General features: G+C 62.7%; 54 protein-coding genes and 1 tRNA gene (2 of these 55 only partly in view). 21 read left to right on the top strand and 34 right to left on the bottom strand.

What is annotated here, in order from left to right; translation table 11 throughout:
- The 17 genes from proB to E0E00_RS08830 form a co-directional block, all read right to left on the bottom strand.
- Positions 1 to 854, bottom strand: partial view of a glutamate 5-kinase gene (gene proB, locus E0E00_RS08750; RefSeq protein WP_130812147.1) — the 5' portion only. It extends 265 nt beyond the left edge of the window; 854 of the gene's 1,119 nt are visible here — the first part of the coding sequence; its start codon is at positions 852 to 854; the stop codon falls past the left edge of the window.
- Positions 854 to 2,245: a GTPase ObgE gene (gene obgE / locus E0E00_RS08755; RefSeq protein ID WP_130812148.1), complete on the bottom strand. Its 1,392-nt coding sequence runs from the start codon at positions 2,243 to 2,245 to the stop codon at positions 854 to 856. Before obgE ends, proB begins: the two co-directional genes overlap by 1 nt.
- A 126-nt stretch (positions 2,246 to 2,371) precedes the next feature.
- Complete coding sequence (rpmA, locus tag E0E00_RS08760) at positions 2,372 to 2,620, bottom strand: 50S ribosomal protein L27 (protein WP_130812149.1); 249 nt, start codon at positions 2,618 to 2,620, stop codon at positions 2,372 to 2,374.
- 41 nt (positions 2,621 to 2,661) lie between these two features.
- Complete coding sequence (gene rplU, locus E0E00_RS08765) at positions 2,662 to 2,973, bottom strand: 50S ribosomal protein L21 (RefSeq protein ID WP_130812150.1); 312 nt, start codon at positions 2,971 to 2,973, stop codon at positions 2,662 to 2,664.
- Between the two features lie 188 nt (positions 2,974 to 3,161).
- The gene (locus E0E00_RS08770; protein ID WP_130812151.1) at positions 3,162 to 3,869 is read right to left on the bottom strand and encodes a TIGR03936 family radical SAM-associated protein; all 708 of its coding nucleotides are present in this window, start codon (positions 3,867 to 3,869) and stop codon (positions 3,162 to 3,164) included.
- Positions 3,866 to 5,743, bottom strand: coding sequence for a TIGR03960 family B12-binding radical SAM protein (locus E0E00_RS08775; protein ID WP_130812152.1), 1,878 nt, complete (start codon positions 5,741 to 5,743; stop codon positions 3,866 to 3,868). The genes E0E00_RS08770 and E0E00_RS08775 overlap by 4 nt, the downstream gene beginning before the upstream one ends.
- A 2-nt stretch (positions 5,744 to 5,745) precedes the next feature.
- The gene (locus E0E00_RS08780) at positions 5,746 to 6,753 is read right to left on the bottom strand and encodes a DUF697 domain-containing protein (protein WP_130812153.1); all 1,008 of its coding nucleotides are present in this window, start codon (positions 6,751 to 6,753) and stop codon (positions 5,746 to 5,748) included.
- Positions 6,754 to 6,777: 24 nt separating this feature from the next.
- On the bottom strand, positions 6,778 to 7,995 hold the full coding sequence (locus tag E0E00_RS08785) for an FtsW/RodA/SpoVE family cell cycle protein (RefSeq protein WP_130812154.1): 1,218 nt from the start codon (positions 7,993 to 7,995) through the stop codon (positions 6,778 to 6,780).
- Positions 7,996 to 8,006: 11 nt separating this feature from the next.
- Positions 8,007 to 10,040, bottom strand: a complete 2,034-nt coding sequence (gene mrdA / locus E0E00_RS08790) for a penicillin-binding protein 2 (RefSeq protein WP_130812155.1) — start codon at positions 10,038 to 10,040, stop codon at positions 8,007 to 8,009.
- 9 nt (positions 10,041 to 10,049) lie between these two features.
- Positions 10,050 to 10,610, bottom strand: a complete 561-nt coding sequence (gene mreD / locus E0E00_RS08795) for a rod shape-determining protein MreD (RefSeq protein ID WP_130812156.1) — start codon at positions 10,608 to 10,610, stop codon at positions 10,050 to 10,052.
- A 15-nt stretch (positions 10,611 to 10,625) separates the two neighbouring features.
- Positions 10,626 to 11,639 (bottom strand): rod shape-determining protein MreC, encoded by a 1,014-nt coding sequence (gene mreC / locus E0E00_RS08800; protein WP_130812157.1) that lies wholly within the window; start codon positions 11,637 to 11,639, stop codon positions 10,626 to 10,628.
- A 2-nt stretch (positions 11,640 to 11,641) separates the two neighbouring features.
- Positions 11,642 to 12,685 carry a rod shape-determining protein gene (locus tag E0E00_RS08805; protein ID WP_032111833.1) on the bottom strand — a complete coding sequence of 348 codons (1,044 nt, stop codon included), beginning with the start codon at positions 12,683 to 12,685 and terminating at the stop codon, positions 11,642 to 11,644.
- A 59-nt stretch (positions 12,686 to 12,744) separates the two neighbouring features.
- Positions 12,745 to 14,091 (bottom strand): tetratricopeptide repeat protein, encoded by a 1,347-nt coding sequence (locus E0E00_RS08810; protein ID WP_130812158.1) that lies wholly within the window; start codon positions 14,089 to 14,091, stop codon positions 12,745 to 12,747.
- Positions 14,092 to 14,123: 32 nt separating this feature from the next.
- Positions 14,124 to 14,618, bottom strand: a complete 495-nt coding sequence (locus tag E0E00_RS08815) for a peptidylprolyl isomerase (RefSeq protein WP_130812159.1) — start codon at positions 14,616 to 14,618, stop codon at positions 14,124 to 14,126.
- Positions 14,619 to 14,747: 129 nt separating this feature from the next.
- Positions 14,748 to 15,794: a zinc ribbon domain-containing protein gene (locus E0E00_RS08820; RefSeq protein WP_130812160.1), complete on the bottom strand. Its 1,047-nt coding sequence runs from the start codon at positions 15,792 to 15,794 to the stop codon at positions 14,748 to 14,750.
- Between the two features lie 104 nt (positions 15,795 to 15,898).
- The gene (gene acnA / locus E0E00_RS08825) at positions 15,899 to 18,595 is read right to left on the bottom strand and encodes an aconitate hydratase AcnA (RefSeq protein ID WP_130812161.1); all 2,697 of its coding nucleotides are present in this window, start codon (positions 18,593 to 18,595) and stop codon (positions 15,899 to 15,901) included.
- Positions 18,570 to 21,005 (bottom strand): HAD-IC family P-type ATPase, encoded by a 2,436-nt coding sequence (locus tag E0E00_RS08830; RefSeq protein ID WP_130812162.1) that lies wholly within the window; start codon positions 21,003 to 21,005, stop codon positions 18,570 to 18,572. The genes acnA and E0E00_RS08830 overlap by 26 nt, the downstream gene beginning before the upstream one ends.
- A 314-nt stretch (positions 21,006 to 21,319) precedes the next feature.
- Here E0E00_RS08830 and E0E00_RS08835 point away from each other — a divergent pair.
- Both E0E00_RS08835 and E0E00_RS08840 read left to right on the top strand, forming a co-directional pair.
- Positions 21,320 to 21,396: transfer RNA gene (locus E0E00_RS08835), tRNA-Arg, on the top strand.
- A gap of 178 nt (positions 21,397 to 21,574) precedes the next feature.
- Positions 21,575 to 21,967 carry a flavodoxin domain-containing protein gene (locus tag E0E00_RS08840; protein WP_165443630.1) on the top strand — a complete coding sequence of 131 codons (393 nt, stop codon included), beginning with the start codon at positions 21,575 to 21,577 and terminating at the stop codon, positions 21,965 to 21,967.
- Positions 21,968 to 22,113: 146 nt separating this feature from the next.
- On the opposite strand, the gene E0E00_RS08845 is transcribed toward E0E00_RS08840, so the two are convergent.
- Together E0E00_RS08845 and E0E00_RS08850 are read right to left on the bottom strand one after the other, a co-directional pair.
- Positions 22,114 to 22,386 (bottom strand): NADP oxidoreductase, encoded by a 273-nt coding sequence (locus E0E00_RS08845; RefSeq protein ID WP_242622207.1) that lies wholly within the window; start codon positions 22,384 to 22,386, stop codon positions 22,114 to 22,116.
- Positions 22,383 to 22,670, bottom strand: a complete 288-nt coding sequence (locus E0E00_RS08850; protein ID WP_130812164.1) for a hypothetical protein — start codon at positions 22,668 to 22,670, stop codon at positions 22,383 to 22,385. Before E0E00_RS08850 ends, E0E00_RS08845 begins: the two co-directional genes overlap by 4 nt.
- Positions 22,671 to 22,812: 142 nt before the next feature.
- Between E0E00_RS08850 and E0E00_RS08855 the strand changes: the two genes are divergently transcribed.
- A complete protein-coding gene (locus E0E00_RS08855) occupies positions 22,813 to 23,244 on the top strand; it encodes a hypothetical protein (protein ID WP_130812165.1) in 432 nt (143 codons plus the stop codon).
- 151 nt (positions 23,245 to 23,395) lie between these two features.
- Here the strand turns inward: E0E00_RS08855 and E0E00_RS08860 are convergent, their stop codons facing one another.
- The 4 genes from E0E00_RS08860 to E0E00_RS08875 all read right to left on the bottom strand — a co-directional run bounded on the left by E0E00_RS08860 (position 23,396) and on the right by E0E00_RS08875 (position 25,210).
- Positions 23,396 to 24,169 carry a Fic family protein gene (locus E0E00_RS08860; RefSeq protein ID WP_130812166.1) on the bottom strand — a complete coding sequence of 258 codons (774 nt, stop codon included), beginning with the start codon at positions 24,167 to 24,169 and terminating at the stop codon, positions 23,396 to 23,398.
- A complete protein-coding gene (locus E0E00_RS08865) occupies positions 24,159 to 24,374 on the bottom strand; it encodes a hypothetical protein (RefSeq protein WP_130812167.1) in 216 nt (71 codons plus the stop codon). Before E0E00_RS08865 ends, E0E00_RS08860 begins: the two co-directional genes overlap by 11 nt.
- 297 nt (positions 24,375 to 24,671) lie before the next feature.
- Positions 24,672 to 24,953 (bottom strand): hypothetical protein, encoded by a 282-nt coding sequence (locus E0E00_RS08870; RefSeq protein ID WP_130812168.1) that lies wholly within the window; start codon positions 24,951 to 24,953, stop codon positions 24,672 to 24,674.
- A gap of 2 nt (positions 24,954 to 24,955) precedes the next feature.
- Positions 24,956 to 25,210, bottom strand: a complete 255-nt coding sequence (locus E0E00_RS08875) for a hypothetical protein (RefSeq protein WP_130812169.1) — start codon at positions 25,208 to 25,210, stop codon at positions 24,956 to 24,958.
- Between the two features lie 433 nt (positions 25,211 to 25,643).
- Between E0E00_RS08875 and aroF the strand changes: the two genes are divergently transcribed.
- From aroF to aroB, 3 genes are read left to right on the top strand one after another with little or no spacing between them, the layout of a single operon-like run.
- On the top strand, positions 25,644 to 26,672 hold the full coding sequence (gene aroF / locus E0E00_RS08880) for a 3-deoxy-7-phosphoheptulonate synthase (RefSeq protein ID WP_130812170.1): 1,029 nt from the start codon (positions 25,644 to 25,646) through the stop codon (positions 26,670 to 26,672).
- On the top strand, positions 26,673 to 27,551 hold the full coding sequence (locus tag E0E00_RS08885) for a prephenate dehydrogenase (RefSeq protein WP_130812171.1): 879 nt from the start codon (positions 26,673 to 26,675) through the stop codon (positions 27,549 to 27,551). It abuts the gene before it with no gap.
- Positions 27,548 to 28,645 carry a 3-dehydroquinate synthase gene (gene aroB, locus E0E00_RS08890; RefSeq protein ID WP_130812172.1) on the top strand — a complete coding sequence of 366 codons (1,098 nt, stop codon included), beginning with the start codon at positions 27,548 to 27,550 and terminating at the stop codon, positions 28,643 to 28,645. Before E0E00_RS08885 ends, aroB begins: the two co-directional genes overlap by 4 nt.
- A 179-nt stretch (positions 28,646 to 28,824) precedes the next feature.
- On the opposite strand, the gene E0E00_RS08895 is transcribed toward aroB, so the two are convergent.
- From E0E00_RS08895 to E0E00_RS08905, 3 genes are all read right to left on the bottom strand, one after another.
- Entirely contained in the window at positions 28,825 to 29,934 is a 1,110-nt protein-coding gene (locus E0E00_RS08895) for a PTS fructose transporter subunit IIC (RefSeq protein ID WP_130812173.1), read from the bottom strand.
- Between the two features lie 56 nt (positions 29,935 to 29,990).
- Positions 29,991 to 30,308, bottom strand: coding sequence for a PTS fructose transporter subunit IIB (locus E0E00_RS08900; protein ID WP_130812174.1), 318 nt, complete (start codon positions 30,306 to 30,308; stop codon positions 29,991 to 29,993).
- A gap of 65 nt (positions 30,309 to 30,373) precedes the next feature.
- Positions 30,374 to 30,997, bottom strand: a complete 624-nt coding sequence (locus E0E00_RS08905; RefSeq protein WP_130812175.1) for a bifunctional 4-hydroxy-2-oxoglutarate aldolase/2-dehydro-3-deoxy-phosphogluconate aldolase — start codon at positions 30,995 to 30,997, stop codon at positions 30,374 to 30,376.
- Between the two features lie 204 nt (positions 30,998 to 31,201).
- Between E0E00_RS08905 and E0E00_RS08910 the strand changes: the two genes are divergently transcribed.
- From E0E00_RS08910 to aroQ, 6 genes are all read left to right on the top strand, one after another.
- A complete protein-coding gene (locus E0E00_RS08910) occupies positions 31,202 to 31,903 on the top strand; it encodes a helix-turn-helix domain-containing protein (RefSeq protein WP_165443631.1) in 702 nt (233 codons plus the stop codon).
- A 10-nt stretch (positions 31,904 to 31,913) separates the two neighbouring features.
- The gene (aroA, locus tag E0E00_RS08915; protein ID WP_371683391.1) at positions 31,914 to 33,230 is read left to right on the top strand and encodes a 3-phosphoshikimate 1-carboxyvinyltransferase; all 1,317 of its coding nucleotides are present in this window, start codon (positions 31,914 to 31,916) and stop codon (positions 33,228 to 33,230) included.
- Positions 33,231 to 33,232: 2 nt separating this feature from the next.
- On the top strand, positions 33,233 to 34,348 hold the full coding sequence (gene aroC, locus E0E00_RS08920) for a chorismate synthase (protein WP_130812177.1): 1,116 nt from the start codon (positions 33,233 to 33,235) through the stop codon (positions 34,346 to 34,348).
- A gap of 50 nt (positions 34,349 to 34,398) precedes the next feature.
- Positions 34,399 to 35,547, top strand: coding sequence for a bifunctional chorismate mutase/prephenate dehydratase (locus E0E00_RS08925; RefSeq protein WP_130812178.1), 1,149 nt, complete (start codon positions 34,399 to 34,401; stop codon positions 35,545 to 35,547).
- A complete protein-coding gene (locus tag E0E00_RS08930; protein WP_130812179.1) occupies positions 35,548 to 36,846 on the top strand; it encodes a shikimate kinase in 1,299 nt (432 codons plus the stop codon).
- Positions 36,847 to 37,076: 230 nt separating this feature from the next.
- Complete coding sequence (aroQ, locus tag E0E00_RS08935) at positions 37,077 to 38,015, top strand: type II 3-dehydroquinate dehydratase (RefSeq protein WP_130812180.1); 939 nt, start codon at positions 37,077 to 37,079, stop codon at positions 38,013 to 38,015.
- Positions 38,016 to 38,027: 12 nt separating this feature from the next.
- On the opposite strand, the gene E0E00_RS08940 is transcribed toward aroQ, so the two are convergent.
- Positions 38,028 to 38,633 carry a 5-formyltetrahydrofolate cyclo-ligase gene (locus E0E00_RS08940; protein WP_130812181.1) on the bottom strand — a complete coding sequence of 202 codons (606 nt, stop codon included), beginning with the start codon at positions 38,631 to 38,633 and terminating at the stop codon, positions 38,028 to 38,030.
- A gap of 231 nt (positions 38,634 to 38,864) precedes the next feature.
- Here E0E00_RS08940 and trpS point away from each other — a divergent pair, with 231 nt between their 5' ends.
- Positions 38,865 to 39,914 carry a tryptophan--tRNA ligase gene (gene trpS / locus E0E00_RS08945; RefSeq protein WP_130812182.1) on the top strand — a complete coding sequence of 350 codons (1,050 nt, stop codon included), beginning with the start codon at positions 38,865 to 38,867 and terminating at the stop codon, positions 39,912 to 39,914.
- Between the two features lie 237 nt (positions 39,915 to 40,151).
- On the opposite strand, the gene E0E00_RS08950 is transcribed toward trpS, so the two are convergent.
- Together E0E00_RS08950 and E0E00_RS15395 are read right to left on the bottom strand one after the other, a co-directional pair.
- A complete protein-coding gene (locus E0E00_RS08950) occupies positions 40,152 to 40,697 on the bottom strand; it encodes a M48 family metallopeptidase (RefSeq protein WP_130812183.1) in 546 nt (181 codons plus the stop codon).
- Positions 40,592 to 40,993, bottom strand: a complete 402-nt coding sequence (locus E0E00_RS15395; protein WP_371683401.1) for a transposase — start codon at positions 40,991 to 40,993, stop codon at positions 40,592 to 40,594. Before E0E00_RS15395 ends, E0E00_RS08950 begins: the two co-directional genes overlap by 106 nt.
- On the opposite strand from E0E00_RS15395, the gene E0E00_RS15015 reads away from it, so the two are divergent.
- From E0E00_RS15015 to istB, 7 genes are all read left to right on the top strand, one after another.
- Complete coding sequence (locus E0E00_RS15015; RefSeq protein ID WP_242622208.1) at positions 40,902 to 41,096, top strand: hypothetical protein; 195 nt, start codon at positions 40,902 to 40,904, stop codon at positions 41,094 to 41,096. The two genes, E0E00_RS15395 and E0E00_RS15015, sit on opposite strands and share 92 nt — an antisense overlap.
- Positions 41,097 to 41,244: 148 nt before the next feature.
- Positions 41,245 to 42,750 (top strand): IS21 family transposase, encoded by a 1,506-nt coding sequence (istA, locus tag E0E00_RS08960; RefSeq protein WP_207302703.1) that lies wholly within the window; start codon positions 41,245 to 41,247, stop codon positions 42,748 to 42,750.
- Positions 42,731 to 42,904, top strand: a complete 174-nt coding sequence (locus E0E00_RS14380) for a hypothetical protein (RefSeq protein ID WP_165443633.1) — start codon at positions 42,731 to 42,733, stop codon at positions 42,902 to 42,904. The genes istA and E0E00_RS14380 overlap by 20 nt, the downstream gene beginning before the upstream one ends.
- Before the next feature lie 115 nt (positions 42,905 to 43,019).
- Positions 43,020 to 44,408, top strand: a complete 1,389-nt coding sequence (locus E0E00_RS08965; protein WP_242622209.1) for an IS21 family transposase — start codon at positions 43,020 to 43,022, stop codon at positions 44,406 to 44,408.
- Entirely contained in the window at positions 44,330 to 45,070 is a 741-nt protein-coding gene (locus tag E0E00_RS08970; RefSeq protein ID WP_130812186.1) for an ATP-binding protein, read from the top strand. The genes E0E00_RS08965 and E0E00_RS08970 overlap by 79 nt, the downstream gene beginning before the upstream one ends.
- A 61-nt stretch (positions 45,071 to 45,131) precedes the next feature.
- On the top strand, positions 45,132 to 45,911 hold the full coding sequence (locus E0E00_RS08975) for an ATP-binding protein (RefSeq protein ID WP_130812187.1): 780 nt from the start codon (positions 45,132 to 45,134) through the stop codon (positions 45,909 to 45,911).
- 109 nt (positions 45,912 to 46,020) lie between these two features.
- On the top strand, positions 46,021 to 48,105 hold the full coding sequence (istB, locus tag E0E00_RS15230) for an IS21-like element helper ATPase IstB (protein WP_165443634.1): 2,085 nt from the start codon (positions 46,021 to 46,023) through the stop codon (positions 48,103 to 48,105).
- 599 nt (positions 48,106 to 48,704) lie between these two features.
- Here istB and E0E00_RS08985 read toward each other — a convergent pair.
- The 5 genes from E0E00_RS08985 to E0E00_RS09005 form a co-directional block, all read right to left on the bottom strand.
- Entirely contained in the window at positions 48,705 to 49,145 is a 441-nt protein-coding gene (locus E0E00_RS08985; protein WP_130812189.1) for a hypothetical protein, read from the bottom strand.
- Between the two features lie 30 nt (positions 49,146 to 49,175).
- Positions 49,176 to 50,012: an amidase domain-containing protein gene (locus E0E00_RS08990; RefSeq protein ID WP_207302704.1), complete on the bottom strand. Its 837-nt coding sequence runs from the start codon at positions 50,010 to 50,012 to the stop codon at positions 49,176 to 49,178.
- Between the two features lie 326 nt (positions 50,013 to 50,338).
- Positions 50,339 to 51,931 carry a helix-turn-helix transcriptional regulator gene (locus E0E00_RS08995; RefSeq protein WP_165443635.1) on the bottom strand — a complete coding sequence of 531 codons (1,593 nt, stop codon included), beginning with the start codon at positions 51,929 to 51,931 and terminating at the stop codon, positions 50,339 to 50,341.
- A gap of 1,187 nt (positions 51,932 to 53,118) precedes the next feature.
- Positions 53,119 to 54,114 carry an ornithine carbamoyltransferase gene (gene argF, locus E0E00_RS09000; RefSeq protein ID WP_130812192.1) on the bottom strand — a complete coding sequence of 332 codons (996 nt, stop codon included), beginning with the start codon at positions 54,112 to 54,114 and terminating at the stop codon, positions 53,119 to 53,121.
- 104 nt (positions 54,115 to 54,218) lie between these two features.
- Positions 54,219 to 55,469 (bottom strand): arginine deiminase, encoded by a 1,251-nt coding sequence (locus tag E0E00_RS09005; RefSeq protein ID WP_130812193.1) that lies wholly within the window; start codon positions 55,467 to 55,469, stop codon positions 54,219 to 54,221.
- 146 nt (positions 55,470 to 55,615) lie between these two features.
- Between E0E00_RS09005 and ppk1 the strand changes: the two genes are divergently transcribed.
- On the top strand, positions 55,616 to 57,352 hold the 5' portion of the coding sequence (gene ppk1 / locus E0E00_RS09010) for a polyphosphate kinase 1 (protein WP_130812194.1). It continues 1,002 nt past the right edge of the window; only the first 1,737 of its 2,739 coding nucleotides appear in the window; it begins with the start codon at positions 55,616 to 55,618; the stop codon falls past the right edge of the window.

The following is a 57,352-nucleotide window of genomic DNA, read 5'->3' on the forward strand; positions in this document are numbered from 1 at the left end:
AGAACGAGGGTGCCGCGCACGACCTCGGCAAGGCCTATCCAAAGCTTGCGCCCGAGTTCGTGCGACGCCTCCTTGGTGCCAGCCTCAAAACGCGTACCCACCCCCGTGCCGTGAACGGCGTCGAGAAGGGCCCTGTCGTTTCTCCCGCGGCAGATGACCATGGGGATGCCGGCTGCGAGCATGGCACGACCAGCACGCACCTTGGAGGCCATGCCACCCGTGCCATAGCTGGTGCCCGCGCCTCCGGCCATTGACGAGACGCGCCCGTCTACCTCGCACACGCGCTCGACGAGCTTGGCCGTGGAGTCTGTCTGCGGGTTTGCGGTATAAAGGCCGCCGACGTCCGACAGGACCACATAGAGGTCAGCCGAGACAAGGCCGGCCACGATGGCACCGAGCATGTCGTTGTCACCAAAGGCGAACTCGGCAACGGAGACGGTATCGTTCTCGTTGACCACGGGCATGGCGCCAAGCTCGACGAGGCGCATGAGGGTGTTGCGCGCGTTGAGGTAGGCTTCTCGGTCGACAACGTCACGCCTCGTGAGAAGAACCTGGCCGCAGGGGATGCCGCGCTCGGCGAGAACGTCTGCGTAGGCCTCGGTGAGCTTTGCCTGCCCAGCAGCTGCGCACGCCTGCAGCGTCACGGTGTCTGTGGGCCTCTCGGCCAGGCCGAGCTCCTCTCGTCCTGCCGCTGCGGCGCCTGAGGAGACAAGGACGACCTGCGTCCCCTCGCGGGCAAGCTCGACCACCTGGTCGCAGAGTGAGCGGATGAAGCCGCGGTCGAGAGCACCCGTCTCATCCACAAGGGTGGACGAGCCGACCTTAGCGACTACGAGCGAGGGGGCCTGCGACATCAGTCGTCACCCCCGTCATCACGCACGTCGGGCTCGCCCTCGACAAGCTCGGCAAAGTCATCCTCGGCGGACTCGCCCTCATACGTGAAGGCAAGATCGAGGATGCGCACCTCGTCTCCGGGCCTGCAGCCGGCTTTCCCAAGGCGGTCATCAAGGCCAGACCGGTCAAAGCGATGCTGCAGGTACGCCACGGCCTCATCGTTGTCCCAATCGGTCTGGATGGCCATGCGCTCGATGGCCGCGCCGCTCACGCGCCAGGCATTCGGGCCCTCGCGAGTAATGGAGATGGTGCGGTCTCTCTTCTGGCGGCGGCGCTCCCATCGTGCAGACGCCTCGACAGCCTCGCCCGTGGGCGCAGGCATCTCGGTACGGAGCTTTGCCACGGCATCCGCAGTTGCGCTCACCATGGCATCGATGCCCTCACCGGTTACCGCAGAGATTGCATAGAAGGGGTGCCCATCGGCCACGGCAGCCTCGCGAAGGGCGCACGCGGCATCCTCGGTACCCGGCATGTCGCACTTGTTGGCGATCACGATCTGCGGGCGCTCCGCAAGCTCGGACGCGTAGGCGGCAAGCTCGGCGTTGATGGTGTGGTAGTCGTCAACGGCCCCTCGCCCCTCAAAGCCTCCCGTCACGTCAACGACATGCAGGATGAGGGCCGTGCGTTCGATATGGCGCAGGAACTCGTGACCGAGTCCCTTGCCCCCTGATGCACCCTCGATAAGGCCAGGAACGTCGGCGCAGACAAATGAGCGTCCGTCACGGGCACGGGCTACGCCAAGGTTAGGGACAAGCGTGGTGAAGGGGTACTCGGCAATCTTGGGCCGAGCGGCTGAGATGCGAGCGATGATCGAGCTCTTCCCCACCGAAGGCATGCCCACAAGGGCTGCGTCGGCCATGAGCTTCATCTCGAGCTCGATCCAGTGCTCCTGAGCGGGCTCGCCCTTTTCGGCAAACGCAGGCGCACGGCGCACCGGCGTCACGAAATGGGTGTTGCCAAGGCCACCCATGCCACCTGGCGCCACGACCACATGCTCGCCCGGACGCGTAAGATCGGCAATTTGGTAGACCGGCTTTTGCGTGAAGGGATCAAGCTCACGCACAACCGTGCCCAAGGGGACGTGCAGGATGAGGTCGGCACCGTCTTTGCCATGCATGCGCTTGCCCTGGCCGTGGATGCCCCTCTCGGCCTTGAAGTGGTGCTTGTAGCGATAGTCGATGAGAGACGAAAGCTGTGGGTCCGCCTCGACGATGACGTCTCCGCCATGCCCTCCGTCACCGCCGTCGGGCCCGCCCTTGGGAACGTGCGCCTCGCGGCGGAACGACATGCAGCCGGCACCGCCGTCGCCGCCTTTTACGTTTATGTGACACAGGTCTGTGAATGTGACCATGCTTTTCCTCCTAAGCCACTCCCGATAGTACGGCAACTCGCAGGGGGACGTGTGAGAGGTGCCCATATAAAACAGGCCCCGCCGAAGCGGGGCCCAGTCTGCCCTATAGCCCTATAGTATGCGCCGCTATTCGGTGACGACGTTGACGACGTGCTTCCTGCCCTTCTTGAACTGCACGACGCCATCGGCGAGAGCGAAGAGGGTGTCATCCTTGCCACGGCCAACGTTGTTGCCGGGGGTGATGTGGGTGCCGCGCTGCCGAACGATAATCTGACCGGTCTTGATGGCCTGACCGCCGTAGATCTTCACGCCAAGGCGCTGCGCGTGGGAGTCACGGCCGTTGCGGGACGAGCCGAGGCCTTTCTTGTGTGCCATAAGTGCTACCTGCCTAACTGAAGTGGACGGAGTGGTTGAGGCTACGCGGTTGGGAGTTCGGAGATCCTCAGCTTGGTGAGGTTCTGACGGTGACCCTTGGTGCGGTGGTAGCGCTTGCGCTTCTTGAACTTGAAGACGAGGAGCTTCTCGCCCTTGTGCTGGTCGACGACCTCGGCGGTGACCTTCTTGTCCTCGAGGGCGGCAGGGTCAGCGATGGTCTTCTCGCCGTCGTTCAGAAGGAGAACGTCGAGCTGGACCGAATCGCCAGGCTGCGCGTCGAGCTTCTCGACGTCGAGGACGTCGCCCTTGGCGACCTTATACTGCTTGCCACCAGTTGCTACGATTGCGTACATGTGTGTAACCCTTCATTGCTGGCGTGAGTGCAACAGTAAGCTATCTTACTAGCCGCGCGGGAAACCGTCAACGAAAGATTGCCTTGACCTGCGGTGCCGCAAGGGAAACCGAATCGGGAACCATGGCCTGGCGCTTTTCCGCACAACCTTAGCAAGTCTAGCCTGCTTGCTGCCCTTGGCAAAAGCCGCTACATTGGCTCCACAAGACTCCCATCTTCGGCCTCGTGCCACTGCCCAAGCCTGCAAACCGAGATGGCGGGCATGGAGAACCCAGCCTCCCGTGCTGCCTCGGAGATGAGAATGGCAGGCCTAAGCGACCCCTCCTCAGTGGAGCGACAATCCAAGAGAAAGCCGTTCGAGCTTGGACGGGCCTCGACCGAGACGAGCGTGCGCGTGAGGTCCACGCGCTTCTCCTTCTCGCCGCGCAGATAGGTGAAGCTCCCCCTTGCTCGCACGGCACCGATGCCCCATGCCAGCGCATCGGTGCTTGTCTCGTCAATCACAGTGACGCTCCACAGAGATCGCGTGAGCCACACCTCAAGGGCAGGCAGCCCATAGGGAACGTACGCCGAGGCAATGGGCGCCAAAAGACTGGGGCTCGATGCGGCAAGCTCCTCCAATACCTCCTCGGGATCGAGCCCCTCAGTGAGGAAGAGGTCGAAATACTCCCCCATCGAGGCCGCACCCACGGGGAGCGCCTGCGAGAACTGCAGGCGCATGCGACGCGCAAAGCCATTCCCCACCGCAAAGGGCAGCTGCGAGCGCCTAACGCTCCTGTTGATGGTGTTGATGACCTCGAGGTGGCCGAGATGTGCCAGGCGACCGTCCTTGCGATACCTCACGCGGAGGCGGTGCTGGTTGAGCCTGCTGTTGGTGATGGCGGCGGTGTTGATCATGCGCGCTTGCCCCACACGACGTTGCCGACGCCAAGCGTTGGGCACACGCCACAGCCGACGCAGGATTCGCGGGTGCAGTCCGGCGTGGTAACGCCCTGGGCGGCGCGGCGCCACTCGCGCTGCAGGAAGCCCTTCGAGACGCCGGGAGAGGTGTGGTCCCATGGGAGCCGCGCGTCGAGAGGAAATCCCTCCGAGGCAATGGAAGGCAGGTCGTAGCCCAGATCGGCCGCGGCGGCCTCCCAGTTCTCGTAGTGGAATTCGCTCGTCCACGCATCAAAGCGGCAGCCGTGGCGCCAGGCGGCCATCACAAGGTCGAAGCCGGCGCGCCCCATCTTCGAGAGAGCCCCCTCGACAAGTGAGGTTCTAGGGTCGTGGTAGGAGATCTTCGCGTCGTGGTCGGTGTTTGCCCCCAGAAGAAGCCGTGCGCGACGCTCCACCTCGGCCACTTCGAGCTGCCCCGCCCACTGGAAGGGCGTGTAGGCCTTGGGCACAAATACCGCGACAGACGCCGACACCTGCACCTTGCTCTTCTTGCCGCGCCCTACAACCCGATGCCCAATCTCGAGCACGCGGTGCACGGCGGCGGGAATGGCGAGGATGTCTTCGTCCGTCTCGGTGGGGAGACCCATCATGAAGTAGAGCTTGACGCGACGCCAGCCGTTCTCGAAGGCGTTGGTCGCAGCTCGCTCGAGGTCCCCCTCGGTCACGTTCTTGTTGATCACGTCGCGGAGGCGCTGCGTGCCCGCCTCGGGCGCGAACGTGAGGCCACCTCGCCTGGAGCCGGAGACCGCGTTTGCCATCTCCACCCCAAAGGAGTCCAGACGCTGCGAGGGGATGGAGACCCTAATGCCCCGGCCCGAGAGCTGCCGGTCAAGCTCGTGCAGCATGGGGGCGCACTGGGAGTGGTCTGTGGTCGAGAGCGACGTGAGCGAGAGCTCGTCATAGCCCGTCTCGGCAAGGCCGTGCCTGCCTGCTTCCACAACTTGCTCCATGGGCCTCTCGCGCACGGGACGATAGGTCATGCCTGCCTGGCAGAAACGGCACCCGCGGGCACACCCGCGCAGCACCTCGATGGCAAGACGGTCCTGAACGATGCCCATATAGGGAACGATGCGCTCGGCGCAGGCCGGCATAGACGAAAGGTCCGCCACGCAGCGCTTGACGACAACCGCAGGTGCGTCGGTACCAGGCTTGGGAACCGCATAGCCCCACCTGGTTGACGTCTCGTCAATAACTATGTCGTATAGGGCGGGGACGTAGACGCCCTGGATCTGCGAGAGCGCCAGGAGGATGCCTTCGCGAGAAGACCCGGCGGCACGACCGTCTCGCACGCATGCGGCCATCTCGACGATGGCATCCTCGCCGTCTCCGAGAAGGATGGCATCGAACATGGGGGCGAGGGGTTCCGCATTCCACACGGAGGGCCCGCCTGCGATGACGATTGCGTCATCCTCGGTGCGCTCGTCTGCGCGAACCGGAATGCCTGCAAGGTCAAGCGTCTCGACGATGTTTGTGACAACCAGCTCGTGGGCCAGCGTAAAGCCCACAAGGTCGAAGGAGGCCACCGGCGCCGCAGACTCAAGCGCCAGCAGCGGTACGCGTCGCTCGCGCATAAGGTCTGCCATGTCATGCCACGGGAGGTAGCACCTCTCGCAGGAGATGCCCTCCGCCGCATTGAGGGCATCGTAGAGGATGGCGATGCCGAGGTTTGGCTGGCCAACCTCATAGGCGTCAGGGTAGATAAGGCAGGCGTGGAAGGGACCGGGTTGGTCCTCGATGGCACCCCACTCGTGATCTAAGTAGCGCGAGGGCTTCTCGACCAGGGGCAGCAGGGGCTCAATGAGTCTGAAGAGGTCCTCTCGGGCTTGGCGCAAGGCTACTCACCCCTGGCTACGGAGCCGTCGGGACAAATGATGACGTAGGTGGGTGCGGAGGAACAAGAAGCACGCCTTGGTTGCGCTGCGCCCCCCTCGGCCTTGCCCGGCTCCCCCACCTTCTTGGGCAACTCAAGGTGGCGCGCCGGCACCTGGCGTGATATTTCCTCACCGTGTGGGCGAACCGAGCCATCCTCGAAGTCAAAGCGAACTTGCAGAACACGTCCGGTAACCATGGTGCCGGCATAGCCCATGGCCCCCTTGAAGGCCCAGCCGAGTCCCGGAACAAGGTTCGAGGCAGCGCGGGCGAGCGCACGGTAGCCAAAGCCGGCGCCCACAACCCCCACCAGCTCAAGCGCACGGGAGAGGTCAAGGCCACGCCCATAGGCAACGGCAACGTCGAGGGCAAGCTTTGCCTGGTTGGCGGTCATGACGACCATGTCGGAACCGGGAATAAGCGTCACGGCACCCACGGCGGCGTTCTCCATGGCGCAATGCCTCACCAGGTTGTCGACCTCGGCGGGCCGGCAGAAGGGGAAATTGGCGGCAAGGGCCAGGCCCTTGCCCGTGGCCTTCACGAGCCACGTGCCAAGCCTCGGGACAAGGTCGCGGGCATCGGCGCTCGCGAGCACCTCTACAAAGGGAGCAGTCTCGTCGGGAAGATTGAGGTCGGGGACTTCAAGCACAGATTCGGCCACAAGGGCAACGGGGACGCCACGCCGTGCGGCATCGCGGGCAAGGGCAGCCTCAGCACCGCCCTGGCTGCCACAGACGACAATGACAGCGTCAGGGGCCATACCGTCGGGCGCGGGAGCGTCAACGGGACGGACGTCCACGATGCCGGATGCCCCACGGGCAACAAGCGCCTCCTTGATGGCGAGGACAAGTCCTCGAGGCGCCGCCGAAGAGATGCGCACCCAGAGGCGCACCACCTGAGAGCCACCTTCCTGGGCTTCCTTGCCCGCTCCGACGACCTCGAAGACCTTTCCCCATGGAAACTTGCGCGCCATGTTCCTCCTTATGAGCAGCAGCCGCTACGCGGACTTCTGCCGGTGTCTCCACACAGACTGTACCATCCCCACGGCCATGAGCTGCGCAATCATCGAGGTGGCACCATAGCTGACAAACGGAAGCGGGATGCCTGTGATGGGCATGATGCCCATGCACATGCCGACCTCCTCGAGCACCTGGAATGTCCACATTGCAGCGCATCCCACGCACACGAGCTTACCGAACATCGACTCGCAGCGCATGGCAAGAAGTACCGTCGAGAAGATCATCCAGGCAAAGAGGCCGAGCAGCGCGACGCCGCCCACAAAGCCAAACTCCTCGGCAAGTAGCGCAAAGACGAAGTCCGTCTGCGCCTCGGGGAGGAATCCGTTGCCTGCCTGCGTGGCACCGCCAATGCCCTTGCCGAGAAGCCCGCCGGAGCCCACGGCGATCTTTGCCTGTTGGAGGTTGTAACCGTTATTGGTCGGGTCGACCGATGGGTCCACAAAGACGATCAGGCGATTGAGCTGATATGTCTTCAGGAGGTGCGGGAACCCATCAAGCATGGACGTAATGATGATGACGGCAGACCCCGCGACGATAAGTGCGATGGTCATCAGCACCCAGCTGCGCTTTGCTCCCGAGCAGATGATAATGGCGGCACCAAACACCAGGACGACAAGGCCGGTGCCGAGGTCTGGCTGAAGCAGGATCAGCGCGAACGGCACAAGCAGGATGGCACACAGGCGAACGTAGTCGCGGAGTGACTCGATTCTGCCGTTGTACTGGGCGCCAAGCGCAGCCATGAGGTAGATGACCACAAGCTTCGCAAGCTCGGAAGGCTGGAAGGTGACGCCAATGCCGGGAATCTTGACCCAGCCCGTGATGCCCTTGGCGGAGTAGCTCAGGCCTGGAATCTTTGGCGCAATCATGAGCGCGCACGCGATAATGAAGAGCGCGCGCGTCATGCCCTGGAGGTTTCTGTAGTCATGGCGCCACATGAGCACGGCACCCACAAGCCCCATGGCAATGCCCACCAGATGCCGCGGGAAGCTTGCCTCGGCAATGGTGAGCGAGGCGGACCAAATCACGACCACACCGTAGACAACGAGCAGAAGCGCAGGTATGAGCTGAGAGAGGTACAGACCGTCTAGCGCCTTGCCAATACGACCCGAACCCGAGGAGGCAGACCTCGAGGAGCCACGGTTGAGGTGATTGCTCGCCGAGTTGAGAAGTCCCTGCCGTCTTTCCATTTCTGCCATAGGTGCACCCCCTATCGGTCGACGTTCGTCGTGTCATATGGCTGGTCGTCTGGCTGGCCATAGATAGCGCCGATGATGTCTCGCACGATGTACATGCCAGAGGAGGCACCGGAGAGTACGCGGTCAACGTTGGCTCCAACCACATACTTGGGATTCTCCGCTGGCACAAAGGCCATGAACCAGCCAACGGGCTCACCCACGGACGTCTGCTCGGCCGTACCCGTCTTGCCACGCACGGAAACGTCGAGGTTGGTCCAGTGGGCAGCCTGGGTGACAGACTCTTGATATACGACACCCGAGAGGCCCTCGTCCACGATGTCAAGGTTGGCGGAATCCTCGTCGGCGTTGATGATGACCTCGGGGCTGTAGTCGATGACCGTGCCAGATCCCGTACCGCTCTTGACGCTCTTGAGCACGTGCGGCTTGTAGATGGGCCCCCGGTTGGCGATGCCGGCATAAGCGTCGACCATCTGCATGCATGTCACAAGCAGGTCGCCCTGGCCGATGGCAAGGTTGCAGTTGTCACCGCCCTGCCACGTGCGCTGCTCGTCGGTGGCACTTGACCAGTAGCTCCACTTCCACTCGGCGTCCGGCACGCGGCCTTGCGCCTCGCTGGGCAGGTCAATGCCCGTAAGGGAGCCAAGTCCGAACTTCCTGAAGGTCTCCTGCATCCCCTCGGGGTTGTTCTGGTCGTAGTAGAAACCCTTGCCTATCTCATAGAAGACGACGTCGCAGGAGTAGGTGATGCCGGTGACGAGGTTCATCTCGCCGTGCCCCGTCGTCCACCAGCACTTCATTGGGTAATCGTCTCCAAACCCCGTCCACCAGCCCGTGCAGTACCACGAGGAGCTGGCGGTGGCAATGCCGTTGCTCAGGGCGGCGAGCGTGGTGAGGGACTTGATGATGGAACCCGATGGATACTGGCCGGCTATGGCACGGTTCATGAGCGGGTAGTTCGATGCCTCAGACTGGAGCGTCTCCCAGTCGCTTGTCGAGATGCCGCCAACAAAGACGCTCGGGTTATAGGTGGGATAGCTCGCCATGGCGATCACCTCGCCATTTGTGCAGTCGATGGCAACGGCGCACGCACCCATAGCGGAGTAGCCGGCCTTCTTCTGGTACTCAACTACCTTGACAATCGACTCCTCGGCCGCCTGCTGGATATCCGCATCCAGCGTGAGAATGACGTCCGACCCACTCCTGGGCTCCACATAAGTCGAGTAATCAAGGACGTTACCATCAGCGTCAACGTAAACGGTCTGCTCGCCCGCAACGCCCTGAAGCACGCTCTCATACTCGAGCTCCACGCCCGACTGACCCACCGTATCGCCAGAGCTGTAGTGCACGGCACCTTCGTCGGAGGAATCCGTAGAGTTGAGCTGTTCGGATGTTACGGTGCCAGTATAGCCGACAACGTGTGCCGCAAGAGACCCGTAGGGATAGGAACGCTGCGTGCGCTGGTCCACCGAAACTCCCGGGAATACCGTGGGATGCTCACCGAGGAATGCCACGACCCTTCGTGAGACGTCGACAGACACGGGACGCAGGCTCTGGGCGCCGGCAGAGGAGTCTTCGACCTTGCGCTTGACGGCAAGGGCCGGCATGCCAATGAGGTTGCCGATGAGCGTGACCTCTATGTCGTCATCTGCCACGTCTGCCTCAGCAAGGACCGTAAGGCTCGATCGGTTGGCAACGATCTCCCTCCCGTTTCGGTCAAGGATGCGCCCGCGCGGCGCGGGGACGGAAACGGTACGCGTGCGGTTTGACTCTGCCTGCTGGGTGTACTCGTCGGAGGAGAGGAGCTGCATCGACCAGAGTTTGCCGAGAAGCACCGTGAAGATGCCGCCAGTGACGACCGCCTGGCCCACGAGGCGCCCCTGTGTGGTTGTCTCGGCCGAGGTGTCCGATCCTCCGGATGCCTTGGGACCGTTGCCACCGATATCAAATTTGAAGTTGGCCTCAGAGCGCCCAAACACGAGGAACACCGCAATGAGCACCGCCGCCACAGCGACACAGAGGATGATGATAATGATCGTAAGGTTCATGGCGCGACCCTAGAGGCCCCTGGTACTGAGATGCGCGCCGCCACGACCGCGCCTACCCATGGAGAGGCCCGGCCTGCCACCTCCAAAGCGCGAATAGAACCAGGCAAAGGGCAGAAAGGCGACGATGGTGAGCAGCGCTGTGGGAAGCATACGCAAAAGCAGGACGTCAAGCAGGGAGGATGACTGTCCGACCATGAGCATGGCCAGGTGGTAGATGAGAGACACCACAAGTGCGGCAATCGAGAACTCCACGACGCAGGCACCAAACTCCCCTGCCATGCGGTTTCTTCCATCCTGGCCCATCAGGTAGGCGGCAACGGCACAGCACCCCGCCATGAGGCCCACCGGACCCGTGGTAGAAAGGTCAAAGACGAGACCTGCGGCAAAGCCGGCAAGAACACCATTTCTCCCACCAGCATTGAACGCGACACACGCGGTAAAGACGAGGGCGAAGTTCGCGCACCCATTACCAAGAGCAATGTTGGGAGCGAGGGCAAGCTGGAGCACCAAGCACACAAGGACGAGGATGAGAGCGCCTCGCCGGTCCCTGTTCTTATCAGCCACCTGCACGGCGAACCCTCCTTCCTAGTTGCCGGTGGTCGTCGTTGTGGACGACGTTGTCGAGGTCGTGCCGTCTGACGTGGTCGAGCCAGCGCTTTCGGTATCGGCCGTGGTTGCAGCACTCGCCGAGGTCTCCTGGACGTCTGCAGACGCAACATCTTCGGATGTTGCTATCTGGGAATCCGTGAGCGACGTGATGACAAGGACCTCCTCGGCATTCTCCATGTGCGCGTAGGGCTCAACGACGATCGTGTAGTACATCGAGCCGGGGTTCTTCTCGACGCTCGTTACCTTGCCCAGAGGGAGTCCCTTGGGGAAGACGCCTCCCAGGCCGCTTGTGACCACAATGTCCCCGACCTCGACCGTCTGGTCGGTGCGAATCATATCGAGGCGGACCTCCCCTGCCGCAGACCCATCGAGCATGCCTTGGGCCCTGCTCGACTGAACCATGGCAGAGATGCTCGAAGACTCATCGGTCATGAGAAGGACCGTGGATGATGTGGCCCCGCATTGGACGATCTGCCCGATGACGCCAGACGACGAGGTCACAGGCATCCCGACGGAGAGCCCGGAGCTGGTGCCCTTGTCGATGGTGACCGTCGACGACCACGAATCGCTGGACCCCGAGATGATATGGGCAGCGGTCGACTGGAGGTCGTATGTGCTCTGGAGGTTGAGAAGCCCCTGCAGGCGAGTTGCCGTCTGCTCGGCCTCTTCGAGCTCGGCGTTCCTAGTGCGCAGTTCGTCGTTTTCGGCCTGGAGCTCCGAGAGCGTCGCCTGGTCTGCAGTGAGGTTGGAGAAGATGTTGCCCAGGCCCTGGAAGGGCATCGATATGGCAGACCCTGCCAGCCTCACCGGCGCGGTGATGGTCTGGAATCCGCCACGCACAACGCCAAGCGGGCCGCTCTCCCCCGTGCGAACGCCAATGGTGAAGAGGACGACCGAGATGATGAGGCACACCACGAGCTCGCGCCCACCCGTACCCTGGTTGTTGTTGCCCAGCCCCGACGTAGGGACCCTGTTGCCTCTGCGCGGCACGCCTACTGTCCCGTACTCTGGACGAAGCCACCGGAAAGCGCATTTGCCTCAAGGACCTTAGCACAACCGGTAACGACGTTTTCGAGAGCCGTGGGGCTCACGTTGACAGGCACGCCGGTCTCCTCGCGAAGCCGCTGGTCAAGGCCGCGGAGAAGGCCTCCGCCACCGGTGAGCAGAATGCCGTAGAACATGAGGTCAGACGCAAGGTCTGGCGGCGTTACATCGAGAGCGTCCTTGACGGCCTTCGTGACCTCGTCGAGGGGGCGATCAAGGGCGCGGCGAATCTCCTCGCTCTCGATGCGAACCGTCTTGGGCAGGCCGCTCATGACGTCACGGCCATTGACCTCAACGTCGAGCTCCTCGGCCAGGGGTGCGGCGGAGCCAACCTTGATCTTGATGTCCTCAGCGGTGCGCTCGCCGATGGAGAGGTTGTAGGCGTCACGAACGTGCTCGAGGATGGTCTGGTCAAACTCGTCACCGGCGGTACGGATCGACTGCGAGACGACGATGCCGCCCATGGAAATGACGGCGACCTCGGTGGTACCGCCACCAATGTCAACGACCATCGAACCCGTTGGGTCCTCGATGGGAAGGTCCGCGCCAATGGCGGCGGCCATGGGCTCCTCGATGAGGTATGCCTGACGAGCGCCCGCCTGGATGGTCGCCTCGAAGACAGCGCGCTTCTCGACGGACGTGACGCCAGATGGAACGCACACAACAACACGAGGGCGAGGGGACCAGGGGTAGCGACGCTCTCGGGCCTTCTCGATGAAGTACCTGAGCATGACCTCGGTGACATCGAAGTCGGCAATGACACCGTCCTTGAGCGGACGCTCGGCAATGATGGAGCCAGGGGTGCGGCCTATCATGCGCTTTGCATCGGCGCCAACGGCAAGGACACGGCTCTCGCTCTTGTCGATGGCAACAACGGAGGGCTCGTTGATGACGATGCCCTGGCCTCGCACGGCTACGAGCGTGTTGGCGGTGCCCAGGTCAATAGCCAGGTCGCCACCGTATTCGCCAAACAGTGAGTCGAAGATCGACATAGCTTCCATATCCCGTCTGCACGCCAAGGCTGGCATGCGTTGCATGGTGCAGAGAGTGACTAGCCCTGGGTCGAGGTGCCCGTGGTCGTTCCAGTGGTGGTCGTCGTGGTGGTCATGGTCGAAGCCGCAGACGCAACGTCGCTCGTTACATTGGTGACCTTCCAAGAGATGCCATCACGCACGAGAGAAACGGTGTAGGTCTGGCTCTCCCCGCTTGGGAGGGAGGCCGTGACCGTAACCGTGGACTCGGTCATGCTCCTGTCAACCTCGGTGGACTTGATGGTTGCTCCAGAGGGCACCGTGGCCTCGATGGCCCCGGCATCAGAGGCAGGCACCGAGGCGGCCAAGAAGCTCCCCAGATCCGTACCGGAGGTCTTGGCATCAAAGAGCTGCTCGACCACGGCCTCCTGGGTAGGCCAACCGTAGCCGCGATAGTATGCGTAGCCTGCAGCGCCAAGCGCAACCACCAAGAGGATGAGAATCGCGATGAAGACCTTGAGACCGCGGTGGTTGTGCTTGCGGCGGATCTTGCGCTCCTTCTTGTCCTGCTCGACAAGGTCCTCCTCGGAGACCGAGAAGAAGCCCGTGTCATCGGCAGAGGGCATAAGCTCGCCCGAGGCACCCGTCGGGTCGAGAGGGTCATATTCCCCGCCATATCCGGCTGCAGCCAGGAGCGCATCGGTATCAGATGGGCGCTTCTTGCCGGTGATGGCAGCCATAGCCTTGCGTGCCGCGTCATAAGACGCCTGGGCCTCGGGAGAAAGCGCGAGCGTGCCGTCGGCGGTGGCGTGGTCGAAGGCATCGACTGCCTCGGACATGCGGTTGGCGGCCACGTAGGCCAGGCCAAGGTCGCAATAGATCTGGTTCTGACTCTGGAGAGGAGCCGAGAAATCAAGCGCGGTGCGGTATGCCTCAACGGCATCGACCGGACGCCCGAGCTGTATGAAGCAGCTGCCAAGGTCGCACAGCGCAGACGACGGGTTGGGGTTCGACTCGTCAATGGCGGCGTTTCGATAGGCAATGCCCGCGTTGCGAGGGTCGCCAAGACGCTCGTAGGCGGTACCAAGGGCCATGTGAGCCTTGTAGGGTGTAGCGTAGGAAGCGTCAGACAGCGCCTGAGCAAGCGCCGTGACCGCCTCTGCGGGGCGTCCCGCAGCGAGAAGTGCCCGGCCACGGTTACACGAGAGAGGTCCTATCTTACCGTACGCAGCGTCGCGCAGCGCGCTCTCGTATGCCGCAGCCGCAGACTCGTACTGACCAAGCTTCATATAGCAGTTGCCCACGAGGTGGTCGACAGCCCCAGAGACCTCTCCAGGGTTCTTGGCCTGGGAGAGCCTGTCGACCGCGGTGAGCCAGTCACCCTGCTGATAGGCGGACTTGCCTGCTTCGTATGCCTGCTGATTCACGTGAGACCCCCTCGCTTCGACACCGGCAAAAGCTATGCGCGGTGTTCGATGGTAATCGAGTTGATAGTGTCACCCTTGCGTAGGGCGGCAATGGTGTCGAGACCCTCGACGGTCTGCCCGAACACGGTATAGCCATTATCCAGGAAATGCTGGGGGCCGAGGCAGAAGTAGAACTGAGAGCCGGCAGAGTTGGGGTCAGATGCACGCGCCATGGCAAGCGCACCGTCCTCGTGGCTGTTATGCGGGTTGGTGGTGTACTCCTCGTGGATGCGATATCCAGGACCGCCGGTGCCGTTGCCTGCTGGGTCGCCACCCTGAATCACAAAGGCGGGCTCATAACGGTGAAACGTGAGGCCATCGTAGAAGCCCTTCTCGGCAAGCTCGCAGAAGTTGGCTACGTGAATGGGGGCACCCTCGCCGTCAAGACGCACCACGACAGTGCCCCTGCTAGTATCGAACACTGCAACCTCGTCGCCCCTTACCTCGTACTTTGGGGTATAGAGTGGTGTGGAACCAAAGAGACCCATGTCCCCTCCAAAGCGTCCGCGCGCGGCGCCCACGCGGCACCGGCAGAGTCGTGCAATCATCTATCTATACGATAGTACCAGCAAGCAGCGGCCTGCACGCAATCGCCAGACGCCGATGATGACTTGCGGCTACTGCTCTGCCGGCTTCCACGATTTGTAATTCTCGTCAAAAAGCGTCTTGTAGCTGTCGGTGCCAGAGGAATAGCCAATCTTCTTGAGCGGTGCCATGGTCTTCTCCTCTGAGGCCATGGTGGCCGAGACCTCCCATGCCTCGCAGATGGCATCGGAACGGTTCCGCAGCCAGTTGCCCAGCGTAGCCATGTTGGCAATGTCGCTTGCATAGGTGCCATTGCCATCGTCGAGCGAGGAGATGTCGTCGATGAGGTTCGAGAGCGCGATGGCGGTCTGCTCGGCCGTCTCCTTTCCCTGCTCGCGCTCCGAGGAAGTGCCGCTCACGCCGACAGACACAAGGTCAGAGACGCTCTGGTCAAGCTCATCGGCATAAGTCCCCAGCTTGTCATAGTCATCACTGATTGCCTGGTAGACCGAGACGGTCCCAGAGCCAGAGTCCGTCGCGGCACCGTCGCTGGAACCATCGCTTGAGCCATCCGTTGAGTCGGACGATCCATCCTGGCCGGTAAGCGAGGAAATATAGCCTGGGTAGCCCGCCATTGAGGTATCGGCATCCGTCTGTGCGTGTGTTACATAGAGACTGGGGTCCCAAGGGTGCGTAATCCAGAGGGCCGTGCCCCCAGCCAACGCAATGGCAGCAACGGCCGCCACCATGAGCACGCGCGTGCGTGGCATGCGGTCATGGCGCACGGTTGCAGACTCCGGACTGGCCTCGGAGGGAATGGCGCTCTCGATGCGAGGTATGGCACGAGTGGAATCTGCCCCTCCCCCAGGGGCGTCTCCCCCATCTTGGTCGCTTGCCCCCTCGATGGTAGGGATGCCCAGGTCACGAACCGCGCGACCGGTCTTCGAACGAGCGGGGGCACCCAGGGGGGCACCGCACTTGGGACATGAGTGCGCCTCGGGTGGAACGAGCGCCCCACAGGTGGGACACCACACAACCTTAGTTACAGGAATTCTCTGCGTAAGGCCAAGATCGTAGTGACAGACAGAACAGGTGGCAGCACCCGCAGGCACCTCCGCACCACAGTTTGGACACCTCATGCGCAACCCTCCCGTCTGACTCTTACCCACCGAAGCCCGCCTAGGCGCACATTCTCCTCATTCCGACAGACCCGCACAATACCATCAAGCGAGAACCCACAGGTCTAGGAAATCTCATCAAGCACATAGGGCAGGATGCCTCCCTTTTCGAGGAAGCGGCCCTCCATGGGCGTATCCACCCTCACGACGCAGGAGAAGACGGTTGTTGTGCCATCGGGCCTTGTCGCAGTGACCTCAACCTCGTGGGGGCTGGGGAGCCCGCCGGCAAGGCTCACGGGAGCAACGGTGAAGGCCTCTTCACCGGTAAGGCCGAGCGTGGTGGCGCTCTCACCTTCCTTGAACTGGAGCGGAAGCACGCCCATTTGCACCAGGTTGGAGCGGTGAATGCGCTCGAAGCTCTGGGCAATGACCGCCTGGACGCCCAGGAGCAGCGGCCCCTTGCCCGCCCAGTCGCGGCTGGAGCCAGACCCATAAAGCTTGCCCGCGATGACCACGAGAGGAACGCCTTGCTCGGCGTAGTCCACGGCAGCGTCGTAGATGCTCTTGACCTCGCCGTCGGAGAAGTCGCGCGTCCAGCCACCAACACGGCCACCCGCCAGCGCGTTTCTCAGCTTGACGTTGGCAAAGGTGCCGCGAGCCATGACCTCGTGGTTACCCCTGCGGCTGCCATAGGTGTTGAAGTCCTTCTGCACAACGCCATGCTCGGTGAGGTAGCGCGCCGCCGGGGAGTCGGCCGCAATGGCGCCCGCGGGAGAGATGTGGTCGGTGGTCACAAAGTCGCCGAGAAGCGCCAGCGCCCGCGCGTCCTTTACCTCGACCGTCTCGCGTCGCTTGGCGATGTCGAAGTACGGTGCACGGCGCACGTACGTAGAGCCCTCGTCCCAGGGGAAGGTCGAGGACGAGGAGGACTCGATGGCATGCCAGGAGGCAGAGCCCTCCTTGAGCGAACCCTTGGCTTCGGCAAAGAGCGACGATGTGAGGACCTGCGCGAGAAGATCGTCGACCTCCTCGTTGGTGGGAACCAGATCCGCCAGCATCACGGGCTTGCCTTCGGCATCCGTGCCCACGGGCTCGTGCGCAAGGTCGACGTCCATGGTGCCCACCAGCGAGTAGGCAACCACGTAGGCGGGCTGGCAGAGGTAGTTCTGGCTCACGTACGGCGAGATGCGGCCCTCGAAGTTGCGGTTGCCCGAGAGCACGCTCGTGAGCTCCATTTCGTCTGCGCGCTCACGCAGGGCAGGATGGATGTCTCCGGAGTTGCCGATGCAGCTCATGCATCCAAAGCCACAGGTAAAGAAACCGAGCTTTGCAAGGGGCTCCGTGAGGCCCGCGCGTTCGAGCAGAAGTTGCGTGGCATGGCTGCCCGGGGCGAGGATCTTCTTGACCCAAGGCTTGGGGGCAAGCCCACGCCCGACGGCGCGCTTGGCGAGAAGGCCGGCGGCCACCATCATGGATGGGTCCGTGGCGGTGGTGCAGCTGGTGATGGCGGCAATGGCGAGGGCCCCGTGGCGAAGCCCGAAGGCCTTATCGCCGCAGGTGACATCGAAGCCCTGCGTAAGGTCGCCGTGACCGTTCTTCTCGGCACTCCGCTCGAAGCGCTCCTTGAGGCCAGCAATGGCCACACGGTCGTGGGGGCGAGAGGGACCGGCCAGGCTCGGCTCGACTGTCGCAAGGTCGAGCGTGACGGTACGCGCGTATGCGCGGCCGGAGGTGGCGCCAAAGGTGCCCTGACGCTCGAGGTAGGCACGGGCGAAGGAGACGTCTGCAGCGTCGCGGCCGGTGAGCGTGAGGTAGTCCAAGGTCTTCTCGTCCACGGGGAAGAGCGTGGTGGTGGCGCCGTACTCGGGGGTCATGTTGGCGACGCAGGAACGCTGCGTGGCAGAAAGGCTTGCCACCCCCTCGCCCGTCACCTCGACGAGACAGCCGACGACACCTGCCGCACGCATGAGCTGCGCGACCGTGAGTGCGAGGTCCATGCCAGAGACGCCGTCGCGAAGGGCACCGGAAAGGCAAAGCTCCACAACGGGCGGGACAAGCATGGAGATGGGCTGGCCCAGGGCCGCGGCCTCGGCCTCGATGCCCCCCACGCCCCAGCCCATGACACCAACGCCGTTTGCCGTGGTGGTGTGGGAGTCGGTTCCCACGAGCGTGTCGAAGCACGCAACGGGCTCGTCAAGCGTGGAGAGCGCATCGGTGGTCACCACGCGGCAGAAGCGCTCGATGTTGAGCTGGTGGCAAATGCCGGCTCCAGGTGGCACGATCTCCACGTTCTCAAAGGACTGGCTCGCCCACTTGAGGAAGGCAAAGCGCTCGTGGTTGCGTTGGGCCTCGAGTTCCTGGTTCTTCTCGCAGGCGTCGGCCTCGCCGGCAACGTCGGCAATGACCGAGTGGTCAACTACCAACGTGCAGGGTATGTGCGGGTTAACGCGCGAGGGGTCTCCCCCGCGGGCAACCATGGCATCGCGCATGGAGGCGAAGTCCACGAAGACCGGCACGCCCGTGAAGTCCTGGAACAGGACGCGTGCCGGCATGAACTCGATCTCTGTGCCCTGCTCGCCGGCAAGCCCTGCTTCGACCACGGCACGAGCCTGGCGCACGGCGTCGGTATCGCTGGCAGAGTGCCTCACGACATTTTCAAGGAGCTCAACCAGGGCACGAGGCAGCCGTCCTGCACCGGGGATCCCAGAGACGTCAAAGGCGAGGGCCTCTCGGCCGGCCACGCGCACGCGGACGGGACGGCGGGCGGCAAGGACCGCGTCCTCGAACTCCCTGGTGCTAGGCGTACCTTCTGTGATTGACATGGGTCTCCTCCAGTCTGTCCGCAAGGCGGGCGATGCCCTCGCCGTCTTTGGCAAGGACGATTGATCGATTGAAGAGTACATCGAAGAGGACGCACGAGAGCGCGCCCGCAACGATGACCAAGACACACATACTAGGCGTGAGCGGGGCAACCTTGAAGAAGGCACCAAACACCGTACATCCGACGGCAACAATCCCGGCAACCGTCACGAGCAGCGCCGTACGCAGCGGAGTCATGGGCTGAGAAATTCTCCAGATAAGTCGAATACCCACGATGGCAACGAGAAGCATGCAGACGGTCGAGGTCTCGGAGAAGGTCATGGGCATGGCACGCTCGGCGACAAGGGCCATCGCAAGCGCCACCGTGATGCCCGCCGAGGCAGGCATCGAGCGCGCCAGCACGTGACCAAGAAATCCGCCGCTCACGCGATCGTGGTTGGGCTCGAGCGCAAGCACAAAGGAGGGAATCCCGATGATGGCAGCCGAGATGAGCGACATCTGGATGGGAATGAAGGGGTACGGTGGAAAGAAGATGCAGATGAGGGCGAGAAGTGCCGTGTAGACGGTCTTCACGAGGAAGAGCGAGGCGGAACGCTGCAGGTTGTTGATTGAGCGGCGACCCTCTGCCACCACTTCGGGCATGTGAGAGAAGTCGTTGTCGGCAAGGACTATCTCCGAGACGTTGCGCGCTGCAGCAGAGCCCGAGGCAACCGAGATTGAGCAGTCGGCCTCGCGCAGGGCCAGCACGTCGTTCACGCCGTCACCGGTCATGGCAACAACGTGGCCATCCTCGCGGAGGGCATGCACGAGAGAGCGCTTCTGCTCTGGCGTCACCCTGCCAAAGACGTGATAGTGCCGCGCTGCCGCCACGAGGTCATCCTCCGTGGCGAGGGTCGAGGCATCCACGGCCTCGCTCGCGTGCGGGACATCCGCCCTAGCGGCGATGGCCGAGACGGTCGTGGGGTCGTCCCCGGAAATGATGCGCAGGTCAACGCCCTGTTCGACAAAGTAGCGCATAGTCTGGGGCGCCGTCGCGCGGACCTCATCGCGAATGCCCACCACGCCGAGAAGCGAGGCCTTGCCCTGTGGAACGCCCTCCTCGTCGAAACCGGCGACTTCGCAAACGACGAGCACACGCTCACACGCATCGAACGCGGAAGAGATGACGGCCGCTTGCGCCGCGCCCTGCTCGCCCAACACAAAGCGTGCGGCCCCCAGCACAAAGGCTCTGCCTTCTGCCGTCACGCATCCCGAGCGCTTGCGACGAGAGTCGAAGGGAATCACGCGCCGGGAACCCCTCCCCCTCGCGATGCCCACGGCATCAGCGTGGGCGAGCAGCGCTTGGGCCGTGTCGTTGGCGTCAGCTTCGGAGGCGCGGACGACCGCGGCGAGGGCCTGCTCGACCTCATTGCCCGTATGGCCCTGTGCCGGCTCGACGTGTGAGACCTCCATATGGCCTGTTGTGATGGTCCCCGTCTTGTCAAGGCAGAGCGTGTCAACACGTGCCAGCGTCTCCACGCAGTATGTCTGCTGCACGAGGACCCTGCGCATGGCAAGCCGCGTTGTGGCGATGGCCAGGATGCTCGAGGTAAGCAGCACCAGCCCCTGGGGGATCATGCCCACTACGGCCGCAACGGCCGAGAGAATGGCATCGTTCATGGTGGAGCCATCCGTGAAGACGGTGCGAAGGAAGAGTCCGATGCCCAACGGGAAAAGCGCGTAGGTGCCAAGTCGGATGATGGCATTGAGCGAGTCGAGGATCTGGGAGTGAACTGGCTTGACGTATTTGGCCTCGGCGTTGATGCGTGCGGCATAGCCTTCCTGGCCCACCTTGGTCACGCGGGCGAGAAGGTCACCAGAGTCAATAAAGCTGCCGCTCAAAAGCGTGTCCCCCGGCCCCTTGGGAACAGGGCGGCTCTCACCCGTGAGCAGGGACTCGTCCACGTGCACCTGGCCTTTGAGTATCACGGAATCGGCAGGGACCTGCTCACCGTGAGCCAAGAGGATGCAGTCGTCCAGCACCAGCTCCAAGGGGAGAATCTCTGACACCTGTCCGCCGCGCATGACGCGGACGCGCTTCTCCGTAAGGATGGAGAGCCTGTCCACCATGCGCTTGGCACGAATCTCCTGGAAGACGCCGATGACCAGGTTGCAGACGACAACACCTAGAAAAAGGAGGTTTCGCCATTGGCCGGTGACGGCGACGAGCACTGCCATGCCAACGTTCACGGCGTTGAAGAGCGTGAATGCGTGCTCAGCAAGAATCTGCCCCACGGACTTCGTCTTGACGTCCGTGTTGGCGTTGGCTTTGCCGGCGGCGACGCGCTCCTCGACCTCGGCAGACGAGAGCCCCGTGACCTGGGTCTCTAGCGTGCTGTCGCTGGCGTGCGTGGCGTGGCGCTTCTCTGTCATGGACTCCCCTCGCTTGGGTGCTGGCATATACGTCACCAATATCTGGTGGTCCATTGTATGCGAGGGCCCCCGCATGAGCTACGTGGCGCGTTAGGCGTTGTGGGCGAGTCGTGATGGCATGCAATCGCCCTCGACGGTAGCCAAGCCNNCTTGGGTGCTGGCATATACGTCACCAATATCTGGTGGTCCATTGTATGCGAGGGCCCCCGCATGAGCTACGTGGCGCGTTAGGCGTTGTGGGCGAGTCGTGATGGCATGCAATCGCCCTCGACGGTAGCCAAGCCAAGAAGTTTGCCTATAATCAAAGGGTCGCTGGCCCCGTAGCTCAGTGGATTAGAGCGTTCGCCTCCGGAGCGAAAGGCCGTGGGTTCGAACCCCACCGGGGTCACCAGGTAGATGCAGCCCAGGGCATGCGTTGTCCTGGGCTTTTTCTGTTTGGGGCGGCCTGCTCGCGCGAGGGCGCGGATGGTCCGGCAGGGGCGCGGCGGCGCGAGGCCGGCGGGAGCGATACCATGGGTTCCAAGAGGCCCAAAAAGCTGGTCCGTCCAGAAGGCGTAGGAGGCACCCCCATGACCACCGCAGTTAGATACTACTCTCGATCCGGAAACACGAAGGCCGTCGCGGAAACAATCGCCAAGGCCGCAGGCGTGGATGCCGTCTCCGTAGACTCAGCCGACGCGGGCATAGACGCACCCGTCGACGTGCTCTTCGTTGGTGGCGCGCTCTACGCGTATGGCATCGACTCGCATCTGAGGGCATACCTGGAATCCCTTGACGGGAGCCTCGTGGGCAAGGCGGTGGTCTTCTCGACCTCCTGGATCTCGAAGCACGCGATTGAGCTTGTGCGGGAGGCGCTGGCCGAGAAGGACGTGAGCGTGGCGGAAGAGACGCTGTACTTCCGCGGGAAGCCCAACGAGGCCCAGCTGGCGGAGGCAGAGGAGTTCGCGCGCAAGTTCCTGTAGGGGGGTTGTTTGGGGAGGCGCGGAGAAGGGGCCGTGGGCCGACTCTGCCGGCCTCGCGGTCTACTTGCGCGACTGTCCTGGCAGTGATGATTCAGGGACTGCGGACGATGCCCAAGGCAGACGTCACCCTCACGTCGCACTCTTCTCTACTTCTGTGATGCGAGATAGTAGTTAAGCGCATCACGGTAGACATCGGAGGTCTTGATACCCTTGCTGCGGACTATGGCCTCCACGCGCTGCGCGTCACGTGCATCATAGATGACCGTCACGCGCTTCTTTCCCACCTCGACGAGGTGGGAGCCGGTGAAGACCTCCCCGCCCCCGCTTGGGTAATCGCCGCTCTCGTACTCGTTCGCCCATGCATCCAGCTGCTCGCCAGTCATACCGAACTTCCTGCGCAGCTCCTCGTTGTTCTTCACCGTCTCCTTCCTCCCTCACTCATCCCAAGCCCCCTCTTCGCGTTCTCTGTCGGAGGAATGAAAGCGTGGTAGATGAGGAAGTTACCCTCATCATTGTGAATCGCCACAAGCTCCATGACCCTTCCCTTGCCATCGATGCCTATCGCAAGGTACTCTCTCAAGCTCTTCTCAATCCTCGGTCGGCTCCTGATGGCGTTGTCCCAGGCGGCCACCGCATCAGCCTTCGATATGCACTGGTCCGGATGTCTCCACTCGACCATGCCGTCAGCAATAACCTTGTTCAATGGAACAATCACCACCCCTCAAGCAGGTAATGCAAAACACTCTTACCACCAGAACGGCAGCAATATGTCCGACCCACGAATCCATCCCTCCTCGCCCGCATGATTCCCGTGTAGCTGCTGTCATGCGAGATCGGAGGCTTCGATGGAGGACGGGACAGAGGCCCTCGTGGCAGTGAAGGCGAATTCCGAGGAGCTGAGGCTCATCGGCGTGTCCAAGCGCGGAGGAGTCTTCGACTGGTCTGAGTACACGAGGGACCCCGTCGATGGATGGATCACCAGCTCGACGGGAACGCTCGTGGCCGATGGCAACCTCGGTGCCGTCACGCTTGTGCTCGTCCCATCCTCCGATGGCAGGTGGCTCGCCTCGGCATCCGTGGCTACCCCGGACGGTGCCGACCCCCGGGACAGCAGCCTAACCGAGAGGTTCCCGTCAAGATCCCTACCAACCCAAAACGTGAGTGATACGTCGTCGAACAGCATCGGCCCGTATGCGCCGTCCATTGCGCCACCACCCAATCACGCCAGGCACCGCTTGCAATGCCGCTCGCACGCACTTGCGGAATGCCCAGCCTAGCAGAGAGGCGTGGGCATCTACCGGTTAGCGAAGGGCGGGCCTTCAGGGCTCGACCGGCAGACGGACCGGGTGCCGACTGACCCTCACGAGGCAGACGAGACAGAGGGAGCACAGGACCGCCTTTGCCCGCGCATTGCTCTGGTTGACCCACCTAGTTCGATGGCACGCCGAGGCCCTTCTCCCACGTCCTAAGTGACTCGACCCTGTTGAATTCGAGCAGGTCATCGAGCCTGCCCTCCCCATGGAACTTGTCGAGGGCACCGTAGTAAGCGATGCGGTCCTCGGCCCTCTGCGCGATCGGCGGGTTGCCGAGTGCCATGAGCACGTAGTTCTGCATCAGCCGCGCAGTCCTGCCGTTCCCATCCGCGAACGGGTGTATGTCCACGATCTGCGCATGCAGGTACGTCGCGCATACCAACGCCCTCTTGGGGCCAAGCGGTTGCTCCATCGCCGAGCGCACCTCGTCGAGCACCCCGACGAGCGCCTCTTCGCACTCCTCTGGCGCAAGCCCGACCTCCGCGCCCGGCCCGACGCCATAGTCGCTCAGCTTGAGAGTTCCCGGCCTCTCGCCCCTCTCCCACCTCGCGCGGTCGTACGTGTGCTCGGTCAGTGTCCTTTGCACGTCGAGGACCAGAGCGAGGTCCAGCCCCGGCGGGGTCGGGCTGAAGGCGTCGCGCACCGCCGCGTCCCACGCCAGCTGGTGGTTCGAGACCTCGAACACGGCGCGCAGGCTACCCGTGTAGTTCGAGAGCTCGCTGTCGCGCATTATCGTCTCGGTGTCGTGCAGCGTGATCTCGTCGTTCTCGATCTTCGTGCTGTTGTACGTGACATCGACCGCCATCCGCTCGGACAGCGTGCGTTGCCGCGTAGCCCCAAGGGACCTCCACCTGTCGCAGAGCACATCGTAGGCACCTTCAACGTCCATCCTCGCCCTCCAGGTAGTCGCTCAGCCTCGGAGCCCGTCTCGCCCGACCGTCCCGTGATGCGTTCTCTGGACCCTGCTCGCGTCCGTCGCTCACCAGGATGACGTTCCCCGCCGCCCTCGCGGCGTCCAGCGACCCGTAGTGGGCGATCGTCCGGAGCAGCTGCTCGTCCGTCATCAGGCCGCCCTCGCCCTTCCAGAGTCTCATCGCGGCACCCCTCTCGTTGCGCGTCCTGCCCCTACGATAGCATTGCCCGGGCCTCTTCCCACCCGTCTGGCCGCGTACACCCACTCCCCGCGCGGGCCCGCCACGCTCGGATTCACTGCAGACGCCCTCCCCACCAGCGCTTGGAGCGCCCCCTCGAAAGGACTTGCGAGGAGAGGGGAACGCCATCGAGTGCTGGCCACAGCGATGGCAGTAAGGCAGTGAGCGCCATTTGAGTCGGTAACGCACTGCTCCCGTAGAAGCACGGCACCCGCCAGCCGACGGCTGGCGGGTCATTTCCTAGGCAATGGACATAAGACCCTCGGCGAGGATGCCGCGGGCATATGCCCCCGTCGACTTCCCCTCGGCCTTCGCCTCCCTCTCAAGGGCCCGCTTCATGGCAACGGGAACCTTGAGCGAAAGCGTCACCGTCTCGGCCGCAGCCTTCGGGAGCTTGCCCTCGACAACCTCTCCGACGTTGACCCAGCCACTCGGCCACTCGTCGCGCTCAAGCGCGCTCTCCCAGTTGGCAATCATCTCATCTGTGACAACCCTGCCGTTCTCGGCAACGATCCCATCCATGTCTACCTCCATCCCAGCTCACGCTTGAACTTCTTCGTCGGCGGCACCATCGCGTGGAACACGCACCACACGCCGTCTATGTCCATAAATCCAACCAGCTCGGCGAACCTCCCGTCCGGGAGCACGCCGACCGAGATCCAGAGCGGCGGGTCGTCCGTGCCGTTGCACTGGCGGCACCTGATTGGGTTCTCCCACGCATAGGCGACCTCGCCGCTGGTGAGCCCGTGCTTCAGGGCGTTCCCATGTACTCTGACCACCGTAGCCCACCTTTTTCTTCGCAATCATGTATACCCACAAGTATACCTATTCAAGAGCGCCACTTCGTCATTCGATCTAGAAATGGCAGGGGGCAGGGGTGAAGACGTGCGCAGCATCGCCCATAGACTTGTTGGGGTTTCTGTTCGGCCTGCTGGAGCCTATGGAAGCAGATGCATCGCCCCACCCAACCCAGGTTGCTTTGACACACCCCCGCAGCTTACGTTGGGAATGGTAGCGACGCTCTTCCCAAGCCAACCAGCTACGCCCCTCTCTTCCCAGTCCTTCTCACCATCCAAACCGTCGCGCCCATTAGTTCGCCTTTGTTAACGCCGCAGGCACCAGCGCCGACAACAGGTTGCACCGTGGTAGCATTCGAAGTCATATGCGACAACACGGCTGTGGCCCGCCGCAGCTCGGGAAAGGCAAACTACCATGATTGCAGTAGTCAAAGAGACAGCGACGCCAGACCAGCTCGACCACTTCGTCAAGTGGATTGAGGGCCGTGGGTTCAAGACCAACGTCTCCCAAGGCGACAACGAGACCATCGTCGGCATCATTGGCGACACCACCCAGATTGACCCTTTTCTCCTCGAATCCATGGACATCATCGAGCGCGTCCAGCGTGTCTCAGAGCCCTTCAAGAAGGCAAACCGCAAGTTCCACCCGGAGGACACGATTGTTGACTGCGGCCACGGGGTGAAGATTGGTGGCGGCAACTTCCAGGTCATAGCCGGCCCCTGCTCAGTCGAGGGCGAGAATCTCCTCGAGATTGCCCGCGCGGTCAAGGCCTCGGGTGCCACGCTTCTTCGCGGCGGCGCTTACAAACCGCGGACCAGCCCCTACTCGTATCAGGGCATGGGCGAGAAGGGCCTTGACCTTCTCGCCGATGCGGCAGGCGAACTCGACATGCCCATCGTGACCGAGGTCATGGATCCACGCGACGTGCAGTTCTTCCTCGATAAGGGCATCGACGTCATGCAGATCGGCGCGCGCAATGCCCAGAACTTCCCGCTCCTTCGCGAGGTGGGCAAGACCCAGGTGCCCATCCTTCTCAAGCGTGGCCTCTCCGAGACCATCGACGAGCTACTCATGGGTGCCGAGTACATCATGAGCGAGGGCAACCCCAGCGTCATCCTGTGCGAGCGCGGCATTCGCACCTTCGAGACGCGCACGAGGAACACCTTCGACGTGAACGCCATCCCCGTACTGCACCACCTCTCCCACCTGCCGGTTGTTGGCGACCCCAGCCACGCCACCGGCTACACGCGCTACGTGCGATCCGCCGCCTATGCAGCGACGGCCGCTGGCGCGGACGGCCTTGAGATCGAGGTGCACGACAACCCCAGCGAGGCGTGGTCAGACGGCGCGCAGGCACTCACCCCAACCCAGTTCGACGACGCGATGCGCCGCATCCGCCTTATCCGTGAGGCAGTGACCGCTCCCGTCGGGGAGGCGAAGTAGATGGCCATGGCAAACCCAGACGTACCCACCTTTGTCCCCGACCGTACGGGCATCGTTGGCCTTGGCCTCATGGGCGGCTCCTTCGCCAAGGCGCTCGCTGCGGCAGGGCGCGAGGTCTACGGCTGGAATCGCACCCACTCCGTGACCGAGATGGCCGAGATTGAGACCATCAAAGGAGAGCTCACGGACGAGACCATCCCCACCTGCGAGCTCATCATCCTCGCTGGCTATCCCCAAGTGAGCATCGACTGGCTGGACGAGATGGCCCATCTCATCTCACCTGGGGCCATAGTCATCGATGCGGTTGGCGTGAAGCGCATCATATGCAAACGCTGCGGCAAGATCTCGGAGGGCCGGCCCTGGACCTTCGTGGGATGCCACCCCATGGCAGGCACCCAGTACTCCGGCTTTGCCCATGCGCGCGCGAACATGTTCCACAACGCGCCCATGGTCGTAGTGCCCCCACAGATGGACGACTTCGAGCGCGTCGCCATTCTCGAGCGGCTCAAGCACCTGCTTGAGCCGCTCGGCTTCGGCTCGTTCACCCTCTCCACAGCCGAGAACCACGACCGTATGATCGCCTACACCTCGCAGCTCGCGCACGTCGTGTCGAACGCCTACGTCAAGAGCCCCACCGCGCAGGAGCACAAGGGCTTCTCGGCAGGCTCATACAAGGACCTCACGCGTGTGGCGCGCCTCAACGCGCCCATGTGGACGGAGCTCTTCCTCGACAACGCGGACAACCTCTCGCGCGAGGTAGGGTTCATCATCGACAGCCTTCAGGCGTATAAGGACGCAATCGATGCCCAGGATGCCGAGAGGCTCCAGGCGCTCCTCGCAGAGGGCGACCGCCTGAAGAAGGAGGCAGAGGCACGATGAGCGAAACAAAGTCGAAAGACATACAGCTTGTTCACGTAAATGCACAAAGCGGGAGCTACGACGTCATGGTTGGGCTCGACATTTTGAGCGAAGTCGGACCAACGGCACGTCGCACGGCAGGCGGTAATGTCGCTTTCGTCGTGAGCAATACAAACGTGAATCCTCTCTATGGGGAAGTAGTAAATCGCTCGCTAAGCGATGCGGGATATACCGTAGCCACAAAAGTAGTAGGCGTCGGCGAGGCCATCAAAACCATGAGCGTGCTTTCCGACGTCCTTGAGTGCATGGCGGATGCGCAGATGACACGCGATGACCTTATAGTGGCACTTGGCGGCGGAGTCGTTGGAGACCTGGCAGGATTTGCCGCCTCTATCTATATGAGAGGGTGCCATGTGCTGCAGGTGCCAACTTCACTTCTCGCCATGGTTGACTCTTCCGTGGGAGGAAAGACCGCCGTTGACCTCGTGCACGGGAAGAACCTGGCGGGCACTTTCTTCCAACCTTCAGCAGTCATCGCGAGCATCGAATGCCTCACAACAATAAACCGCCAACTCTTCACTGACAGCTGCGGCGAGGTCTTGAAATATGGCGTGATGAGCGACGCGGAGCTCTTCAGGGAACTTGAGAGAAGGCCCATCAATGAGGGTAACTACGACCTCGAGAGAATTGGGAAGATCGTAAAGCGGTGCATCGAGATCAAGCGCGACGTGGTCGATACTGACGAGCGTGAGAAGGGCCTACGACAGATTCTCAATCTGGGCCATACGATCGGCCATGCGATAGAGGCCGAGAGCAGCTACACCCTGGGACATGGCTCCTGTGTGGCGGCTGGCATGTGCTTCATTGTTCGGGCATGTGCCAAACGGCAGCTCTGCCCTGACGAAGTTGCACAGAGGGTTGTGTCGACTGTCGAGCGCTATGGCCTTCCGACAGGTTCGAACATCTCTACCGATTCACTTTACGAGCGAGCACTCGCTGACAAGAAGCGCCATGGGGACTTCATCAACGTCGTACTTGTTCGAGATATTGGCAAGGTCGAGGTTGCGACCCTTCCAGTAGATGATTTCAGAGTGCTCATCGAGGAGGGTCGTTAAAGGGGTTTCCGCCCTGTCATCGGCCGCTGAAGTGCCGATTGCTCGAAAAGGGAGCGGCCAGCACTGCGCTTTGGGGACAAGAGGCATAGCTATGCAGGTGCAGGGTGACTGAAGCCTCGCGCTTTCGGCCACCCTGCGCATTCTTCCAAACAAGTCAAGGAGCTATTACCGAAGCATCCTCACTCTTGGGCGAGCGGATTCAGATTTGCTGGCCCCTTGCTCTTCTTCGCATCCCGCTCCGCAAGCGGTTTCTTGGAAGTCGCGAGTATGGCGCCAGTAACAAGCGAGCCCACCAGAATTCCCAGCACATACCATCCCGGGTTCTGAACCACGGGGAGCACAATCAGGCCGCCATGGGGTACGGGGCAACCAACGTTTCCGAAAGCTCCAATCAAATCGCCAGCGATGCACCCAATGATCGAGGCAGGCACAACGTGCTTGAGGTCCTTGACGGCAAACGGAATGGCTCCCTCGGTGATACCGAGACATCCGATAATCGCGATGGACTTTGCAGTATCGCGCTCCTCATCGGTCCACTTGGACTTAGCAAACATTGTCGCAAAGAAGATTCCGATCGGGGGAACCGAGACAATGATGCGGAACAGTCCGTTGGGGAAGTAGTTGCCTTCGCTGATGAGCGACAGAGTGAACATCGATACTGCCTTGGTGACAGGTCCACCGTAGTCAAGCTCGCCAAAGATGCCAATGCCAACCGCCAGTGCATACTTGCTTGCACCATTGAGGTTACCCATCACATATGTGATGCCATCCATCAGCCACGCAGCGGGGATGCCGATGATGAAGTAGTAGATGAGGCCAGCGATCAGCGTGGTGAACGTTGGGATAACAAGGATGGGCATGATCGTCTTGATCGTCTTGCCGACCCTCCAAGACTTTATCCACTTTGCGATGTAGCCGACGATGAGGCCCATGATGAGCGCACCAAGGAAACCAGACTTGACCTCGGTACCGCCAAACATAGCAACGCTGTTATTAGAGATGAATCCAAGGATGAACGCCGGCGCAAGCCCTACGCGACCGGCCACGGAATAGGCGATATAGGCCGCAAAGACGGGAATCATCATCGATAGACCGGCTTTGCCCAGAACGCTCAGATAGGTCATGACCGGACCGTTGGGGACCATGCCCTTGTCTGTTGCTGCTGCTCCCAAGAGCGAGATGGCATAGACGATGCCACCAGCAACCACAAGTGGAATCATGTACGAGACGCCACTCAGCAGGTGCCTCTGGACATCCTTCCAAAATGAAGTGCCGCTCTCCTTACTCACTGCGATTGCCACCTTTCCTTAAGACCCAGCTAACTGCGACAGATGCCCCTAACCCCCTACTTGTTTTTCTCGATGAGACCCACAGCCTCGTCGATGATCTCCTTCGGATTTGTGATGGCCTTGTTGACGTCCTCGTTGAGGACAAGAGCATCTTCAAAGCGCCCCATTCCCTCGATAACGATTCCAACCGCCAGAACTACGATGTCGGCAGAGTCAACGTCGTCCTGCGTAAGCTCATTCTCGGGTCCAAGGCTTCCCTGGGTCTCGATCTTCACGTCGAAGCCACGTCGCTTGCACTCGTTCTCAAGTGCCTCCGCTGCCATGTAGGTGTGAGCGATACCAGTGGGGCACGCTGTTACTCCTACGACCTTCATGTTGAAACATCTCCTTTTCACGCAATCGTCCTCTTGGCAACTGCAAATCCAACGAAGCCTTTGATCTAGCGCGCAAGAACCGCCGCCTCAAAAGCTGCGAGCGACTCTTTCATTCCTGTTGTGTTATGAGAGAGGATGTCTTGCCTCTTGAAGATTCCACCTGCAGATCCGATGTACGAATAACCAGAATCAAGAACCTCCCCGACATTCTTGGCGTTCACCCCTCCAACCGCCATGAGCGGCAAACTCCCGAGGGGTTCGCAAATCTTCTTTGCGTAACCGTAACTAAGTTCGTTTGCTGGGAAGATCTTCACGACATCCGCCCCACGGCGGAACTGCTCGCGAATCTCACTTGGCGTAAACGCACCGGGGACACTGACCACGTCGTGATTCTGACAATACTCAAGCATCTCGCGCGTCATCGCATCTGGCGCAAGAACAAAAGTAGCGCCGGCCTCACACGCCAAGACGAGATGGTGATAGTCAAGCACCGTACCTGCGCCTACGTTAATCTGATGGCCAAACTCATCACTGATCTTTCGAATGGTCTCAATGGCATCATCGGTATTCAAAGTAATCTCGACATTGCCTACGACCTTTGATCCTGCCAACGTAGACACGACATCACGCACCTGCGAATAGTTGTATCCCCTGAGTATGCTTGTGGCAACACTAAGACTTCGTTTCATGGCTCTCCTTTGAACGTATACTTTGTTATGAGTGAAGTTCTCCTAATGGCATCATCGGATTGAAAGGTCTTCTCATCTCGCATCTGTACTCAAAATGTATGGCTTGAATGATAGTTTAATTTAGTTTATCTAAATGATTCTCAATTCGAATGGTAGTTGATGGTCGGTGAGCGTTGCCATGTGCAACCGACAGAAGGAACGATTGTGGGATTTAGCAAAAACATTGAGCACCTCATGGCCGCCCGAGGCCTCACCCAAGAAGACGTTGCTAAGGCTGCAAAGGTAACGCCCGCTGCGGTGACGGGATGGAGGAGGGGCTCGGTTCCCCGTCCCAGGGCACTTAAGAACCTCTGTGATGCATTCGGGGTTAGCCGAGATGATTTGCTCTCTGAAGATCATGGGCTTGCAACCACGAGCGAGACAGAGCAAGGCAGCGCTTTAAGCGCTAAAGTTCCGCTGGTCAGCAAAGGGGAAGGTGCCTCTCGAATTCATGGTCGCATCTCAGTACCAGAGGAGATAGTCCTGAAGCACCCCCATGCCTACGCCATAGTTGCCCGTGACGAGGGGATGAACCACTACATACCCACAGGATCTCACGTGCTCATCGACCCCGATTTATGCTCCCCCCCAAATGGCTCAATCGTTGCGTTAAAAGTCCTGGACTACCTCGAGATGCAGAAGCTCAATACGCTACTCGGAGGTCATGATGAAATACTACTGAGGGCATGGTATAAGGGGGCCAACAACCTTATGCTTTCCCCTTGCTGTTACAACCAGGCACTGGAGGACATCATATTGGGCATCGATGACATCCCAACGGCGATTGACATCCTGGGGGCCGTTGTGTGGTTCCAAGCATCAACGCCTCCGAGTCTAGGTGTCTCTTCAGCGCTTCCCACCCAATGAGGAACTCTGGATGCCTATCAACATGAGAATTATCCCTTCCCCGTTGCGCGGCACCATTCCTGCCATCGCCTCGAAGTCGATGGCGCACAGGCTGCTCATCATGGCCGCGCTCTGCCCTGGCACTACGGACATCAACTGCAACACGACGTCCCAGGACATCGACGCCACGGTAGGATGCCTCGAGGCGCTGGGCGCACGCATCGCATACACGCGCCTGGGCTTTAGGGTCAACCCGCTTCCGGGCACCCCCGCAACAGACAACCGCCGCATGGCGCGCACAAACGCTCACCTTGACTGCGGTGAATCCGGTTCCACGCTTCGCTTCATGCTCCCCGTTGTGGCGGCCCTCGGGAGAGGCGCCACGCTTGACGGGCATGGCCGTCTCGTCTCGCGCCCCCTCTCCCCGCTCTATGAGGAGCTTGTCTCGCACGGGGTCACGCTTTCGGCACGTGGCGCACTTCCGCTCACGATAGCAGGGCAGCTTCTGCCCGGTCGCTTCACCATTCCCGGGAACGTCTCCTCACAGTTTGTGAGCGGCCTTCTCATGGCGGCACCGCTTCTTTGCTCGCCAACCGAGATCGTGGTGACCGAGCCCGTGGAGTCACGGTCCTACACTGGACTCACCATCCGTGCGCTCGAAGAGTTTGGCATCAACGTGGACGTGTCGCACGAGACTATGGATGGCAGCCCTTCGACGGTATTCTCGGTTTCCCCCGCTCGGGGTGCCGTCTCTCCAGGAGAGGTCACGGTCGAGGGAGACTGGTCGAACTCCGCGTTCTGGTTGGCCTCGGGCGCCATATCGGGAAGCGTGGGCGTAACAGGGCTCGACCCTGCAAGCGCCCAGGGCGATAGGGCCATCCTTGCCTGCCTCGCGGCGCTTGGCGCACGCGTGAGCAGGTCTGGGAGCATGGCATCTGCCACGCACGACAAGCTCGTAGGCCGCACTATCGATGTCCGGGACATCCCCGACCTCGTACCTCCCATTGCTGCCGTTGCGGCCAATGCCGAGGGGACGACGGTTATCGCCAACGCCGGGAGGCTTCGCCTCAAGGAGTCGGACCGCCTCGCAACCGTAAGCGCAGTTCTTGCGGCCATGGGGGCAGACGTCCACGCAGAGAACGACTCCCTTGTCATCCATGGACACAGCCCGCTTTCTGGTGGAGTTGTTGATGCGGCCAACGACCACCGCATTGCCATGATGGCAGCCATCGCCGGCGCCAACGCCACAGGCCCCACAACCATCCGCGGCGCAGAGTGCGTCGCCAAGTCCTACCCACGCTTCTTCGAGGACTTCCGCGCCCTCGGAGGCATCGCAGAGAAAGGCTAGAGATGCCCTCGAGCTTTGGAGAGACGCTTCGCGTCACGATATTTGGCCAGTCCCACTCCCCCGCCATCGGTTGCGTGGTCGAGGGTCTCCCTTCAGGCCTCGTGGTTGACCAGGGTGCACTCGAGGCTTTCGTGGCGCGACGTGCTCCTGGCCAGGGAAGTTGGACAACGCCCCGCCGCGAGGAGGACCGCCCACGCATTGTGAGCGGTCTCAATGTGCATGGCACCACATGCGGCGCGCCTCTTGCGGCAATCATCGAGAACACCAACACGCGCTCTGGTGACTACGACAACCTCCTCAAGGTTCCTCGCCCCGGTCACGCAGACCTCACCGCCTGGGAGAAGTGGCACGGCAACCAGGATGTCCCGGGAGGCGGCCACTTCTCCGGACGCCTCACGGCGCCGCTCTGCCTCGCAGGCGGCATCGCGCTGCAGGCGCTCGCAGCACGCGGCATGCGCATTGGGGCGCACCTGCTTTCCGTCTCAGACGTAGAGGACGAGTGCTTCGACGCCATCGACAACTCTCCCGCAGCTCAGGAGCACCTCTCGGCCCAGCTCGACATCCTCGCCGACGGCCCGCGCTTCCCTACGATTGACCCCTCTGCCGGGCAGCGCATGCTTGCCGCAATCGACGGCGCACGCCGCAACCTCGACTCTGTTGGCGGCGTCATCGAGTGCGTTGCGTGCGGCATGCCTGCAGGAGCAGGCTCACCCATGTTCGATGGCATCGAGAACATGCTGGCGCGCGCGGCCTTCGGCATCCCCGCCGTCAAGGGCATCGAGTTTGGTCGCGGCTTCGAGGTGGCAAGACTCCGCGGCAGCGAGAACAACGACCCCTATGAGATGCGCGATGGCAAGCCCACCCCAAGGACCAACAACGCCGGGGGCATCCTTGGCGGCATCACCACCGGAGCTCCCGTGCTCTTCAGGATCGCCATGAAGCCCACCTCGTCCATCTCGCGCGAGCAGGACTCGGTCGACCTTGAGAGCGGCACCAACACCAAGCTCACCGTCCACGGTCGGCACGACCCGTGCGTAGCCACGCGCGCCGTCCCCGTTGCCGAGGCAATCTGTGCCCTTGTGCTTCTCGACGCACTGCTCAGCTATCCCGCGGAGTAAACAGCATCAAGCAGCCCCGCTTGTCCCACCGCCAGGAACCGGAGAACCACATGGAAGACCTCTCAGACATCCGCCATGAGATAGATTGCATCGACAACCAAATCCTCGAGCTCTTCGGGCGTCGCATGGGCTGCGCCGAGCGCGTCGCCGCATACAAGCGCGCCAACAACCTCCCCGTACTCGACCGCCCCCGCGAGCGTGAGCACATGGCATCTCTCGCCGCCAAGGCCCCCGAGGAGCTGAGAACCTACACCGAGGTCCTGTTCCAGCTCCTCATGGAGGCGTCGCGCGCGCGGCAGGGCCAGCGTCTGGCAGCAGATCACGCGTCCGAGACCCTGGTGAAGATCGACCAGGCGAGAAAGGCCACCCCAGAGTTCTTCCCGCGCGAGGCCTTCGTGGCTTGTCAGGGAGTGGAGGGCGCCTACTCGCAGTTTGCCGCGGATCGCATCTTCAAGCATCCGCTCATCTCGTACTTCGAATCATTCGAGGGAGTCTTCCGCGCCGTCGAGTCGGACTTCTCGCGCTATGGCGTCCTACCCATCGAGAACTCCACGGCAGGCTCCGTGAACAAGGTCTATGACCTCATGATGCAGCACGACTTCCACATCGTGCGCACCACCCGCGTGAAGATCGACCACAACCTCCTTGCCAAGCCCGGCACGGCTGTCGAGCAAATCCGCGATGTGTACAGCCACGAGCAGGCCATCAACCAGTGTGCCGGCTTCATCGAGCGCATGGGCCTCACGCCGCACGTGGTCGAGAACACGGCCATGGCGGCAAAGAGCGTTGCCGACAGCAGCCGCACCGACGTGGCCGCACTCTCGAGCCGTGCCTGCGCCCAGCTCTACGGCCTCGACGTGCTCATGCGAGACGTCCAGGACCGAGACGACAACTACACGCGCTTTGCCTGCATCTCCAAGTCTCTTGAGATCTACCCCGGGGCAGACCGCACCTCTCTCATGATCGTCGTCGACCACCAGCCGGGTGCTCTCTTCAAGGTGCTTGCGAAGTTCTATGCGCTTGATATCAACATCATCAAGCTCGAGAGCCGTCCCATCCCTGGCCGTGATTTTGAGTTCATGTTCTACTTCGACGTGGAGTGCTCCGTCTCGGCACCCGAGTTCCGCACGCTCATGGCGACCATTGGCGATGCCTGCGAGGAGTGCCGCTATCTCGGCAGCTACTCGGAGGTGCTCTAGATGGCAGGCACGCCCAACGCGGGGGTCGACGCTGGCTCGGCACCCTTTGGCCTGCTTGGCAGGAATCTTGGCCATAGTTGGTCGCCCCGCATCCACACGTCGCTGGGAAGCGTGCCCTACGAGCTCTTCGAGCGCGAGCCGGACGATGTCGAGGGCTTTGTCAGGAACGGCACCTGGTCGGGTCTCAACGTGACCATCCCCTACAAGCGAGACGCCGCTCGACTGGCTGACGAGCGCTCTCCGCGCGTGGACCGCCTCGGGGCGGCAAACACCCTCGTGAGGCGCCCCGACGGCACAATCTATGCCGAGAACACCGACGTCCTGGGTTTCTCGCTCATGCTCAACCGTTTCTGCACCAGAAGACTCGGCGTGAGCGCCCGCGAGGTCCTTGCAGGAAAGCCTGCGGTGGTCCTGGGAAGCGGAGGGGCCAGCGCGGCTGTCCAAGCAGCTCTCGATGACGCGGGCGCCCTCGTCTCCGTCATCTCCCGCAGTGGCAGCGACACCTACGAGACGCTGGCGGAGCGTCACGCCGATGCGGTTCTCATGGTTAATGCGACGCCCGTTGGGATGTACCCCAACTGCCCAGCATCGCCCGTACCCGAAGAGGTGCTCGCGCAGCTGAAGAACCTCGTGGGAGTCCTTGATGTCATCTACAACCCAACGCTCACGGGCATCGTGCTCGCCGCAGAGCGCCTTGGGATCCCTGCCGATACGGGGCTCTCCATGCTTGTGGCGCAGGCGCTTCGGTCTAGTGAACTCTTCCAGGGCCGCTCTCTCGACGTCTCGCTTGTTGACGTCATCGAGCGCCAGATTCTTTCAGAGACATCCAACGTGGTCCTCATCGGCATGCCGGGCTGCGGAAAGACGACCACCGGCAAGCGTCTCGCCCGCATGCTGGGCAGGCCCTTCGTCGACATAGACGACGCGATAGATGCGAGCACGGGAGAGAGCGCTGCCACAATCATCAACACCAGGGGCGTGCAGGAATTCCGCCGCGTGGAGTCGAGGGTGACGGGCGAGTACGGCGCGAGGTCCGGTCTGGTCATTGCCTGCGGGGGCGGTGTGGTAACGGTTCCCTCGAACTACGACCTCCTCCACCAAAACGGGACCATCGTCTTCATAGACCGGTCCCTCTCCGAACTCGAGACGTCGGGACGGCCCGTTTCCGCCTCAAAGGGCGTTGAAGCACTTGCACGCGAGCGCATGGGCTCCTATCGCAGCTGGGCAGATTATTCGCTTGTCTCAATTGGGTCTCCTGCCGGAAACGCACGGGCGATTCAAGGGCTCCTTGGGCTCTAGCTCTAATACGTCGTTGCGTTGTTTCTCAGCCGCGGAAACCGGACATGTCAAGCATCCCGCCCGCCGAGAATGAGTTACGTCTGCGGACTCCAACTCAACCAAACATCGTGACGTGATTGCTGTAGCTCTATACTTTCCTCAACACATTTGAACAAGTGGGGCAGCGATGGGAGGCCTTGGGGAGAAGGCCTTTTTGAGCAATGCGCCGCACGTCGAAAGGTATTGGCGCAATGGCAAAGAGGGATGTCGCCGAGCAGGTGCTTGATGCTCTGGGAGGAAAGCAGAATGTCAAGGCGAACGACATCTGCATGACAAGGCTTAGGATCCTCACCGAGCAGCCCGACCTCGTCGACATGAAAAAGCTTCGTTCGATCAGAGGTGTTCTCGGTACCGTTAGGCGCGGTCCCAACGGCGTCGAGATTGTCTTTGGACCTGGCTCCATCAACGAAGTGAGCAACGACATAGTCCAGCTTACGGGCATACAGCCCAGCTATTCCGCGTTTCGTGGATCCTCCTCCGCTCCTGAGGATTCCATTAGTGTGCAGATCAACGGCCACGCCCCCATTCCAAAGGCGGTGCGTGCGGCCGTGGCGGCAAAAAAGCCCCTTGCGTCAACTCGCGTCGAGTCCACCGCAAACGCCGAAGATGACAACGAGGACGACATCGACGAGCTCGCTTCGCTTCTCGAAGCAACAGGTGCCGCCGGCACCAAGCGCCTCCTTGTTGTTAACGGCCCAAACATCAACATGCTTGGCGTGCGTGAGCCCAAGATCTACGGACGCAAGACCTACGCCGACCTCGTGCGTCTCTGCCGCAAGGCTGCTCGCGAGGCAGGCTTTGCCGAGTGCCGATGCTTCCAATCAAACCACGAGGGTGATCTTGTCGACGTGGTCCAGGCGGCATACGGCGAGTTCGACGGCATCGTCATAAACCCCGCGGCTTATACCCACACGTCGATCGCGTTGCTTGACGCACTCAAGTCTGTGGCCATTCCCACCATCGAGGTCCACATCTCGAAGGTCGACGAGCGCGAGGACTTCCGACAGACCTCCTATGTACGCGCAGCGTGCTTCGAAACAATAGTGGGCATGGGCCTTGAAGGCTACCGCAAGGCAATTAAGGACATGGCACAGTACCTCAGCGAGCACGATGAGGACGAGAAGGACTAGCCACCCACGCGGCTATCTCACCAATGGATTGCAGCACCACGTTCCGGACTCGGTCACCAGCCAATCGACGGGAATATCATGTTCGTCCCTTGGCAGGGGGTTTCCCGAGAGCTGCCGCGGGCGCACCAGCGCGACCTTCTCACCCGGATAAAAGGCAAGGAACCTGTCGTAGTAGCCTCCACCATAGCCAATGCGGTATCCCTCGGAATCAAACACAAGGCCTGGCACTATGCACACGGAACCAACCATCTGCGCTGTCGTGAGAGGTCGCCCGCAGCCAGGGGATGGCTCCATGAGGCCACGCAGGCCAGGCTCAAGGTCGTCTTCGGAAGAAACGACATGGAAGTCGAGGGTGTGAGAAGGTCGGCACCTCGGAACCGCAACGCGCTTGCCCTGTGCCCAAGCTGCCCGCATGAGGGCATGGGTGTCAACCTCGCTGCCAAATGAAACGTAGGTGAGGACGAGAGATGCTTCCTTCCAAGCGCGAAGGCCCTCAAGGGTCATAAGAATGGGGGCGTCTGACGTGGCTCGGGCGGGCGATTCCATGTGAGTACGTATGCGAACATATTCCTCACGAAGGGCGGTCTTTCCAGCATCTGCACCTTGGGAACTAGCCACACCATCCTCCTTTCCGCTTCATGACACTTTACCTCATAATGCCATTCTCCTCGAACTTGTTGTCCATCTTGCAACCGTGAGGCAAGACGCCTGCATGACGCCGAGCCGAGCAGCCAACCTCAAAACATGAGACCACTTGAAGACAGAGGCGCAGCGTTGCCGTAAGATTGGTTCTCGTGAACACGCGCGCCGCGTGGTAACGCCAAAAATGCAAAAGGACCAGGAGACATTATGCCCAACGAGGGAAGCTACGACGCCGCGCTCAAGCGCAGCGACCAGATTCAGGCCGACCTGCCCCAGCACCCCGAGAACTACACCATGCTCACGGGCGACAGGCCAACGGGCCATCTGCATCTGGGTCACTACTTTGGCACTCTCAAGGAGCGCGTCCGTCTCCAGGACCTGGGCGTCAACACCAACATCATCATCGCCGACTACCAGGTGATCACGGATCGCGACACCACCGAGCACATCCGCGACAACGTGTACAACATGGTCATCGACTACCTCGCCTGTGGCATCGACCCAGAGAGGACCATGATCTTCACCCACTCTGCGGTACCCGAGGAGAACCAGCTCATGCTGCCGTTCCTCTCGCTGGTGACCGAGGCCGAGATGGAGCGCAACCCCACCGTGAAGGCAGAACAGGCAGCGTCTGGACATGCTCTCACGGGACTTCTCCTCACCTATCCCGTGCACCAGGCGTGCGACATCCTCTTCTGCAAGGGCAACATCGTGCCCGTGGGGCGCGACCAGCTCCCCCACATCGAGATCACCTCTAAGATCGCCCGCCGCTTCAACGAGCGCTACGGGAAGGTCTTCCCCGATGTTGCAGGCCTTCTCACCTCGACGCCGCTCCTGCCCGGCCTCGACGGCCGCAAGATGAGCAAGTCCTACGGCAACGCCATCTCGCTTTCCATGACCGCAGAGGAGACGGCAAGGCTCATCAAGAAGTCGAAGACCGACTCCGAGCGCAACATCACGTTTGACCCCGAGGGGCGCCCCGGCGTCTCGACGCTGCTCACCACCGCCGGCATCTGCAGCGGGCGCGACCCAAGAGAGATCGCAGACGAGATTGGCATGGGCGGCGCGGGCCAGCTCAAGCGCTACACCACCGAGGTCGTGAACGAGTACTTCGCCCCCATCCGCGAGCGCCGCGAGAAGCTCGCAGGTGACCTCGACTACGTGAGGGACGTTCTCCGCGACGGCAACCGCCGCGCGAACGAGATTGCCCACGAGACCCTGAACGAGGTCCGCGAGGCCATGGGCATGGTGTACTAGGCGCACCGCAAGGTAAGAAGCACCAGTGCGATACGAGCGAGGCCTCTATCCGGGGCCCCGCTCGTTTGCTTTGCTGGGGTACATGGTTCGCGTAAATCTGTACAATTGCACGTCACATGGCAAGATGTAACTGGCCTTTTGCGAAATTGAGACGTCAATTTATACAGATTCATGCGGCGAAGTCATGCAACACCGAGGAAATGGCGGCGTCGGCAGCATTCCCCCCAGCATCTGCCGCTAGTCTGCAGAGATGTGCGCCAGGACGTAGGCCGGGGCGCAAACGTAAGTGCGACCACGTGCATCTCGCAAATCGCAGCACCGCTTTGGCCGGCTGTTGGAGCCGGCGAAGGTGTAGCACTTCCCTCGCACGAAGAAAGACTTGCCGACAAGACCCTCGACCTGCAACTTATTAGCCACCGGCACCTCTTGCGAGGGGACGCGCCTGGTAGCTCGTACGTCCGCACCGTAGGCGGCGTTCACCCTTGCCGCAGCTGCATGGAAGCGCTCCCCATGGTCAAAGCAACCAGGAAGCGTGTGGATGAGCTCGTGGAAGAGGACGTCTCGCGCCAGGGCGTCAGTCTTGCACGCGTCGACGGAGTACGAGATCTGGAAGAGCGGTCTGCGCCCGCCACGCAGCTTCTTGCAGCTGCCAATGCGCGAGCGGTTGTGCGTGAGCCTCACAGAGGGAAGGCACTCGCGCGGCAAAATCCCAATGCGCCGCAGGCAGGAGTCGCATTCTGCGAGCAAGGCATCGAACCTCTCCTGCATCTTCGCGCCGCGCACCGGTTTCCCTCCCAGCATATGTACAAATTTTGGGCTCTTCGCTGTTTCCAGTGGGTAGCAGATGAGACGGCCAGCCGGGCCGAGAAGCCCAGGCGGCCGAGCCTGAGGAATACCATCGTCTCGAGGCACCCCACGTTCCCGAATCCCCCCGCCGCCCTCTCGATCGACTGGATGACGGAATCGAGCCCCTCGGGGATGGCGCTGGTGGCGTTCCTGGAGAACCAGTCCAGGATGCCCTCGCGCTCCTTCCTCGCGATCCCCGCCGCGACCCCCATCTCGGGGGCGTTGGAGCGCATGGCCCAGGAGGCGAGGGCCCGCGTCTCGAAGAGGGCCGTGAAGCGCGGGCTCGGCCTCGCCCCCCAGGGCATGCGCGCGGTGCGTGTGTTTGATAGCCTCTGATTTACGGGTTTGAGCACGAAAAGTTTCGGGTTTGAGCACAGGGTCTTTTCGTGTTTGAGCATGGGCACGCCGACCATCCCGCGATTGGCCCAACATGTCGTTGCCTCGGTTTGCGACGTGAGGGGGGGCCAGAGGGGAAATGATCGGCGTGGACAAGACAGGGGACATGCGCGGGAGGGGGAGCCGTGGCGAGCCGATCGCGAGCATCTCGAGGAGCACCGGGGTGTCGGAGCCCACGGTGAGGAAGCACCTGAGGATGGAGGACCTCTCCCCCTCGCGCCCGGGGAGGCGCATCGCGGAGAGCGAGCTGCTGGAGCCCTACGAGGCGACGATCGACGCCTGGCTCCTAGACGACTGCCGCAACTGGAGGAGGCAGCGGCACACGGCCACCCGAGCCTTCGTCCGCCTGCGCGACGAGAAGGGCTACGGCGGGAGCTACTCCACCGTGCAGCGCTACGTGAGGCGCCGGCGCGAGGGGATGGCGGAGGAGGGGGACGCCAGGGACGCGCAGGGGTACCTGCGGCTCAGCTGGCTTCCCGGCGAGTGCCAGGTCGACTTCGGGGAGGCGGACCTCGGGGTGAGGGGCGTCGTAACGAGGGGGAGGTACCTCACGGTCAGCCTCCCGCACCCCGGCGTCGGGCCCGCCCAGGTGTTCTGGGGCGAGACGTCGGAGTGCGTGCGCCAGGGGCTCCGCAACGCGCTCGAGTTCGTGGGCGGCGTGCCCGCGCGGGCCGCCTCCGACAACGCCGCCGGGGTCGGGGGGAGGGTGTGCGGGGAGGTCGGGCCGAGCGAGATGCTCAGGAGGCTCTCCGCCCACTACTGCCTCGGCCACACGCTCACCAACCCGTACTCGGGCAACGAGAAGGGCAACGTCGAGGCGAAGGTGGGCTACCACCGCAGGAGCCTGTTCGTGCCGGTGCCGCAGATGCACGACGCGGAGGCGTTCAACGAGAGGCTGCTGCGGGACTCCCCCGACATGAGCGCGGAGAAGAGGCACCACGGGCTCGGCGTGCCCGAGCTCGGGCTCTTCGAGGAGGGCAGGGCGGCGCTCGCGGAGCTGCCGCCGGCGGGGTACCAGTGCGTGCGCTGGGAGACGCGCAGGCGCAGCAGGCAGGGCGTCCTCGCGCTCGGCGGCACCCACCGATGCTCCGCCGGGCCGGCCTGCGCTGGCAAGGAGGTCGCGGTGGCCGTCGGCGCATTCCGCGTCCGCGTGGTGGACGAGGGCACGGGCGAGGTCGTGGCCGAGCACGAGCGCGAGTGGGGCAGCGTCCCGACGGACAGCTCCGACCCGGCCCTGCGGCCGAGGCCGCTCTGCATGAGGCCCACCGGATGGAGGGACTCGGTCGTGCGCCAGTCGCTGCCAAGGGAGCCCGTGGAGTTCCTGGACGGCGAGGGCGGGGCGGACCTGGGGCGCGACCTGCGGGTGCTCAGGGACGCGAGCGCGCAGCACGGCTGGGAGGCGGCCGTGCGGGGCATGGGGGCCGCCTTGAGGGCGACCGGGGGCGTGGGCGGCGCGTCGGTCGAGCTGTCCGCCGCCGTCGCGGCGTCCGGAGGCACGAGGGCCGAGTACGGCGAGGAGCCCGACCCGGGCGAGTACGACAGGGCCGTCGGCCTCGCGGGGGGTGGTGGCGGACATGCAGCGCCCGGAGCGTGAGGCGACCGAGGAGGCCCTCAGGGCCGCCGCCAGGGCGCCTTTCATCTCGGGGGAGACCATCGACGGCTTCGTCGCCTCCGCCACCCCGGGGCAGCTGTCGGCGTGCCGCTCGATGCTCGAGGCTGTTAGCGCTAACTTGAAAAACGCCAGTTAGGCCAATGCAGCCGACCAGTCCGGACAAAGAAGCTCCACCAATCGCGCAAACGAAGATTCACCAGTTCCGCCAACCGCCTAGATTCGGGCCGTAGGCACGCATCCGGGAGGCTGGCATGGACGGGAACATGATCGGAGGGCCCGACATGGACAAGGAAGCCGGCATCAAGCCGAACTTCTCGGACACAGCGAGGAGGCACGGCGTCGACAGGCACACGGTCGCGAAGTACTGGGCTGCCGACGGGAGCGCGCCGGAGGACGGGCGCGCCGGCAGGCGGAGCGGGTTCGACGGCGTGAGGGGGCTGATCGAGGAGAAGGCGGCGCTGCCCGGGGTGACGGCCAGGGGCATCTACGGGCTGCCGCTCGACCGGCGCGGCGAGGGCGAGCCCAGGCTGCCCGGCCACAGCGGCTCCGCCCACCACCCCAGGACGCGCGGGATAGTCCCCGGGAGGGCCCCCGCCGAGCCCCACCCCAGGTTCGAGACGCCTCCCGGGGCGCAGCTCCAGCTCGACTGGAAGGGGGACGTCACCATGCACGACGCGGACGGGGCCGAGTGCAGCTTCAACGCGTGCACGTCCACGCCCGGCTACTCGCGCTGCCACTTCTTCGAGGGGGCGATGGGCAGGACGCGCGACACGCTCCTCAGGTGCATGGCCGACAGCATCGCGTTCCTGGGAGGGGTCCCGGCGCAGTGGCCCGCCGACGACATGTCGGCCATCGCGACCTTCGGCGCGGACGGGACGAGGGCCAGGGACAGGCGCGTGCTCGCCTTCGCGAGGGACGCCGGCTTCGACCTCGTGCCCTGCAGGCCGCGCTCGCCCGAGACGAAGGGCAGGGACGAGTCCTCGAACCGCTTCCTGGGGCGCCTGGCGGCCTACGGGGGGGACTTCTCGGGCTGGGACGGGCTCGACCGCGCGATCGCGCGCATACGGGCCCGCTCGAACGAGGGGCCCAACCGGACGACGGGGCTCCCGCCCGAGCCGCCCTTCCGAAGGGAGAAGGACCTGCTCGGGCCGGCGCCCCCGAGGTGCGCGCCCGGTTCGCTGGCGGACGAGCCCTCCTGGCAGGTGGTGCCCCCCACGATGCCGGTGGGGGCGAGGGGGCGCGAGTCCTCGGTCCCGAGGTCCTGCATCGGCCACAGGGTGGGGCTGGTCGTGCTGCCCGGGGGCGAGCTGCTGGCCTGCGACGGCGGCAGGCTCGTCGCCGAGCACGACACGGCGGCGGGCAGCCAGCCCATCGCCTGCGACGAGGCCCACTACGTCGAGGCCCTCGCCGGGAAGAGGTGGGCCACCATGGACGGCGACATCGCAGAGGCCGCCAGGGGCAACCTCGAGCTGCTCGGCGGGCTCGGGGGCGAGTCGCGGGCGCGGGGGCCGGCGTCGCCGAGAGGGTCAGGGACAACCTCGAGGGGCTGGGGCTCGACGCGATGCCCTCCTCGTTCGACGACTACGCCTCCCTCGTGGCGGCGGGCTCCAGGTCCTTCGGCGACGCGATGCTCGAGATGACCGACGCCCAGCTCGCGCTGGTGCGCAAGCGCGACCTCGACGGCAGGATCCGGAAGGCGGGCTTCCCCTACGCGAGGGCGCCCAGGGACTTCGGCTCCTCCTTCCGGCCCTCGGCCGGCAGGCCGGTCGTGGAGAACCTCGCGACCCTCGGCCTCGTCGACAGGCACGAGAACGTGGTGCCCGTCGGCAGCCCCGGGACCGGCAAGGCGCACATCGCCGTCGCGCCGGGCGTGGAGGCCATAGGCGCCAGGAAGCTCACCTACTTCGTGGACTGCCAGAGGCTCGTGCGCGACCTCGGGCACGCCGCGGAGAAGGGGGCGCCGGGGCGCAGGCTGCGCTTCTGCTCGCACCTGTCGCCGCCCGTCGTCGACGAGCTGGGCTACCTGGGGATCGACAAGGAGGGGGCGGACCTGTCCTTCCAGCTGGTATCGAGGCGCTGCGAGAGGCGCTCGACGATCATCACGACCAACGTGGGCATCGGCTCGTGGGCGGGGGTGTCCGGCGACCCGGTCGTCGCCTCGGCGATCGCGGACCGGGCCTGCCACCACTGCCACGTGATCAAGATCACGGGCAAGTCCTACAGGGCGAGGGAGGTGATGGGGCAGGAGGCCCAGCCGCGAGCCCGCGGGGGCGCCGGAAGCGGCGATGGTCCGCTTGCCTGACCGGCGAAAGAACATTGGCGCGATTGGCGCCTGAAAGTTGTGCGGATTGGTGATTTCCTAATTGACGCTAACAGAGGCCGAGCTCGTGCACAGGGACAGGGCGAAGAGGCAGCGCCTGCCCGGGCAGGCGAGGCTCCCCGTGCCGAAGCCGTTCGACGGCCTCGACTGGGCCAGCGTCTCGTTCCCGGACGGCTGGGGCCGCGAGGACATGCTCTCGCTCTCCTTCATGGAGCGCGCGGAGGGCCTCGCCTTCCACGGCCCGACGGGCAGGGGGAAGACCCACGTCGCCACCGCGCTCGGAATCGCCGCGACGTCCGCGGGCTACCCCGCGGGGTTCTGGCAGACGGCCCGGCCGGCGCCGCGGCCGGGCAAGGCCAAGCGCGAGGGGACGCCCGACGGGCTGCTCGCCGACGTGGCCAAGGCGAGGCTCCTGGTACCGGGCGGGTTCGGCTACGTGCCCTTCGACGTGGACGGGGCGAGGCCGCCCTGCCAGGCGACGCCCGAGGGCCGCGAGAGGAGGAGCGTGATGTCCGCCACCAACGTCGAGTCCGGCAGGTGGGGCACCGTCTTCGCGGACGACAAGCTCGCGGCGGCGATCGTCGACCGCGTCGTGCACCACGGCAGGCTCGTGGAGTTCGGGGGCCCGAGCCACAGGCTGGAGGAGAGCCTGATGCTCGGGAAGTCGGGAAGGCAGGGAGGTGCCGGCGGGCCCGTGACGAAACCCGAAAAACTTTCGTGCGCGAACCCGAAAGAATCCGTGATGAAAACCGAATGTTGTTGTTCACTAAGAAGTGACGCGAATGGCCATCGGAAACTGAGCGCCGTGGTCGGGAAGAATTGAGCAGTCTGGTCAGATTCTGGCCGTGTCCCGGTGCGTCAGGGACACGGCCAGGCCTATGTTCTCCCGGGGCGCCGACTTTGGCGAGTGCCGCCCCGGGAAGGAAGGGGAAATGACCGTGCCCCCAGACGGGCAGGAGGACGCCAGGAGGATGGACCGGGACGGGGTGCCGAGGTCGCGGATTGCCCGCGAGCTGGGGGTCAGCAGGAACACTGTCGCCAAGTACGCGGACAAGCCCGACATGTCGCCCGAGCCCCCGCTGGCCCGAAGGAGGGCCCGCCCGGCCACGGACGGCCTCTCGCACTGGACCGACGCGATCCTGGAGGCGGGCCCGCCCGTGCCGGGCAAGCAGAGGCACACGTCCAAGAGGGTCTACGAAAGGGCCGTGGACGAGATGGGCTACGAGGGCTCGTACTCGTCGGTCAGGAGGTACGTGGCCGCCTGGAGGGGCGACCACGCGCGGGGGCCGAGGGACGGCCACCTCGAGCTCGAGTGGGTGCCGGGCACGGCGCAGGTCGACTTCGGGAACTTCCGGGCGACGGTCGCGGGGCGCGCGGTCGGCCTGAAGCCCCTGGTGGCGACCCTGCCGCACTCCAACGCCCGCTACTGCGTCGCCCTGCCGCGCGAGAGGGCCGAGGTCTTCTGCCGGGGCCTGAGGGCCGTCTTCGAGCGGATCGGGCGCGCGCCGCGCCTGCTCGTGCCCGGCAACGCCACCGAGGCCGGCAGGATGCTGTCCGGCAGGGTCACGGAGTCCGAGCCCTTCTCCCAGTTCCGGGCGCACTACCGCTGCGAGAGCCGCCACCGCGACCCCTACTCCGGGAACGAGAGGGGGTCGGTGGGGAACGCAGTCGGCTTCCTGCGCCGCAACCTCCTCGTCCCCGTCCCCGAGGCGGACTCGCTGGACGAGCCCGGCGAGAGGCTCGCGTCCGGCTGTGACCGCATCAACGCCGGCGCGAGGAACAGGGAGGGCAGGGAGACCGCGAAGGCGCTTCCGGAGGACCTCGCGGGCATGCTGGCACTGCCGGGCACGCCGTTCGACGCGGCCGGGTGGGCGCATGCGCGCGCCGACAAGCGCGGGTACGTGCGCGTGGACGGCAACCTCTACTGCGCCGGCCCCGCATGGCACGACCGCGAGCTCCTGGTGGGCGTGCGCGCACGCACCGTGGAGGTGCTCGCCGACCGTGGCAGGCACGTGGCCACGCTCGCCCGCAGCTTCGGCGAGGGCGAGACGGCGGGGAACCCGGTCTCGCTGATACCCGCCCTCGTCGCCCGCCCCAGGGCCTTCGGGGAGTCCACGATCCGGCGGGACATGCCGGACGGCCTGGTGGAGGCCATCGACCGCTGTGGCAAGGCCGACAGGAGGCAGGCCCTCCGCGTGCTCGGCAGGGTCGCCGGCGTCGCGGGCTTCGGCGCGGCCTGCGAGGCCGAGGAGCGCGTGTTCGCCGGCGGGAGGGTGCCGGACGAGGCCTCCTGCGACATGCTCGCGAGGCGCATCGCCGCCGGCAGGAGGCGCTCGCTCACGAAGTCCGTGCTCGCCGAGTGGGCGCGGAGGGGCACGCCCAGGCAGGTCGAGCACCTCGCGGGCTACCTCGAGGCCGAGTGCGCGAGCAGGGAGGCGTCGAAGCGCGCGAACCTGCCGGGGCGCTGCGCGCTGCCGCAGGCCAAGACGTTCGACGGCTACGAGTGGGGGCAGGCCGAGCGGCCCGACGGCTTCGGGAGGGACGACCTGCTCTCGCTCTCGTTCCTCGACGACCGCGAGGACCTCGTGCTCATGGGCGACGTCGGCACGGGCAAGACGCACATGGCGGAGGCGCTCTGCGCGCTCGCCTGCCAGCGGGCGCGGCCCGCCAGGTTCTTCACGGCCTCCTCGCTCGTGATGCGCCTGCGCCGCGCCCGCGACGACGGAAGGCTCGACCGCGAGCTCGCCCAGCTCGGCGGGGCCGAGCTCCTGGTCATAGACGAGCTAGGCTTCCTGCCGCTCGACGCCGACGGGGCCAGGCTGCTCTTCCAGGTGGTCTCCGAGGCCTACGAGGCGCAGTCGGTCGTGTTCACGACCAACCTCGAGTTCTCCAGGTGGGGCTCGGTCTTCGGGGACGACCAGATGGCAGCGGCCGTGATAGACCGCGTCGTCCACCACGGGAGGCTCCTGCAGTTCCGCGGCGAGTCCTACCGCGTCAGGCACGCGCTGATGCAGTGAGGGGTGCTCAGAAAGCATGCTCGGAACGCGTGAGCGAACTGCTCAGAAATTAGTGACCATTCTGCTCACATCGTCTTGACAAAACACAACCGAAAGTCAGGCTTGACTAAACACACGGTGCGGACGCCGCGCTCCGGGCAGTCCGCCCTGGGCACGGCGCGGTGCACGACGGTCTCGCACCGCCAGATGCCGAGGCGGCGCCAGGCGCGCTCCCGCGTGTCGTGGGTCCCGCACCTCCGCCCGCGCCCGGGGCACCCCACGGCCCGCCCCCTCACGTGCGCCACGCGTACGCGGAGCCCGTCGGGGGCGTCCCCTTTCTCCTCGGACCAGGCGCCCGTGACCTCCCATCCCGCCCCGAGCCCCATCGACCTCTCGAAGAGCCCTGCCAGCATCCCGGCCTGTGCCTCCATCGCCGCCTCCCGGGTGGATGTCCAGCCTTCCCCAGCAAGGCAATGTCCTACCGCTCGGGGGGGCCGGCCACGTCATCGCGGGGAGGTGCTACCCACCAGAAGTGACGAAGAGCCCAAATTTTGCCCGCTTGAGCGTCCCACGTTCAAGCGGGCATCGCTTGAGCTCATGCGTCAAACCACCAAGCAGACTTAACGTTTATGAATCCCCACAAATATGCAGTACGTCACGCATGAGTAGAGAAGCACATAGATGACAAAGATCTGGGGCACGGGCCATACATCTGGGAACCCAAGAGACTCACCCCGGCTCAAATAGAAATCCTCCAATAGCGGGGTAACCCAATACATGGAGGCATAGAGAGCAAGCCAGGAGGCAAGCTGGGCTACAGCCCTGCGCACAACCGCACAGTTACTGCCCACGTCGCGGTGCCTTACATGGTCAACGACATCGAGCACAACGCATATGGTCGGGACAGCAAACAGGCTCGCGTAGAAAAAGACCTGGATTACCCCCTCGCAGAGTTCGCTCGGATAGTAGTGTGGCATGAGCGCAGCGGTTACCAGCTCAATCAGGACAAGGATTGGACATGCGACCCTGGCAAACCGCGAGGCTTTGTTGGTTTCTTTCATGATCACACCACAGTCCATTTTGAACGCGCGTTACCGTCGGATGCGATAATAACGGCCATTGATGTTTGGCCAGCCAGTCTCGCCCTCCCACCTCAAGTAGTCGGCCGAGTGCTGGGCTATGCGTAATCCTTGCGTGCTGGATTTTGAGTAAACAAATCCAATGTGGTCAACAGCACCGTCATCGCCACTATCATAGCCTATAAAGTCACCGGCACGAACATTGTTCTTTAGCGAGTTCCAGCTTGTCGAATTGTACCCACTGCCCATATAGTTAGCGAACGTGTTGGCCTGAATCCAAGAGAGAGAGCGGTTCCCGATTGATCTCCACCACCAACCGCTCGCAATGTCATTGTAGTAGTCCATGCCGATGCCTCCTGCATGCAGAATCTGAGATGCGAAGTTCGTGCAGTCAGCACCGGCTAGATACCAAGTTCTTTCATACCCATAATCGGAGTTGTAAGAAGTTGCATACTTGAATGCATAATTGCAAGCATTCGAAAGGTTAATGCCCGAATTCCGCAGAGCAACAGGTGTCTCTCTCTGTTCTATCCCGACAGGAAGGATTTTCTCTGCCTGACTTTCCGCCTCATCAATAGATATTGTCTCTTTGTCAACCGCTGACTCGAGAGAGAGAATTTCATTCTTCAAGAACTCATTCTCAGAAGGATTCTCGTAGATATCGAGAAATGCAAGGATGTCACCGAACTCGTCACCCGCAATTACCCCATCAAGACCCATGGCATAGCTTTTGTATTCCGAGGCAGTCTCTACAGTGAGCTCTGGCAACCCGAACGACTTCGCCCCCGCCAAAAAGCCAGGATGTTTCTTAGTGAACGCAGTTAAAGCTGCCTCGTTATCCTCATACACATCAAGGAGCTTATATCTCTGATCAAATGCGCTAATTGTAACTTCAACACGAGGCTGGTCACTTGCGTTACTTGATACCTGACCCGCATATGCTTGCGTAGTACCCAATAGCAGCAAAACCATGAGCATGATGAAAAGAGAGCCGAGTTTTACGCAACTACTTCTGCAGAATCGTTTGCTTAGCATAATGCCCCCATTCTATTCATGACCTCTCGCCCAACCGCGCCAGCTTTGTCACCTCCCCTAGGACCATAGTCACTATTGCGCGTTGGCACAGAGGATAGCCATGCTGGGAGACCATGTCTGTAGTCAGCAGGGACCTAATATCAGCTATCGCCCTGACTACACCGTATCCCAGCCAGGATCTCCCGCCGGAGAGCGGGGATGTCAGGGGCCTGCACTCGAGTGAGGCAGACCCTCCGAGCCGTCTTAATAGTTGACGGGGCATAGCCAAGCTCCTGGCTAATCTCCCTAACGGTCCTCCCCTGAAGAAGAAGCAATGCAGTGTCTATCTGGAGGGGTGTAAGGTCATAGGCAGCAAGAACATCGCGCACCACTACTTCGTTGAGGGAAATGGAACGCTGCTGCAACTTGTCGCGGGCGAACCGCCCAGAGCAGACTATTCTTCTCCCAACATAGACGCCCGATGCCGCAAATACCAGCGCTGACAAGAAGACGCAGACAAGCTCGAAGCCCGTCTGCGTCCCATACACGCCAAGAACACCAACGTGATAGGTGAAGGTAGTCGCAACGCGATTGAACAGCACGCAGCCACCCACAAGCCCAAGCGAAAGACCACAAAGAACTGGTGAGCCCGAAGGTCCCGCTACATACGCCCCACAACTCACAACGAGAAGTAGGAGGGAGAGCGCGGCTAAAATCGTCGGTGCCAAATCCGGCATGACGAAGGCAACTGTGAGGATTGAAACCGAGAACGCGACCGAAGGCACACTCTGCTCGGATGACCTTACAAAGAGGGAGAGAATGCAGCAAAAGCAGACAGGAGCAAAAAACGTAAGCGCAGCAGGCATGAACGAGAACCAGTATAGTCCGCGCCACACCTCCTCGAGACCGCTTCCGACAACGCAGCCAATAAGGAACAAGCAAAGCGATTCCCTCGGCTGAACACCGACGGCGGTTTCCTCAGTGTCGTCCCGCAGCGGCATAGTGAAAGAAGTTGCCAATATAAGACATACACCTACAACTAGTGATAGCTCAGCCAGAAGAAGATCGCACAAAATAAAGGCAACCACGGAGCAGGCCATAGTAATGGGACGTCTCTTGAATGCACCCCTTCGAGAGGCTGCTGCTACCCACCAACGGTACAGGCAGAACCCCAGCACGGCATCGCAGGCAAACATTACTGAGGTACTATGGGGAATGAAATCAGAGACGAGAGACCCAATAGCCGCCGCGATCGGGGGAAGCCTGTTGAGGAGATTCCCCGAGTATCGCACTGGTCCACGGCAATCGCTCCGCTTGCACAGGACAGACGTGTGCGAAGCGAGCATGCCGGCGGCCAAGGCGAAAAGCCGATCCTGCCCGGTACCCCAGACGCCATGGGGAGCGTTCACGGGAAGCAGCAGATACAAGGTCGTAGCAAATAGGAGGGCCTCCGCGACAGGCCCCACGCTGTTGTCCGGCCCGCGTTCCTCGACGCCCCTGCTCATGCCCTGGACTGCAAGTTGTAGATGATAGCGCTCCCTCAGCTGGTCAGCCCCCTCGACACCAATCTTCCTATACGCGCGCCGGAGGTACTCCCTGACGGTCGACGGTTTGATCCCGATCAGCTCTGCACTCTCCTGGGAAGTCCTTCCTCGGAGCAAGTGTCCTATCGCCTCCGTCTCTCGCTCCGTAAGGCCGAACTCAGACAAGTCCGGAAAAGCGAAGTCGATAGGCTTCGAGTCCGTCTCCCCCACTCCGGAACCACACCAGCCGTGGTGCGAACGGATTGCAGCCAGGCAGGTCGTTGACACGAGCGCGACAATAATGGCTCTCGAGTCAGACTGGGAAACCAACCCACTCGTGTTCACTACTCTCGTATACAGGTTCCATGAAAGCGTGCCGCATGCGGCAAGGGACGCAAGCCGTGCGACCAATAAGTGCTCTGTACCATTCTCAGTGCCCTCGAACGCTGAATCAGCAGCGAGCAACACAAAGAGAAGTGAAACGCAACACGAGGCCACGCCAGAGAGCGTGAGCTCCAAAATGATGGGTCCACCCCCGGCAGATACGCCAGCGAGCCACGCGGGCTGGGTGAGTAGCCCCAGTGCGAGAGCCAAGGTTGCCGAGACTCGAGATGGCCAGTTCGTACTGGCGGAATTCCCATCTGAGCCGTTAATCTGTTCACGCGTCATTTGAAGGACCCAAGACAGTGCAAGCGAACACAATGCAGTACCAGCAAGACACGCGACCCAAAACGCGAAAAACCCTCTCTGCCCGCCCATTACATGGAGCACGACGAGAACAACCTGCCAAACCAGGCCGGCAAGAGCAACTCGGAAAGCGTTTATACGTCTCAGGAGAGAGTCGACTCTTTGCTGCAATCCGTACGACAGGAACTGCCGAATAAGCGACCCCAGGAGGCATCCTGCAGCGGCGTATGCATAGGCGTTCACAGGCAATTCTGGGGCAAACAGGCGTTGGACGGTATTCGGCGTCCAAAGCAGAAGCGTCAAAAGTGAGATGTCGGGCACACGGCCTCTAACCCTTGTAAAGCTCATAGCGCCTCCAACCGACCATGGGACACACCAGATTCGTCCACAGCTATTTTGAAAATAACTCTATTGCGGAAGACTTTTCCAAGTGTGGTATAGATACCGTCGTGGATGGCTCACATAGTTGCTACTTTTTTGCGATCGGGTAATAGAGCACCGGCACCTACGGTTGCCGCAGGCAACATCTGCACTTCCAGGATATACTCTCCTTAGTTCACGAGGTCGAACGCAAACCGTTTGTTCTTCCAGGGTACCGCCGCTGCATGCCACAACGCTCAAGCACGCCGCTTGAAGCCAAGGGCGGGGCCGGTGTTTTCCCAGAAGGCGTGGGCTTGATGTCCTTCGCCCTCAGAGGGAAAGCCAGCCCCCGCCCCCAGAATTACGTCCGCCTACTTGAGCGTCGCGTACATCACGGCCTTTATCGTGTGCATGCGGTTCTCGGCCTCGTCGAAGACGCGGGAGCGCGGTCCCTCGAAGACCTCGTTGGCGACCTCCATCTCGGGAAGGCCGAACTTCTCGTAGATGCCCTCGCCAATGGTGGTGTGGCGGTCGTGGAAGCTGGGGAGGCAGTGCATGAAGATGGCGTCGGGGGCGGCCTTGGCCATCACGTCAGCAGTGACCTGGTAGGGCTTAAGGAGCTCGATGCGCTCGGCCCAGAGGCTGTCGGGCTCGCCCATCGAGACCCAGATGTCCGTGTAGATGACGGAGGCGTTGCACGCACCCTCGTCCACGTCCTCGGTGAGGGCGATCGCGGAGCCGTTCCCGGCCGCGATGGCGCGGCACTGCTCGACAAGCTCGGGCGCGGGCATCTGCTTCTCCGGCCCGCACGCGCAGAAGTCGATGCCGAGCTTGGCGCACACGACCATGAGGGAGTTGCCCACGTTGTTGCCTGCGTCACCCATAAAGGTGAGCTTGCGGCCAGCAAGGTCTGCGCCAAACTCCTCGCGCATGGTGAGGACGTCGGCGAGCATCTGCGTGGGGTGGAACTCGGTGGTGAGGCCGTTCCACACGGGGACGCCCGCGTAGTCCGCAAGCGTCTGGACGATGGACTGCGCGTAGCCACGGTACTCGATGCCGTCGAACATGCGGCCGAGGACGCGCGCGGTGTCCTCGATGGACTCCTTCTTGCCCATCTGGCTCGAGCCAGGGTCGAGGTAGGTCACGTTCATGCCCAAGTCGTGACCGGCAACCTCGAAGCTGCAGCGCGTGCGCGTGGAGGTCTTCTCGAAGAGCAGGACGATGTTCTTGCCCTCGAGGTAGCGGTGCGGCTCGTGAGCGTGCTTCTTGGCCTTGAGGTCGGCAGAGAGGTCGAGGAGGTAGCGAATCTCCTCGGGAGTAAAGTCGAGCAGCTTGAGGAAGTTGCGTCCAGAGAGGTTGACGGCCATTGGCGGTCCTTTCTTCCCTTAGCGGGACAAGGGGTGCGGTGTCCACAGAACGGACAACATGGACCAGTCTAACCCCTCGCCGGCAAGAAGAAGCAACCGCACGCCTACTTCACGGCATCCCTCCAGAACGCCATGCTCATGCAGTGCGGACCTCCCCGCCCACGAGAGAGCTCGGCGGACGGAATCTCGAGGAGGTTCACGCCTTCGTGATAGAGGATGTCGTTGGTGACGGCATTTCGCTGGTAGACCATCACGGTCCCGGGACGCACCGCAAGCGTGTTGGAGCCATCGTTCCACTGCTCGCGGGCAGCGGCGATGGGGTCGTCCCCCCCGCACTTGATGAGCCGCACGGCAGGAAGCCCCAAGGCTCCGGCTAGCACCTGATCGAGCGTCCCCTCCATCTGCGAGATGCGCGTCTCGCCCTCATGTGGCCCCCGTGTAATCGAGAAGACCTTGAGCGTGCCCAAGATTCCGGGGTGCACCGTGAAGGTGTCAACGTCTACCTGCGTAAATACGGTGTCTAAGTGCATGAACGAGCGCTTGTGGGGAATCGAGAAGGCATAGACGGCCTTCACCGGAGAGTCCTCACTCCAGAGGAGGTGCCTCGCCAGCCGGTCGATGGCGGCAGGCTGCGTGCGTTCGGAGATGCCCACGCCAACCACGGAGGGACTCAGCACCAGGATGTCGCCGCCCTCAATATGATAGGGGCTTGCGGGGTCGTACCAGATGGGCACGTTCTTGTACTCGGGATGGCATGTGAAGAGGTAGCGCCCGAAGAGGGACTCGCGGCGCCTCGTGGCCGAGCGCATGCGGTTGAGGCTCACTCCACCACCAATGACCGAAAAGGCATCTCGAGTAAAGTAAACGTTGGGAATGGGGTCCACGAGGATGGGGCTGTCTTCTCCGCCACCCGCCTCCATCACGTCTGCAAGCGATGCGTCCTTCACGGAGGAAAGGTCAACCTCGTCGGAACGCACGCCAGTGATTGCCTTTTTGACCAGTTCAAGCGGATTGCCAATGCCTTCCAGGCGCTGACGCACGGCCTCTCGCACTCCGGGGCCGTCAATGCCGCACTCGGCAACGTAGTCGCGGATGAACTCCCCGCGGATAGAGGGGTCCGCCGTAAGGGCCTCTGCCACCAGCTGGTCCAGATAAAGCACTTCAACGCCCTCGTCGCGAAGCATCTGAGCAAAGCGGTCGTGCTCGGCCTGGGCTGTCTCAAGGAACGGGATGTCGTCAAAAAGAAGCCGGCCGATGTTATCCGGCGAGAGGTTGAGAAGCTCGTCACCGGGCCTATGAAGCATGACCTTGCGCAGCTCGCCTATCTCCGAGCCAATGTTGAGGCCCCTCGTCATCGCGCCCTCCGTAATGCTCCCGTAAGCTTGACCCTGCCATACAAACGATACCCCATGAAAGCGGTAACGTCCTTTTCCGCCCTGCTAGAATCATGACGAGAACAATCAACCCATTCGCGCGCCACCGCGCACGGGGAGGGATGGAAATGTTCAATACGCAGAGTTCCGCACCCCAGCCATCGACCAAGAAGGCTGACGCTCGAGACACGGCCCTCAAAAGGGCCGCGGCCGAGTTCGCAGACGACGCCACCGAGAAAGACGGGACGGGTGCCCGCCGTAAGCGTGACTTCTCCTACACACAGAACCGTGAGCTGAGCTGGCTACGCTTTGACTGCCGCGTGCTTGACGAGGCCTTCGACGAGTCCGTCCCTCTCTTCGAGAGACTCAAGTTCTGCGCCATCTTTGGGTCGAACCTCGATGAGTGGTTCATGATCCGCATCGGTGGCCTCTCCGACCTTGCCTCCCTCAAGAACCAACCACGCGACAACAAATCGAACAAGACGCCCGCCGAGCAGCTCGACGACGTCTTTGCCGTGCTCCCTGCAGATGTAAGCCGCCAGCAGGAAGCGCTTGCGCTCGTCGAGGGCAAGCTTGCCGAGCACGGCCTCCAGCGCGTCTCGCCCGACGCCTACACGCCAGAGGACCGCAGCTCCCTCTCGAAGTACTTTGATGCGCATCTGGCACCCATCATCTCCCCCATGATCGTTGACCCTCGCCATCCCTTCCCCAACCTGAGGAACGGCCGCCTCTTCGTGGCATGCACGCTCAACGGCCCCGACGAGGCCGGTGTCCTGGGCATCATTGAGGTCCCCGCGTCCGAGCAGCGCGTAGTTGCGCTCCCGTCCAGCGCCCGCACCTTCCGATACACCCTCATCGAAGACGTCATGCGCACGTTTCTCGACCGCAGCTTTGGCGACTACGCACCCAAGAAGTCTGCCGTGCTGCGCGTCACGCGCAATGCCGACATCGACCCCGACGGCGAGGGCGTCGAGGAGGAGGAGGACTACCGTCAACACATGAAGAAGATCCTCAAGCTGCGCCAACGCCTGCAGCCGGTGCGGCTTGAGGTCTCGGGAGAGCTTAGTCGCAAGTGGGAGACGCTCATCACAGAGGAGCTTAGCCTGGAGGAGCGCCGCGTCTTTCGTGTGTCCATGCCGCTTGGACTGGGCTACGTCTACGGCCTCGAGGACAAGATTCCCGATTGGGCTCACGCTGCCGTGGTCTTCCCGCCCTTCGAGCCCCAGCCCTCCCCCATGGTCGACCCCAGGCTTCCCATGCGTGGGCAGGTCGAAGACCACGACGTCCTTCTCACCTACCCGTACGAGGGCATGTCTCCGCTCCTTCGCCTGGTGCGCGAGGCGTCTGCAGACGACCGATGCATCTCCATCAAGATCACGCTGTATCGTGTGGCCAAGAGCAGTCACCTCTGCGAGAGCCTCATTGCCGCAGCCGAGGCCGGCAAGGACGTGACCGTCCTCATGGAGCTGCGTGCCCGCTTTGACGAGGAGAACAACATCGCCTGGGCAGAGCGCCTCGAGGACGCGGGCTGTACCGTCATCTACGGCTCCGAGGGCTTCAAGTGCCACTCGAAGATCTGCCAGATCACCTACCATGATGCCGCAGGCATCAGCCGCATCACCTGCCTGGGTACGGGCAACTTCAACGAGAAGACCGCCAGGCTCTACTCGGACTTCATGCTCATGACCGCCAACGCCACTATCGGCACCGACGGAAACACCTTCTTCCGCAATCTCTCCCTGGGCAATCTCCGCGGCTCCTACCAGCTCTTGGGCGTTGCACCGGTGAGCCTCAAGCCGCTTGTCATGCGCGGCCTCGACCGAGAGATCGAGCGCGCCCGCGCCAGTCAGCCCGCCCAGGTCTTC

Origin of the sequence: Olsenella sp. Marseille-P4559 (assembly GCF_900605015.1) — a bacterium.
GTDB lineage: Bacteria > Actinomycetota > Coriobacteriia > Coriobacteriales > Atopobiaceae > Tractidigestivibacter.

Excerpts from the sequence above, each read along its gene's own strand:
- obgE (WP_130812148.1), bottom strand. The coding sequence starts at position 2,245 with ATGGTCACATTCACAGACCTGTGTCACATAAACGTAAAAGGCGGCGAC.
- rpmA (WP_130812149.1), bottom strand. The coding sequence starts at position 2,620 with ATGGCACACAAGAAAGGCCTCGGCTCGTCCCGCAACGGCCGTGACTCC.
- rplU (WP_130812150.1), bottom strand. The coding sequence starts at position 2,973 with ATGTACGCAATCGTAGCAACTGGTGGCAAGCAGTATAAGGTCGCCAAG.
- E0E00_RS08770 (WP_130812151.1), bottom strand. The coding sequence starts at position 3,869 with ATGATCAACACCGCCGCCATCACCAACAGCAGGCTCAACCAGCACCGC.
- E0E00_RS08780 (WP_130812153.1), bottom strand. The coding sequence starts at position 6,753 with ATGGCGCGCAAGTTTCCATGGGGAAAGGTCTTCGAGGTCGTCGGAGCG.
- E0E00_RS08785 (WP_130812154.1), bottom strand. The coding sequence starts at position 7,995 with ATGGCAGAAATGGAAAGACGGCAGGGACTTCTCAACTCGGCGAGCAAT.
- mrdA (WP_130812155.1), bottom strand. The coding sequence starts at position 10,040 with ATGAACCTTACGATCATTATCATCATCCTCTGTGTCGCTGTGGCGGCG.
- E0E00_RS08805 (WP_032111833.1), bottom strand. The coding sequence starts at position 12,685 with ATGTCGATCTTCGACTCACTGTTTGGCGAATACGGTGGCGACCTGGCT.
- E0E00_RS08815 (WP_130812159.1), bottom strand. The coding sequence starts at position 14,618 with ATGGGTCTCTTTGGTTCCACACCACTCTATACCCCAAAGTACGAGGTA.
- E0E00_RS08820 (WP_130812160.1), bottom strand. The coding sequence starts at position 15,794 with ATGAGGTGTCCAAACTGTGGTGCGGAGGTGCCTGCGGGTGCTGCCACC.
- acnA (WP_130812161.1), bottom strand. The coding sequence starts at position 18,595 with ATGTCAATCACAGAAGGTACGCCTAGCACCAGGGAGTTCGAGGACGCG.
- E0E00_RS08830 (WP_130812162.1), bottom strand. The coding sequence starts at position 21,005 with ATGACAGAGAAGCGCCACGCCACGCACGCCAGCGACAGCACGCTAGAG.
- E0E00_RS08840 (WP_165443630.1), top strand. The coding sequence starts at position 21,575 with ATGACCACCGCAGTTAGATACTACTCTCGATCCGGAAACACGAAGGCC.
- E0E00_RS08855 (WP_130812165.1), top strand. The coding sequence starts at position 22,813 with ATGGAGGACGGGACAGAGGCCCTCGTGGCAGTGAAGGCGAATTCCGAG.
- E0E00_RS08860 (WP_130812166.1), bottom strand. The coding sequence starts at position 24,169 with ATGGACGTTGAAGGTGCCTACGATGTGCTCTGCGACAGGTGGAGGTCC.
- E0E00_RS08865 (WP_130812167.1), bottom strand. The coding sequence starts at position 24,374 with ATGAGACTCTGGAAGGGCGAGGGCGGCCTGATGACGGACGAGCAGCTG.
- E0E00_RS08870 (WP_130812168.1), bottom strand. The coding sequence starts at position 24,953 with ATGGATGGGATCGTTGCCGAGAACGGCAGGGTTGTCACAGATGAGATG.
- aroF (WP_130812170.1), top strand. The coding sequence starts at position 25,644 with ATGATTGCAGTAGTCAAAGAGACAGCGACGCCAGACCAGCTCGACCAC.
- E0E00_RS08885 (WP_130812171.1), top strand. The coding sequence starts at position 26,673 with ATGGCCATGGCAAACCCAGACGTACCCACCTTTGTCCCCGACCGTACG.
- aroB (WP_130812172.1), top strand. The coding sequence starts at position 27,548 with ATGAGCGAAACAAAGTCGAAAGACATACAGCTTGTTCACGTAAATGCA.
- E0E00_RS08900 (WP_130812174.1), bottom strand. The coding sequence starts at position 30,308 with ATGAAGGTCGTAGGAGTAACAGCGTGCCCCACTGGTATCGCTCACACC.
- E0E00_RS08905 (WP_130812175.1), bottom strand. The coding sequence starts at position 30,997 with ATGAAACGAAGTCTTAGTGTTGCCACAAGCATACTCAGGGGATACAAC.
- aroA (WP_371683391.1), top strand. The coding sequence starts at position 31,914 with ATGCCTATCAACATGAGAATTATCCCTTCCCCGTTGCGCGGCACCATT.
- aroC (WP_130812177.1), top strand. The coding sequence starts at position 33,233 with ATGCCCTCGAGCTTTGGAGAGACGCTTCGCGTCACGATATTTGGCCAG.
- E0E00_RS08925 (WP_130812178.1), top strand. The coding sequence starts at position 34,399 with ATGGAAGACCTCTCAGACATCCGCCATGAGATAGATTGCATCGACAAC.
- E0E00_RS08930 (WP_130812179.1), top strand. The coding sequence starts at position 35,548 with ATGGCAGGCACGCCCAACGCGGGGGTCGACGCTGGCTCGGCACCCTTT.
- aroQ (WP_130812180.1), top strand. The coding sequence starts at position 37,077 with ATGGCAAAGAGGGATGTCGCCGAGCAGGTGCTTGATGCTCTGGGAGGA.
- trpS (WP_130812182.1), top strand. The coding sequence starts at position 38,865 with ATGCCCAACGAGGGAAGCTACGACGCCGCGCTCAAGCGCAGCGACCAG.
- E0E00_RS15395 (WP_371683401.1), bottom strand. The coding sequence starts at position 40,993 with ATGCGCTCCAACGCCCCCGAGATGGGGGTCGCGGCGGGGATCGCGAGG.
- E0E00_RS14380 (WP_165443633.1), top strand. The coding sequence starts at position 42,731 with ATGCAGCGCCCGGAGCGTGAGGCGACCGAGGAGGCCCTCAGGGCCGCC.
- E0E00_RS08965 (WP_242622209.1), top strand. The coding sequence starts at position 43,020 with ATGGACGGGAACATGATCGGAGGGCCCGACATGGACAAGGAAGCCGGC.
- E0E00_RS08970 (WP_130812186.1), top strand. The coding sequence starts at position 44,330 with ATGCCCTCCTCGTTCGACGACTACGCCTCCCTCGTGGCGGCGGGCTCC.
- istB (WP_165443634.1), top strand. The coding sequence starts at position 46,021 with ATGACCGTGCCCCCAGACGGGCAGGAGGACGCCAGGAGGATGGACCGG.
- E0E00_RS08985 (WP_130812189.1), bottom strand. The coding sequence starts at position 49,145 with ATGAAAGAAACCAACAAAGCCTCGCGGTTTGCCAGGGTCGCATGTCCA.
- argF (WP_130812192.1), bottom strand. The coding sequence starts at position 54,114 with ATGGCCGTCAACCTCTCTGGACGCAACTTCCTCAAGCTGCTCGACTTT.
- E0E00_RS09005 (WP_130812193.1), bottom strand. The coding sequence starts at position 55,469 with ATGACGAGGGGCCTCAACATTGGCTCGGAGATAGGCGAGCTGCGCAAG.